Origin of the sequence: Roseomonas populi, assembly GCF_024594815.1 — a bacterium.
GTDB lineage: Bacteria > Pseudomonadota > Alphaproteobacteria > Acetobacterales > Acetobacteraceae > Roseomonas > Roseomonas populi.
In genome coordinates, this window is record NZ_JANJOU010000016.1 from 110,742 (window position 1) to 158,835 (window position 48,094).

At 70.3% G+C, this 48,094-nt stretch carries 42 protein-coding genes and 1 pseudogene (1 of these 43 running past the window's edge); 29 read left to right on the forward strand and 14 right to left on the reverse strand.

What is annotated here, in order from left to right; translation table 11 throughout:
* The 3 genes in view from NRP21_RS17475 to NRP21_RS17485 are tightly spaced (at most 60 nt apart) and all read right to left on the reverse strand, a layout consistent with a single transcriptional unit that may run on beyond the window.
* Positions 1-96: the beginning of an HD domain-containing protein gene (locus NRP21_RS17475; protein WP_257717513.1), read on the reverse strand. Its footprint begins 498 nt before the window's first position; 96 of the gene's 594 nt are visible here — the first part of the coding sequence; the start codon lies at positions 94-96; the stop codon falls past the left edge of the window.
* A gap of 4 nt (positions 97-100) precedes the next feature.
* Entirely contained in the window at positions 101-1,102 is a 1,002-nt protein-coding gene (locus NRP21_RS17480) for a tripartite tricarboxylate transporter substrate binding protein (RefSeq protein WP_257717514.1), read from the reverse strand.
* Positions 1,103-1,162: 60 nt separating this feature from the next.
* Positions 1,163-2,146: a Bug family tripartite tricarboxylate transporter substrate binding protein gene (locus tag NRP21_RS17485; RefSeq protein ID WP_257717515.1), complete on the reverse strand. Its 984-nt coding sequence runs from the start codon at positions 2,144-2,146 to the stop codon at positions 1,163-1,165.
* A 312-nt stretch (positions 2,147-2,458) separates the two neighbouring features.
* On the opposite strand from NRP21_RS17485, the gene NRP21_RS17490 reads away from it, so the two are divergent.
* Genes NRP21_RS17490 through NRP21_RS17520 form a run of 7 tightly spaced genes read left to right on the forward strand, consistent with a single transcriptional unit; the run spans position 2,459 to position 9,075 of the window.
* Complete coding sequence (locus tag NRP21_RS17490) at positions 2,459-3,826, forward strand: NAD(P)H-dependent oxidoreductase (protein WP_257717516.1); 1,368 nt, start codon at positions 2,459-2,461, stop codon at positions 3,824-3,826.
* Between the two features lie 11 nt (positions 3,827-3,837).
* A complete protein-coding gene (locus NRP21_RS17495; RefSeq protein WP_257717517.1) occupies positions 3,838-4,650 on the forward strand; it encodes a class II aldolase/adducin family protein in 813 nt (270 codons plus the stop codon).
* Positions 4,651-4,681: 31 nt separating this feature from the next.
* On the forward strand, positions 4,682-5,683 hold the full coding sequence (locus NRP21_RS17500; protein ID WP_257717553.1) for a Bug family tripartite tricarboxylate transporter substrate binding protein: 1,002 nt from the start codon (positions 4,682-4,684) through the stop codon (positions 5,681-5,683).
* Positions 5,680-6,603, forward strand: coding sequence for an SMP-30/gluconolactonase/LRE family protein (locus NRP21_RS17505; protein WP_257717518.1), 924 nt, complete (start codon positions 5,680-5,682; stop codon positions 6,601-6,603). The genes NRP21_RS17500 and NRP21_RS17505 overlap by 4 nt, the downstream gene beginning before the upstream one ends.
* Before the next feature lie 2 nt (positions 6,604-6,605).
* Complete coding sequence (locus NRP21_RS17510; protein WP_257717519.1) at positions 6,606-7,556, forward strand: NAD(P)-dependent oxidoreductase; 951 nt, start codon at positions 6,606-6,608, stop codon at positions 7,554-7,556.
* Positions 7,553-8,374: a hypothetical protein gene (locus NRP21_RS17515; RefSeq protein WP_257717520.1), complete on the forward strand. Its 822-nt coding sequence runs from the start codon at positions 7,553-7,555 to the stop codon at positions 8,372-8,374. Before NRP21_RS17510 ends, NRP21_RS17515 begins: the two co-directional genes overlap by 4 nt.
* Positions 8,375-8,385: 11 nt before the next feature.
* Entirely contained in the window at positions 8,386-9,075 is a 690-nt protein-coding gene (locus NRP21_RS17520; RefSeq protein WP_257717521.1) for an HpcH/HpaI aldolase family protein, read from the forward strand.
* Here NRP21_RS17520 and NRP21_RS17525 read toward each other — a convergent pair.
* A complete protein-coding gene (locus NRP21_RS17525) occupies positions 9,072-9,845 on the reverse strand; it encodes an IclR family transcriptional regulator (RefSeq protein ID WP_257717522.1) in 774 nt (257 codons plus the stop codon). The genes NRP21_RS17520 and NRP21_RS17525 overlap by 4 nt on opposite strands.
* A 159-nt stretch (positions 9,846-10,004) precedes the next feature.
* Between NRP21_RS17525 and NRP21_RS17530 the strand changes: the two genes are divergently transcribed.
* The 4 genes from NRP21_RS17530 to NRP21_RS28050 all read left to right on the forward strand — a co-directional run bounded on the left by NRP21_RS17530 (position 10,005) and on the right by NRP21_RS28050 (position 15,166).
* Positions 10,005-11,753 (forward strand): thiamine pyrophosphate-binding protein, encoded by a 1,749-nt coding sequence (locus tag NRP21_RS17530; protein ID WP_257717523.1) that lies wholly within the window; start codon positions 10,005-10,007, stop codon positions 11,751-11,753.
* A gap of 35 nt (positions 11,754-11,788) precedes the next feature.
* Positions 11,789-12,775 carry a Bug family tripartite tricarboxylate transporter substrate binding protein gene (locus tag NRP21_RS17535; RefSeq protein WP_257717524.1) on the forward strand — a complete coding sequence of 329 codons (987 nt, stop codon included), beginning with the start codon at positions 11,789-11,791 and terminating at the stop codon, positions 12,773-12,775.
* A 1,056-nt stretch (positions 12,776-13,831) separates the two neighbouring features.
* Positions 13,832-14,674 carry a hypothetical protein gene (locus tag NRP21_RS17545; RefSeq protein WP_257717525.1) on the forward strand — a complete coding sequence of 281 codons (843 nt, stop codon included), beginning with the start codon at positions 13,832-13,834 and terminating at the stop codon, positions 14,672-14,674.
* A gap of 39 nt (positions 14,675-14,713) precedes the next feature.
* Entirely contained in the window at positions 14,714-15,166 is a 453-nt protein-coding gene (locus NRP21_RS28050) for a tripartite tricarboxylate transporter substrate-binding protein (protein WP_408639639.1), read from the forward strand.
* On the opposite strand, the gene NRP21_RS17555 is transcribed toward NRP21_RS28050, so the two are convergent.
* Positions 15,156-16,025, reverse strand: a complete 870-nt coding sequence (locus tag NRP21_RS17555; protein WP_257717527.1) for a sugar phosphate isomerase/epimerase family protein — start codon at positions 16,023-16,025, stop codon at positions 15,156-15,158. The genes NRP21_RS28050 and NRP21_RS17555 overlap by 11 nt on opposite strands.
* Complete coding sequence (locus tag NRP21_RS17560) at positions 16,025-16,828, reverse strand: IclR family transcriptional regulator (protein WP_257717528.1); 804 nt, start codon at positions 16,826-16,828, stop codon at positions 16,025-16,027. Before NRP21_RS17560 ends, NRP21_RS17555 begins: the two co-directional genes overlap by 1 nt.
* 139 nt (positions 16,829-16,967) lie before the next feature.
* Between NRP21_RS17560 and NRP21_RS17565 the strand changes: the two genes are divergently transcribed.
* From NRP21_RS17565 to NRP21_RS17575, 3 genes are all read left to right on the forward strand, one after another.
* Positions 16,968-17,957: a Bug family tripartite tricarboxylate transporter substrate binding protein gene (locus tag NRP21_RS17565; protein ID WP_257717529.1), complete on the forward strand. Its 990-nt coding sequence runs from the start codon at positions 16,968-16,970 to the stop codon at positions 17,955-17,957.
* Between the two features lie 14 nt (positions 17,958-17,971).
* On the forward strand, positions 17,972-19,690 hold the full coding sequence (locus NRP21_RS17570) for an FAD-dependent oxidoreductase (RefSeq protein WP_257717530.1): 1,719 nt from the start codon (positions 17,972-17,974) through the stop codon (positions 19,688-19,690).
* Between the two features lie 112 nt (positions 19,691-19,802).
* Positions 19,803-20,627 (forward strand): sugar phosphate isomerase/epimerase family protein, encoded by an 825-nt coding sequence (locus tag NRP21_RS17575; RefSeq protein ID WP_257717531.1) that lies wholly within the window; start codon positions 19,803-19,805, stop codon positions 20,625-20,627.
* Positions 20,628-20,822: 195 nt separating this feature from the next.
* Here the strand turns inward: NRP21_RS17575 and NRP21_RS17580 are convergent.
* A pseudogene (locus tag NRP21_RS17580) lies at positions 20,823-20,939 on the reverse strand (transposase); the annotation flags it as partial.
* Positions 20,940-21,167: 228 nt separating this feature from the next.
* Between NRP21_RS17580 and NRP21_RS17585 the strand changes: the two are divergent.
* The 9 genes from NRP21_RS17585 (at position 21,168) to NRP21_RS17625 (ending at position 32,064) form a co-directional block, all read left to right on the forward strand.
* Positions 21,168-21,737: a carboxymuconolactone decarboxylase family protein gene (locus tag NRP21_RS17585; RefSeq protein WP_257717532.1), complete on the forward strand. Its 570-nt coding sequence runs from the start codon at positions 21,168-21,170 to the stop codon at positions 21,735-21,737.
* A gap of 10 nt (positions 21,738-21,747) precedes the next feature.
* The gene (locus NRP21_RS17590; protein ID WP_257717533.1) at positions 21,748-22,824 is read left to right on the forward strand and encodes an acyl-CoA dehydrogenase family protein; all 1,077 of its coding nucleotides are present in this window, start codon (positions 21,748-21,750) and stop codon (positions 22,822-22,824) included.
* Positions 22,825-22,834: 10 nt separating this feature from the next.
* Positions 22,835-23,608: an ABC transporter ATP-binding protein gene (locus NRP21_RS17595; RefSeq protein WP_257717534.1), complete on the forward strand. Its 774-nt coding sequence runs from the start codon at positions 22,835-22,837 to the stop codon at positions 23,606-23,608.
* An 11-nt stretch (positions 23,609-23,619) separates the two neighbouring features.
* Positions 23,620-24,807, forward strand: a complete 1,188-nt coding sequence (locus tag NRP21_RS17600) for an ABC transporter substrate-binding protein (RefSeq protein WP_257717535.1) — start codon at positions 23,620-23,622, stop codon at positions 24,805-24,807.
* 11 nt (positions 24,808-24,818) lie between these two features.
* Positions 24,819-25,634, forward strand: coding sequence for an ABC transporter permease (locus NRP21_RS17605; protein ID WP_257717536.1), 816 nt, complete (start codon positions 24,819-24,821; stop codon positions 25,632-25,634).
* A gap of 128 nt (positions 25,635-25,762) precedes the next feature.
* Complete coding sequence (locus tag NRP21_RS17610; protein ID WP_257717537.1) at positions 25,763-26,842, forward strand: LLM class flavin-dependent oxidoreductase; 1,080 nt, start codon at positions 25,763-25,765, stop codon at positions 26,840-26,842.
* Positions 26,839-27,828: a Bug family tripartite tricarboxylate transporter substrate binding protein gene (locus tag NRP21_RS17615; protein ID WP_257717538.1), complete on the forward strand. Its 990-nt coding sequence runs from the start codon at positions 26,839-26,841 to the stop codon at positions 27,826-27,828. The genes NRP21_RS17610 and NRP21_RS17615 overlap by 4 nt, the downstream gene beginning before the upstream one ends.
* A gap of 443 nt (positions 27,829-28,271) precedes the next feature.
* On the forward strand, positions 28,272-29,174 hold the full coding sequence (locus NRP21_RS17620) for a hypothetical protein (RefSeq protein ID WP_257717539.1): 903 nt from the start codon (positions 28,272-28,274) through the stop codon (positions 29,172-29,174).
* Positions 29,175-29,388: 214 nt separating this feature from the next.
* The gene (locus NRP21_RS17625; protein ID WP_257717540.1) at positions 29,389-32,064 is read left to right on the forward strand and encodes an ATP-binding protein; all 2,676 of its coding nucleotides are present in this window, start codon (positions 29,389-29,391) and stop codon (positions 32,062-32,064) included.
* A gap of 74 nt (positions 32,065-32,138) precedes the next feature.
* On the opposite strand, the gene NRP21_RS17630 is transcribed toward NRP21_RS17625, so the two are convergent.
* Genes NRP21_RS17630 through NRP21_RS17645 form a run of 4 tightly spaced genes read right to left on the reverse strand, consistent with a single transcriptional unit; the run spans position 32,139 to position 36,488 of the window.
* Positions 32,139-33,872: an FAD-dependent oxidoreductase gene (locus tag NRP21_RS17630; RefSeq protein ID WP_257717541.1), complete on the reverse strand. Its 1,734-nt coding sequence runs from the start codon at positions 33,870-33,872 to the stop codon at positions 32,139-32,141.
* A complete protein-coding gene (locus NRP21_RS17635) occupies positions 33,869-35,056 on the reverse strand; it encodes an NADH:flavin oxidoreductase/NADH oxidase (RefSeq protein ID WP_257717542.1) in 1,188 nt (395 codons plus the stop codon). The genes NRP21_RS17630 and NRP21_RS17635 overlap by 4 nt, the downstream gene beginning before the upstream one ends.
* A complete protein-coding gene (locus NRP21_RS17640) occupies positions 35,056-35,733 on the reverse strand; it encodes an EthD domain-containing protein (RefSeq protein ID WP_257717543.1) in 678 nt (225 codons plus the stop codon). Before NRP21_RS17640 ends, NRP21_RS17635 begins: the two co-directional genes overlap by 1 nt.
* 5 nt (positions 35,734-35,738) lie before the next feature.
* Positions 35,739-36,488 (reverse strand): SDR family NAD(P)-dependent oxidoreductase, encoded by a 750-nt coding sequence (locus tag NRP21_RS17645; protein ID WP_257717544.1) that lies wholly within the window; start codon positions 36,486-36,488, stop codon positions 35,739-35,741.
* Between the two features lie 309 nt (positions 36,489-36,797).
* Between NRP21_RS17645 and NRP21_RS17650 the strand changes: the two genes are divergently transcribed.
* The 4 genes from NRP21_RS17650 (at position 36,798) to NRP21_RS17665 (ending at position 41,540) form a co-directional block, all read left to right on the forward strand.
* Positions 36,798-38,018: an ABC transporter substrate-binding protein gene (locus NRP21_RS17650; RefSeq protein ID WP_257717545.1), complete on the forward strand. Its 1,221-nt coding sequence runs from the start codon at positions 36,798-36,800 to the stop codon at positions 38,016-38,018.
* 62 nt (positions 38,019-38,080) lie between these two features.
* Complete coding sequence (locus NRP21_RS17655; RefSeq protein WP_257717546.1) at positions 38,081-39,010, forward strand: branched-chain amino acid ABC transporter permease; 930 nt, start codon at positions 38,081-38,083, stop codon at positions 39,008-39,010.
* Between the two features lie 5 nt (positions 39,011-39,015).
* Complete coding sequence (locus NRP21_RS17660) at positions 39,016-40,821, forward strand: branched-chain amino acid ABC transporter ATP-binding protein/permease (protein WP_257717547.1); 1,806 nt, start codon at positions 39,016-39,018, stop codon at positions 40,819-40,821.
* A gap of 5 nt (positions 40,822-40,826) precedes the next feature.
* Positions 40,827-41,540 carry an ABC transporter ATP-binding protein gene (locus NRP21_RS17665; RefSeq protein WP_456300241.1) on the forward strand — a complete coding sequence of 238 codons (714 nt, stop codon included), beginning with the start codon at positions 40,827-40,829 and terminating at the stop codon, positions 41,538-41,540.
* On the opposite strand, the gene NRP21_RS17670 is transcribed toward NRP21_RS17665, so the two are convergent.
* A complete protein-coding gene (locus NRP21_RS17670) occupies positions 41,464-42,336 on the reverse strand; it encodes an IclR family transcriptional regulator (RefSeq protein WP_257717549.1) in 873 nt (290 codons plus the stop codon). The genes NRP21_RS17665 and NRP21_RS17670 overlap by 77 nt on opposite strands.
* A gap of 482 nt (positions 42,337-42,818) precedes the next feature.
* On the opposite strand from NRP21_RS17670, the gene NRP21_RS17675 reads away from it, so the two are divergent.
* Entirely contained in the window at positions 42,819-44,720 is a 1,902-nt protein-coding gene (locus NRP21_RS17675) for a DEAD/DEAH box helicase (RefSeq protein ID WP_257717554.1), read from the forward strand.
* A gap of 598 nt (positions 44,721-45,318) precedes the next feature.
* On the opposite strand, the gene NRP21_RS17680 is transcribed toward NRP21_RS17675, so the two are convergent.
* The gene (locus tag NRP21_RS17680) at positions 45,319-46,278 is read right to left on the reverse strand and encodes a replication protein RepA (RefSeq protein WP_257717550.1); all 960 of its coding nucleotides are present in this window, start codon (positions 46,276-46,278) and stop codon (positions 45,319-45,321) included.
* Positions 46,279-47,112: 834 nt separating this feature from the next.
* On the reverse strand, positions 47,113-47,796 hold the full coding sequence (locus NRP21_RS17685; RefSeq protein ID WP_257717551.1) for a helix-turn-helix domain-containing protein: 684 nt from the start codon (positions 47,794-47,796) through the stop codon (positions 47,113-47,115).
* 200 nt (positions 47,797-47,996) lie between these two features.
* Here NRP21_RS17685 and NRP21_RS17690 point away from each other — a divergent pair.
* Positions 47,997-48,094: alcohol dehydrogenase catalytic domain-containing protein (locus NRP21_RS17690; RefSeq protein ID WP_257717555.1), on the forward strand; the 98-nt coding region annotated here is incomplete at its 3' end.

Here is a 48,094-nt window from a genome sequence, read left to right on the forward strand (position 1 = left end):
CTCCCGGAGCGCGGGCGAAACCATGTCCAGCCCGTGCAGCCAGCTCTCCACTGCCTGCCGCTTCGGGCCGGGCGCAGAATCGATCACGTAGGGCATTCACCTACTCCGGGCGGATGTTCGCGGCCCGGATGATATCACCCCATTTCGCCGTCTGCGCCCGCAGGAAGGCGCCGAACGCTTCGGGCGAGGAGGGCGGCACGGGGACGATGTTCAGCCCGGACAGCTTCTCGGCCACCGCAGGCTCCTGCATCGTTGTGGCGAGTTCCGTGTTGAGGCGCGCGACGATGGCGTCCGGCGTTCCCTTCGGCGCCAGCACGCCGTTCCAGTCCGCCGCCTCGAAGCCGGGAAGGGTCTCGGCGATGGCCGGCAGGTCAGGCAGGGCCGGCAGGCGCTCCCGCGCGCCATGCGCCACCATCCGGATGGCGCCCGCCTTCGCCTGGTTCGCCGCGCCCGCAAGGTTGTCGAAGGCGAGGTCGAGCTGGCCGCCGATCAGGTCGCTCATCATCGGCGCGCCGCCGCGATATGGCACGTGGTTCAGCCGGATGCCGGCCTGCCGCGCGAACATCTCCAGCGCACTGTGCTGGCCGCTGCCGATCCCGGCCGAGCCACAGTTCAGCCCGTCTCGGCTCGCCCTGGCGCGGGCGATCACGTCCGCAACCGTGCGGATCGGCGAGCGCGGGTTCACCGACAGCACCACCGGGATCATCACGGCGTGATAAACGGGCCGGAAGTCCTGCTCCGGGTCGAAGGGCAGGTTCGGCAGGAATGAGGGATTGACGGTGAAGGCCGTCGCCTCGTGCATGATGGTGTAGCCGTCCGGCGCGGCATGGGCGACGACGCTCGCGCCGATCGTGCCGCTTCCGCCCGGGCGGTTCTCAATGACGAAGGGCTGGCCCATGCGCTCGGAGAGCCGGGCGAAGACGATCCGGGCCACGGAATCGGCGCCGCCGCCGGGCGAATAGTTTACGATGACCCGCACCGGACGATCGGGATAGCGTCCCTGCGCCAGGGCCGGGCGGGCGGCGGCAAGCGCCAGCCCCGCCGGGAGGAGGGCGCGCCGCGACAACCGCAATGCCCCCGGCACATCATCCTGTTTCGTCATGGAGGGCTCCCTGGAGTGGCCGGCCCAGGTTGACCGCGGGTCCGGCGCGATGGCGGAGGGTCAGCTGGCGGTGATGTTCGCCTCGCGGATCACCTTGCCCCAGCGCTCCATTTCGGAGGCCACGCGCGCATCCGCCTCCGCCGCGGTGGAGGGCAGGCCGGAGGCGCCCTTCTCTGCCAGGGCCTGCTTCGTCTCGGGGTCGTTGAGCGTCTCGCGCAGCGCGGCGGACAGCTTCTCGATGATCGGCCGCGGCGTTCCCTTCGGCACCGCGACGGATCCCCAGGCGGCGGCCTCGTAGCCGGGCACGCCGGCCTCCACCATCGTCGGCACGTTCGGCACGCGCGGGTTACGCTGCCCGCCACCCACGGCCAGAGGCCGCGTCTTCCCCGCGTCGATCATGCCAATGGAGGAGGGCAGCGAGTCCATCATGATGTCCAGGTTGCCGCCGACGAGATCCGTCACGGCCGGGCCGGTCCCGCGATAGGGCACATGGGTCATCTTCGTGCCCGTGAGCGACAGGAAGTACTCCATGAAGAGGTGCGAGCCACCACCGACGCCGGCGGAGCCGTACATCAGCGCCCCTGGCCTCTGGTTCGCCAGCGTCACCAGGTCCTGCACGGTTCGCACCCCGGACAGCCGCGGGCCGACGACAAGGATGTGATCCGTCAGGAAGGTGAGGCCGACCTGCTCGAAATCCCGCTGCGTGTCGTAGCCGGTGCTGCGATAGAGGAACCCGTTGCAGGACATCGTGCCCTGCGTTCCGAAGACGAGGGTATAACCGTCCGGTGCCGCCCGCGCGACGTACTCCATCCCGATGTTGCCGCCCGCACCGCCACGGTTGTCCACCACGACCGGCCGGCCGAGACGCGGCTCCAGCCCCTTCGCCACGATGCGGCCGGCAATGTCCGTCACCCCGCCCGGCGCGAAGGGGACGACCATGCTGATGGACCGGTCGGGGTAGCCGCCCTGCGCGCGCGCGAGGGACGGGGCGAGAAGAAGCGCGGGCGTGGCGAGGACGAGGCCGCGGCGCGTGATGGAGGGCATGGCTGCGTTCCTTGAGTGCCGGTCGTCTGCGGACCGTGTCATTGCCCGTGCCGCCGCGTTTCACCGCTGGTCGGGAGAATGTCAGTCAACCAGCCCGGCGGCGCGCCGCTCAAGCGAGTTCTCTGCCGCGTGCCGCCAGGAAAAGTCACAGCCACCCGGCGTGATCCCACTGATTGGGACGGGTTGGCGAGGTTTAGGCGGCACGCTGTGAGATTTCATCGCTGTTGCGCCCTGCCGCGCCGTCGCAGGATGCGCCCAACAGGACGGCGCGTCGCCACCACCGCGACGGACGCCGGAGGAGGGAAGGTCGCCGTGAATCTCTACACCATGCTGCGCGCGAGAGAGGCGGCGTCCCGGCCCATTCGCGTCGGCCTGATCGGTGCCGGCAAGTTCGGCACCATGTTCCTCGCCCAGGCGATCCGCACGCCCGGGCTGCACGTGATGGGCGTCGCCGACCTGCAGCCCGAGGGCGTGCGGCAACGCGCGCAGGCGGTAGACTGGCCCGCGGAGCGCATCGCCGCCCGCTCGTTGGATGAGGCGGCGCATCATGGCTCCACCTTCGTCACCGACTATGTGCGCGCCATCCTCACGGACCCGCGCGTTGAGGTGGTTGTGGAGGCGACGGGCAGCCCCGAGGCCGGCCTCTCCCACGCGTTGACGGCCATCGAGCACGGCAAGCACGTCATCATGGTCAACGTGGAGGGCGACGTGCTGGCCGGCGCCATCCTGGCGGAGAAGGCCGCGCGCGCCGGGGTGGTGTACAGCTACGCCTATGGCGACCAGCCCGCGCTGATCTGCGAGCTGGTGGACACGGTCCGTACCAACGGCTTCATCGTCACCGCCGCGGGCAAGGGCAACCGCTTTGTCACCGGCTCCAACGAGATCACGCCGGACACGGTCTGGGCCAGCCGCGGCATCACGGCCGAGAAGGCGAAGGCGGCGGGGATGAACCCGCAGATGTTCACCTCCTTCACCGACGGCACCAAGGCCGCCATCGAATCCGCCGCCGTCGCGAACGCCTGCGGGATGGAGAGCCCTTCGGAGGGCCTGCTCTTCCCGCCCTGCGGCATCGACGACCTGCCGGGCGTCATGCGCCCCGCCTCGGAAGGCGGCGTGCTGGAGGCGAAGAACCGGGTGGAGATCGCGGCCTCAACGCAGCGCGACGGCACGCCCATCCCCAACGATCTGCGCTGGGGCGTCTTCGTCGTCTTCGAGGGCCCTTCCGACTACGCCTGCCGCTGCTTCGGAGAGTATGGCGTGAGGACGGACAGCACCGGCCGATACGCCGCCATCCACCGCCCCTTCCATCTCATCGGGCTGGAGCTTGGCGTCTCGATCGCCTCCGCGGCGCTGCGCGGCGAGAGCACGGGGAACAGCCGCGAGTTCCGCGCCGATGTCGCGGCCGTTGCGAAGAAGGACCTGGCCATCGGCGAGGTGCTGGACGGCGAGGGCGGCTACACCGTCTGGGGCCGCTGCCTGCCCGCCGCCACCAGCCTCGCGCGCAACCTCCTGCCGGTCGGCCTGGCCCATAGCGTGCGGACGACCCGCGCGGTGAAGGCGGGCGAGGCGATCACCTGGGGGGACGTCACCGGCCTTCCGGACAGCGACGCCCTGCGCCTGCGCCGCGAGCTGGAGGCGCGCCACCGCGCCGCGCACGCATTCCCGGCCCTGGCCAAGTAGGAGTCCAGCCGATGAACCTTGTGAACAAGCGCTCTGTCTACCAGCCCGACCAGGAGGGGCTGCACTTCCCCACGCCGCCTGTCTTCGAGACGGTGGCGGAGGAGCGGCTGCACCGCAAGCAGCGCCTGGCCGCCGCATGCCGCGTCTTCGCCCATCATGGCTACGAGTACGGCTTCGCCGGCCACATCACCGTGCGCGATCCCGAGCACCCTGAGCTCTACTGGACCAATCCCTTTGCCATGGATTTCGGGCGGGTGAAGGTGTCGGACCTCCTGCTCGTGGACCATGATGGTAAGGTGCTGGAGGGAAGCTGGGCGGTGAACCGCGCGGGCTTCGTGCTGCACGCGGCCATCCACGAGGCGAACCCGCATGTCCTGGCCTCCTGCCACATGCACACGACGCACGGCATGGCCTGGGCCGCGCTCGGCCGTCCGCTCGCCCCTATCACCCAGACGGCCTGCGGCTTCTACGGCGACGGCCAGGCGGTGATCACCGAGGAAGCCGGCGCGGTGGTGGTGGACCGCTCCGCCGGGCGCCGCGTCGCGGCCGCCTTCGGCACGGCCAGGATCGCCATCCACCAGAACCATGGCCTGTTCAGCGCGGGGCGAGAGAGCGTGGACGAGGCGGCGTGGTGGTTCATCATGGCGGAGCGCGCCTGCGAGATCCAGTTGAAGGCCGAGGCCACGGGTCATCCGTTGAAGCTCATCCCGCCCGAGGCCGCGGCCCATTCGCGCGACCATCTCGCCACGCCCTTCATGGCCTGGCTGCACTACCAGCCAATCTACGACCGCGTCTGCCGGACCGATCCGGACCTTTTCGACTGATATCCAGGACAATCAGGGGAGCGTGACGACGATGGCAGAGGAAACGCGAGGCTGCGGCCCCGTGGTGACCCGGCGCGCCACGCTGGGCGGGGCGGCAGCGGCCACGCTGCTGGCCGGCGGGGCGCGGGCGCAGCGCGGCTACCCCGAGCGCAGCGTGCGGATCATCGTTCCCTGGGCTCCCGGCGGCGCGGTGGACACGACGGCGCGGCGCATCGCGCAGCGGCTGAGCGAGGGGACCGGGCAGGCCTTCGTGGTGGAGAACCGCTCTGGCGCCACGGGCACCATCGGCACTGCCGAGGCCGCGCGCCAAGCGCCGGACGGTTACAACCTGCTGGCCATCGACAACACCTACGCGGTGATGCCCTACGTCTTCCGGCAGCTGCCCTTCGACCACGCGAACGGCTTCGAGCTGGTGACGGTGATGACCTTCACCCCCACCATCCTCGCCGTAGGAGCGAAATCTCCCTACCGGACCCTTGGCGAGGTGATCGCCGCGGCGAAGAAGGATCCGGAGAAGCTCACCTACGGCACTGGCGGCATCGGCAGCTCCTTGCACTTCGGCATGGAGGCCTTCCAGCAGGCCGCCGGCATGAAGCTGCTACACGTGCCCTTCCGCGGCGGCGGGGATGCGGACACGGCCTGCGTCTCCGGCCAGGTGGACATGGTGCTCACCTCCCTCTCCTCCGGCGTCGGCAACGTGAAGGGCGGGCTGATGCGGGCCATAGCCTTCAGCGGGTCGGAGCGGGCCACGGAGCTGCCCGACGTGCCCACCTTCGCCCAGGCCGGGCTGCCCGGCTTCGGCGTGGTGAACTGGTCCGGCCTCGCCGCGCCGAAGGGCACGCCGAAGCCCGTGATCGACAAGCTCTACGAGGAGACGGCCGCGGCCCTGCGCGACCCGGGCGTGGTCAGCTTCATGCAGGGCACCGGGTCCATCCCGGGCGGCATGCAGCCTGCAGCCTTCCGCCAGCTCCTGCAGGAGGAGAGCGAGCGCTGGCGGGTGGTGGCGGAGAAGGCGAACGTCGAGAAACAATGACCTTCTTCGCCCCGCCGCCCCGGATCGAGACCGAGGTCTTCACGCGCCTGCCGGACCGGTTCCGGCCCCCCCGCCGCACCGCCTGGAGCGACGCCAACCGCGCGGGCAAACCGGTGGACAGCTTCCTCGAAGGTCCTTCCTTCGACCGGCAGGGGCGGCTCTACGTCACCGACATCCCCTTCGGCCGCGTCTTCCGCGTCTCGCCCGAGGGGGAATGGGAGCAGGTGGCCGAGTATGACGGCTGGCCGAACGGGCTGAAGATCCACCGGGATGGGCGCATCTTCATCACGGACTACAAGCGCGGGATCATGCTGCTGGACCCCGACAGCGGCGCCGTGACGCCCTTCCTGGAGACCGCGCGCTCCGAGAGCTTCAAGGGCGTGAACGACCTCGTCTTCGGGCCCTCGGGCGAGATGTACTTCACCGACCAGGGGCAGACCGGCCTGCAGGACCCGACAGGGCGGGTGTACCGCCTGGGCACGGACGGGCGCCTGGACCTCCTGATCGACACGGTGCCCAGCCCGAACGGCATCGTCGTGGCGCCGGACGCCTCCTTCCTGCTGGTGGCGGTGACGCGGGCGAACCAGATCTGGCGCCTGCCGCTGCACGCGGACGGCAGCGTGACGAAGGCCAGCATCTTCTGCCACCTGCACGGCGGCCCGAGCGGGCCGGACGGGCTGGCGTTGGACGAGGAGGGCTGCCTGCTGGTCGCCCATGCCGGCTTCGGCACCGTCTGGCGCCTCTCGCCCCGGGCCGAGCCGCTCGCCCGCATCGCCTCCTGCGCGGGATGGTCCACGACCAACCTGGCCTTCCGGCCTGGCACGGCCGAGCTCTTCATCACCGAATCAGAAACCGGCACCATCCTGCGCGCCACCACAGACGCAGCGGGGCTGCCGCTCTTCTCCCACGCGGAGGCATGAGCATGGACCTGCCCGAACACGTCACCCCGGCGGCGCAGGCGACACGGCGCATCGGCTTCATCGGGCTGGGCGCGATGGGCGGCCCCATCGCGCGCCACCTCTGCAAGGCCGGATACCGCGTCGTCGGCTTCGATCTCAACCGCGCGGCGCTCGAGAGGCTGGAGCAGGCAGGCGGCACGGCAGCGCCCCACGCCGCCGGGGCTGCCGGCGGCGCCGACCTCCTCGTGGTCATGGTGGTAAATGGCGGGCAGGCCGAGGCCGTCCTCTTCGGAGAGGGCGGCGCGGCGGCGGCACTGCCGCGGGGCGCCACGGTCATCCTCTCCAGCACCCTGCCGCCGGACCACGCGGCGGCCATCGCCTTGCGGCTGGAGGGGATGGGATTGCTCATGCTGGACGCGCCCGTCAGCGGCGGCGTCACGGGGGCTGAGGCCGGCACGCTCACCGTCATCGCCTCCGGGTCCGACGCCGCCTACGAAGCCGCTGCCCCGGCTATCCGCGCCTATAGCGGCCAGCTCTACCGCGTGGGCGACCGCGCCGGGCAGGGCTCCACGGTGAAGCTGGTGAACCAGCTCCTCACCGCGACCCATATCGCGCTGACGGCGGAGGCGCTGGCACTCGGCGCGCGGGCGGGCGTCGATCCCACCCTCCTCTACGACGTGGTGGCGCACAGCGCCGGGCGTTCCTTCCAGTTCGAGAAGCGGGCGCCCCGCATGATCGCCGGGGATCACGAGCCGCAATCACGCGTGGACATCTTCCTGAAGGACCTCTCCATCGCCCTCGACGCCGCGCGCGGGCTGAACGCGCCCGTCCCCATCGCCGCCGCGGCGCACCAGGTCTTCACCATGGCGGCGGGCGCAGGCCTGGGCCCGAAGAGCGATACCGAGGTGCTACGCGTCTACGAATCCTTCGGCGCAGTCGATGTCGCCGAACTGGCGAGGAGGGCCAAGGCATGAGCGCCGGGACGCCGACCGTTCCCATCATCACCGCGGACACGATCACGAAGCTGCCGCCGGAAGCGGATGGCGCCGTTATCCTCTCCGGCTCGCATGGCGGGCGCTACCCGGGTTACCTGGCGGCGAAGGCCCATGTCCGCGCCGTGATCCTGAGCGATGCCGGTCTGGGCAAGGAGGAGGCGGGCATCGGCTCCCTCCCGTATCTCGAGGCCCTGGGCATCGCCGCCGCCACCGTCTCTCACCTCTCCTGCCGGATCGGCGACACGGCGGACATGCGGGCGCGCGGTGTCATCAGCCATGCCAATGCTCCGGCCCGCGCGGCAGGCGTCGCGCCGGGGATGAGCTGCATCGACGCGGCGGGCCTGCTGCGCAGCGCGCGGCATGTCCGCGCCACGGCGCCCACCCTGGGCGAGGCGCGCGGCGAGGTGCCGGTCCCGGGCGGCACACGGCGCATCCTGCTGCTGGATTCGGCGGCCCTGGTGACGCCCGGAGATGCGGGGCAGATCGTCGTCACCGGCTCCCATGGCGGGCTGGTGGGCGGTGCGCCCTACATGGCCCTGCGGACCGAAGGCTTCGCGGGCATCTTCCACGATGCCGGCATCGGCATCGAGAATGCCGGTACCACGCGCCTGCCCGCCCTGGATGAGCGCGGCATCGCCTCCTTCACCGTCTCCGCCGCCTCCGCGCGCATCGGCGACGCCGCCTCCGTCTTCCACGACGGCATCATCTCCGTGGTGAACGGGACGGCGCGTCGCCTGGGTGCCGCGCCGGGGATGCGCGCCTCCGAAGTGCTGCTCGATTGGGCGCGCCGATCCTGATGGGAACCTCCATGAGCCCTGCCGCCCGGTTCAAGGCGAAGCTCGCCGCCAACGAGACCACTCTTCTCCTCAACCCCGACTATCCCTCGCCGGGGCTGGTGGAGTTCTGCGGATCGCTCGGCGCCGATGCCGTGATGATCGACTGCGAGCAGGGCAGCGCCGGGCTGGAGGTGCTGGAGGACATGGCGCGCGCCGCGCGGCTGGCCGGCATCGCCTCCGTCGTCCGCGTGCCGTCGCCGGAGCCTTGGACGATCGAGCGACACATGTTCCGGGGCGTGGACGGCATCGTCATCCCGCGCCTCGACACGGCCGCCCAGGTGCGGCGCGCGGTGGAGGACATCCGCTACTGCTTCCCCAAGGCCTTCGAGCAGAAGGTGGTCATCATCCAGGTCGAGTCCGCCTCGGCGGTCGCGGAGCTGGACGGCTTCCTGGAGGTGCCGGGGATCGACTGCCTCTTCATCGGTGGCGTGGACCTCGCCAAGAGCGCGGGCTTCGCCGGCGACTACACGGGGCCGGAGATGGTCCGCACCATCGAGGAGACCACCGCCCGCATCCGCCGTGCCGGCAAGCCCACGGGCATGATGGTGAAGCCGCACGACATCGAGGCCTGGAAGGCGCGCGGGCCCTCCATGCTCTACGCGCACGTCAACGACTTCCTCGTCATGGGGGCGAAGGATTGGCGGGCGCGGGCCGGGATCTAGGGCCCGTCCAGCCGCCGCGCGATCGCCGCCGCCTCCTCCTGCAGCCAGGTCACCAGCTGGGCCCGGCGCTCCGGCTGCATCCGGCCCTCGATGGCCGCGATGCTCAGGGCGCCGGCCACCCGCTCCCCATGAGTGCGGATCGGCACGCCGACCGCCATCATTCCCGGCAGCACCAGGCCCGGATTGGTGGCGCAGCCCTCGGCGCGCGTGCGCTCCACCAGCGCGCGCAGCGTCGCGGCGGAGAAGCCGGGGAAGGCGCGCAGGCGGCCGGCATTGGCGGCGATCACGCGCTCCACCTCCTCGTCCGGAAGGGCGGCGAGGACGGCCAGGCTGCCTGCGCCGACCCCCAGCGGGCGCCGGTCCCCGACCGAGAGGGTGAGCGTCTTGATGGGATAGCGCCCTTCCTGGCGGGCCGTGCAGAGCGCGTCGTCTCCGGAGCGGATGCTGAGATACACCGTGTCCTCGCTGCGCTCCTCCAGCCGCACGAGGCTGGCGCGCGCCAGTTCCGGCACCCCGTGCCGTTCCGCGGCGCGGCGGCCCAGCGCATAGATCTCGAAGCCCAGATGGTAGTGCGGCGCGTCCGGATCCTGCTCCAGCAGCCCGGCCGCGACGAGGTGCGTCAGCAACCGGTGCGCCGTGGAGCGGGACAGGCCGGTCTGGGCGGCCACGTCGCCCAGCCGCGCGCCGCCGCGCCCTTCCGCGGCCACGGCGCGCAACAGCGCCAGGCTGCGCTCGATGCCCTGGTGGCCGCTCGACCCACTGCTCTCCATCCTTCGGAACTCCAGGCGCGGATCGGTGGCCCGCGGCGTTGACGAGCCGTTGCACCCCTCCCTATAAATCCCATCCAACAGGAATGCACGTCCCATTCAGTGGGACGATTCGGCGAACCTGACTGGTCGCCGCGATCCCGAAGAACAAGGAAGCGCCGCGTGCCCGATACCGTCACCGCCAACTCCGCCCTTGAGATGCAGGGCGGCGAGGCCATCGCCCGCATCATCCGCGCCTTCCACGGCGGCCCGATGTTCGGCATGGGCGGCTTCCAGCTCCTGCCGCTCTACGAGGCGGTGCGGCGCTTCGACATGCCACACCACCTGATGAACGACGAGCGCTCGGCGGTCTTCCTCGCCGACGCCTACGCGAAGGTCTCCGGGCGCGTGGGCTTGGCGGATGCGACGCTCGGGCCGGGCGCGACCAATCTCGTCACCGGACTGGCGGAGGCGCTGAACGCCGGCACGCCGATGGTCTGCGTCGTCGGCGACACGCATCGCGACCACGCCTGGAAGAACATGACCCAGGAGTGCCGGCAGACCGAGCTGCTGCGCCCCGTCTGCAAGGAGCTGATCCGGATCGAGGCGATCCAGCGCATCCCGGAGTTGATGCGCCGCGCCTTCATGGTCGCCACCACGGGCCGCCCCGGCCCCGTCGTCGTGGACGTGCCCGAGGACCTGATGCACGCCACCCACACCTTCCAGGCGGAAGAGTTCGAGGTGGACGCGATCCACGAGGCCGCCCCAGCTCTTCGGTGCCGCCCGGACGGGCGCGCGGTGGAACAGGCGGCGGCGCTGCTGGCCGGGGCGCGGCGGCCCTTCATCCTGGCGGGCGGCGGCGTCCACATCTCTGGCGCGGCCGAGACCCTCACGGGGTTCGCGCACGCCACGAACATCCCGGTCGCCCACACGCTGACGGGCAAGGGCGCCATTCCCTGCACGGACCCGCTGAGCGCCGGGCTATTCGGCCGCTACGACCGCATCGCCAACGGGCTGATCGACGAGGCGGACGTCATCCTCGTCGTCGGCTGCAAGCTCGGCGAGATCGCGACCAAGCGCTACACCGTGCCGGGGCCAGGCAAGACCATCATCCACCTCGACATCGTGGCGGAGGAGTTCGGCCGCACCCGGCGCGCGGACGTGCTCCTCTGGGGTGACGCCAGGCTCGGCCTCGAGGACCTGCAGGCGGCCCTCCTGGCGAAGGCGCCGGACACCAAGTCCCGCCTCGCCTCCTATGCCGGCGAGGTCCCGGTCCGCATGGCCAAGTGGCGGGAGGATGTGGCGCCTCGGCTGCACTCCACCGAGCGCCCGATCAACGTCGCCCGCCTCCTCACCGCCATCAACACCGTGCTGCCGGAGGATGGCATCCTCGTCGCCGATGGCGGCTTCGCGGCGCACTGGGGAGGGCTGCTCTTTGACACGAAGAGGGCCGGGCGCAGCTTCGTTCCCGATCGCGGCTTCGCATCCATCGGCTACGGCTTGCCGGGTGCCATGGGCGCGGCGCTGGCGGCACCGGGGCGGCCCGTGCTGTCGCTCACCGGCGACAGCGGGTTCTGCATGGTGCTCGGCGACCTGGAGACGGCGCGGCGGCTGGAATTGGACTTCACCGTCATCGTCGTGAACAACGCCGCTTCCGGCTACGTCAAGGCGCTGCAGCACCTGGTTTATGGGGCCGGAAACTATCATTCCTCGGATCTGACCGAGGTGAACTTCGCCGAGGTGGCCAAGGCCTTCGGCGTCACCGGGATACGCGTGGAGGATCCGGAGGGCATCGAGGACGCGCTGCGCCAGGCCATGGCCATTAAGGGCCCGGTGGTTCTGGACGTGATTGTCACGCGCGACCCGGCCAAGATGCTACCGGGCGTGGATAACCGCGCCGCCGTCATCAAGAAGGGCGACCGAATCGCCTGACGAGTGAGGCCAGGAACGACCAGGAGGAAGCAACCATGATCGAGCGTCGCGCCCTGCTGGGCGCGGCGGGGCTGGCCGCCCTGTCCGCGCCCGCTCTCGCCCAGACCGCTCCGCCCCCGGCCGGCTGGCCGGACCGTCCGGTCCGCCTCATCGTGCCCTATGCCGCTGGCGGCCCGACCGATGCGGTGGCGCGCATCCTGGCGGACCGGATGTCCAGCACCCTGCCCCAGCGCGTGGTGGTAGAGAACCGCGCGGGCGGAGGTGCGCTTCCCGGGACGGAGGCGGTGGCGCGGGCCCCGAAGGACGGCAGCACCTTGCTCTTCACCACGGTCGTCCACGCGGTGCACCGCGCCCTGCAGGGCGCGCGCCTCACCTTCGATCCGCTGGCGGACTTTGCGCCCGTGGCCCTGGTGGGCGTGGTGCCACAGGTCATCATGGTGCCGCCCAGCTCGCCGGTTCGGGACGTGAAGGGCTTGGTGGAGGACCTGCGCGCCAACCACCGGGCCTATGGCAGCAGCGGCGTCGGCGGCTCGTCCCATCTCGGCATCGAACTGCTGAAATCCATGGCTGGCGTCTCGGCCGACCATATCCCCTATCGTGGGACGGCCCCCGCAGTGGCGGATCTACTGGCCGGGCGCATCGCCCTGGTGATGGACAGCGTGGCCACCGGCGCGTCGCAGGTTCGCGCCGGCGCGCTGCGGGGGATCGCCACGACGGGGTTGCGCCGGTCCGAGGCTCTGCCCGACCTGCCTACCGTGGCCGAGACCATCCCGGGCTTTGAAGCGACCACCTGGAACGCCGTGCTCGCCCCGGCCGGCACGCCGCCCGCCGTGGTTGAGGCCATGTCGGCCGCGATCTGGAAGGCCATCGGCGACGGAGCCACCCAGGCGAGGCTCTCCGAGATGGGCGTTCAGGCACCCGCGCCCAACGACCGCAACCCGGCCGCGACGGCGCGCTTCGTTGCCGCTGAAACGACGAAGTGGGAGCGGCTGGTGAAAGAGGCCGGGATCACTGTGGAGTAAGATCGTCTCCTAGGTGGGCCGGCTCACTTGCGATCGGTGGTTCTGCCCGGAGCGTGGGATGCAGGGCCGCCATCGCCGCCTACAACGTCACCAGGCACCTCAAGGTTCTCCGATGGCGAAGACCCTTCCAAGCCATCTGCGATGCCCGAACCAGGGACTGCGCCATCTTCAAAATCACCCGTGCCACCTCATCCCGGGACCAAATGACTAGAGCGAAAGGGGCTTCTTGACCGTCGGCGGCTCGTCTTCATCGAGGGCCTCAGAAGTATAAGCCAGGGAAGGAGAGGTTGCGGTTCTATGGCCAGCCGTTTGGGACCGACCTGACGTTGGGGCCCGGAGTACGGTCTCAAGGTTGAGATTCCCAACCGCGTCAGCCCTGACGATCACCACTCCGGAGCCGGAGGTGGTTTCAAATTCCACGACGATCTTCTTGGATCCATCTGTGCCGTCGGTCATCTCCAACACGCGGAACGCTGGCTTGGCCGCGGCGATGGACGGGACAGGCAGGGTCGGTCCGCGCATGGAACCGCTGGAGATCGACTCCGACGTAGGCGCGCCAATGCTGGCGCTTCGATCGCTCCCCGTCGTGCCATGGCCGCGCGACGCCGAGTCCAGAGCAGCCTTTGGAAACCTGATAACTTTGGAGGAGCTGATCATCGCACGACTTTCCCTGACCACAGGCCGGCTTCCGGAAGCATCAATGTAGCGTAGCCGGATTCCATTAATCGGCATCTAACTGTTGCAGCCTTAAACGGAAGGCATCCCATGGGGGACGAGAGGTACAAAGGAGGATCAGGCGCGTTTTTGTCCATCGCAAGCTCCCACTGGCTGGCCTGACGCCCAGCCAGGAAGGACGGGGCGGACCCGATCCTCAGCGGCCGATTGCCAAGGCAGGGCACCCGAGGGTGGGATAGGTGAGAAGCGTAGCCGAAGGGGGGCTGCAGGACGACTGGCGTCGTCTCATGCCGTGTTCCCGGCCTGTGTCCCGAGACGGGGAGGCAGCTTTGGTCCGCCGGGACTTGCAACTGAATCTTTCGAGACTGGTTTGAGCGAAGCATGACGCCGCCCGGACCTTCTGATCCACTTCTTCAGAAAGCTGCCCAACTCGCATCCCACCCGGACTTTCCTCAGGCCGTTCATGCCTACTCGGTCGGCCTCGCCCGCCTCCGCGAGGCACCTCGCTTCGTGAACATCATCGCTTCCACCGACCTCCGCTGGCGGATCGTCGGCTTCCTCCTCTACCTGGACGCCGACCGCGAGCGCTTCGGGCCAGAAGGGGGCGCGACCTACGGCCGGCTGCTCGATCTATCGACACGGCAGGGCGACGCGACCCCACGGACCGTCCAGTCCCTCCTTGCTCTGCTGCAATTCTCAGGCCTGGTCCGGAGAACTGCCAGCCAGGCAGATCGTCGCGTCAAGTACTACCGACCAACCGATCGCATGGATGCTTTCGTCCGCGCATGGCTGCGATATGGAACGGCCGCGCTCGACATCCTGGAACCGGAAATGCAGCGTGGCCGGCTCGTAGAGAACCGCGCGTTTGTCGATGCCTTCTCCGTCTCAGGAGGTCGAGCGCATCTGGAGGATGTTGTTCCCTTAGCAGATCGCGTCCCTGCGCCGCTCTCCTCGCTCAAGGCCATGCTGGGAAGCTATTCGGTCATCCTTGCCGTGCTGCTGGCCCATTTCGAGGACGTCCCCACGCCGAGCCGCCGCAGCATAGCAGGACGGTTCGGCCTATCGCGCAGTCAGGTTGACCTTGTCGTGCAGGCCGGCAGAGACAAGGGCCTTTTTACGATCGACACAAACGCCAATCTCATCCCGACGCCGGCGCTTGAGGACAGCTTTCATCGCTGGATCTCGATCGAGCTTGCGTTCTACGCGTCCCACATGCGCCCTTAACCCAGTTCCACACCGGATTGAGCGCCATCGGTACGTCCCATGGCCGCGCGCCGGCCGACATGGCGATGCTCTCGCGCGTGCACCTCTTCGCTCCGGGCGTGGTCTTCTACGACCACCCTGTCCTTCGTCGATGCCGTCACGGCGATCCCTTATCAGCGGGACCGCACCTTAGTCGCGCTCAGCTATTCCGGCGCGGGGCGCAGCTCGCGGGCGCCGGACGTCCCGACCCTCGCGGAACTGGGCTCTCGCGCCAGCACCGATTTCCGCTTCTTCGCCCCAGGTGGCACGCCGCAGCCGATCATCCAGCGGCTCTCGGGGGAGCCCCGGCGGATCATACTTTCCGCCGCGACGGAGATGCGGCTGAAACCGCCGGCCATCGATCCCGTGGGCGGCACGCCGGAGGAGTTCGCGCCCTGCGCCGCCGGGGAGAGGGCAAAGTGGGGCGACCTCACCTCAACACGCCGCGAAGAGCCGCTGAGGTTCACCCCGTGAGAGGCCGACTCTTGGCCAAACTCTCCCGCAGGACCTGCATGCTCGTCCGTAGTGCCGCCCGCTCATCCGTTCCGTGCAGAGGATGCAGGTAGTCAATCTCCACCGCCAGGAGCCCATCATAACCTGCTCCCCGAAGCAGCTGCACCACGGCGGCGACATCAACCACCCCGTGGCCGAGAGGCACGCTCGGCCAGGAGGTGAAGGCGTCTCCGGCGCCGGCCAGGGGAGCCACGTCCTTCAGGTGCGTCGCCCGCGTCCAGGGCGCGAGGCGTCGGACCACGACCAGCGGATCCTCCCCCAGCCGCACGTTGTTCGCGGTGTCCAGGCACACGCCGAGCCAGGCCGAATCTACCCGCTCCAGCAGTTCCACGAGTTCTTCGGAAAACAGGTCGAGATGGTTCTCGATCGCCATCACCACGCCCTGCGCTTCCGCCACTGGCAGAAGGCTGCGCAGGAGGGGCAGCAGCGCGTCGCGGTGCGAGGGCCAGTCGGCGGGCCGGGTCCGGCGCCCGCCACAGCAGATCCGCATCACCCCGGCGCCCACGCGCCGCGCTGCGGCCAGATGCCGCGCAAGATCTTCCACCGCCTCCGACCGCGTCCCCGAGCCGAGGCCGTTCGGATGCCCCCAGGCCCAGACCCGCTGGAGCCCATTCGTATCCAGCCTCTCTCGCAGGCGGTCCAGAAAGGGATCGTCAGCAGGCAGATAGCATGCCTCGAGCGAGACGCCCTGGGCGCCGAGTTCCAAGGCCCGGTCCAGGAAGCCCCAGACATCGAGGCGCTCGCCGGGATCCGTTTCCAGGCCGGGGTAAGCGTCCCCGAAGTAGCGGTGGAAGCAGTAGGAATCGATTCCCGGTATCATCACGCCACCCGCGCCAGTGCCGGCGCGAAGAGCGGCGATGCGCCCGACGCCGCGGCCAGCTCCTCCGCCGCGCCCAACAGAACCTGAGCCAGTGCTTCCATCCGCGCGCCGGTCAGCCGCGCGCTGGGTCCGGCGATGCTCACCGTGCCGCAAACCGAACCCGATCCGGGGCGGCGTATCGCGGCCGCCATGGCAGAGGTGCCGGCCTCGTAGGTTTCGTGCGCCACCGCGTAGCCGCGCCGTCGCGTCTCCTTCAGGCTGTCCAGCAGCCCCGCCACGCCGCGCGGCGCGCCCGGCCCGGCCTCTGCTCCGGCTGAGAAGCCCTGGCGGGCCACGAGTTCCAGCGCGGCGTCATCCTCCATCGTGCCGAGCCAAGCGTAGCCGTTGGCCGTGCAGGACAGCCGCACCTCGGCCCCTGCATCCGGGTCGGGATCGTAGCGTAGCCCGTGGCGCGCGCCCTGTGCCTTGGCCACCCAGGTCAGCCGGTCACCGTCGATCACCGCCAGGCGCACCAGCTCGCCCGCCTGCTCCGCCAGCCTGTCCAACACGGGCTGGGCGATGTCAGTGATGCCGTTGGCGGAGAGATAGGTAAAGGCGAGGGAAGCAATCCGAGCCGTCAGGCGATAGGGGCCGCCCTCCTCGTCCTGCCGGACATAGCCGCTGGCGCGCAGGTCTCCCAGCAGCCGGTGGGTGGCGCTGCGCGGAATGCCGAGCCGGTCAGCCACCACGTGCAGGGGTAGCCCCGCCGCGTGCGGGGCCAGCAGTTCCAGGATGGCAAGAGGCCGCTCGCGCTGGTTCGTCATCAGTCACCCCCAGTCCATGCCGCTTATCGCATCCCGCGGGGAATGGATCAACATTCCAGTTGGAATGCCATTCCAGTCGTCATACTCTCGTCGAAAGAAGTGCCGGACCAGAGGCACACCCTGTGGAGGAGCCCCAGAAATGACCCTGTCCCGCCGTCCTCTCATGGCCGCTCTTCTGGGCGCCGCGCCCCTAGCGGTTCCGGCCCTGGCCCAAGCCCCGGCCGCGCGGGACGACACCTCTCGCCCCATCACCCTCGTTGTCGCCTGGCCACCTGGTGGGGGAACGGATTTCGTCGCGAGGCTCCTGGCCGAGCAGATGGCGCGGGAACTGGGCCAACCCGTCGTGGTGGAGAACCGCGCGGGCGCCAGCGGCACCATCGGCCACGCCGTCGTCGCCAGGGCGCGGCCCGACGGTTCCACCATCCTCCTCGGGGTCAATTCGACCTACGCCATGGCGCGGCACCTCTTCCCCGGACGTGGCTACGACGACGAGCGGGATTTCGTCCCGATCGGCCGCCTCGCCACCATTGCCGCTTATCTCTGCGTCCATCGCGATTCCCCGATCCGCAGCGTGACGGACCTCATCGCGGCGGCGAAGGCGGCGCCGGGCCAGATGACCTACGCCTCTCCAGGTGCGGGGAGCTCGGGCCACCTCGCCCCGGAGCTCTTCTTCAAGATGGCCGGAATCCAGGTGGAGACCGTCACCTACCGCGGCGGCGCGCCGATGGTGCAGGCCATGCTCTCCAAGGAGGTGAACATGGCCTTCCTCGACGTGGTGACGGCGCTCCCCTACGTCCGCTCAGGCGAGCTGCGCGCCCTTGGCATCGGCAGCCGGAACCGCCTGGACCTGACCCCGGACGTGCCCACCGTCGCCGAGGCCGGCGTGCCAGGCTTTGAATGCAACAGCGACTACGCCCTGCTCGCCCCGGCGCGGACGCCCGACGCCGCCATTCGCAGGCTGCACGCCGCCGCCGTCGCCGCTCTGCAGGCCCCAGCCGTGAGGGATCGTCTGACCGCGAACGGCTACGTCCTTGAGCCTGGCACGCCGGAGGAATGGCCGGCTTATCTCCGGGCCGAGGCGAACAAGTGGGGCGACGTGATCCGCTCACGCGGCATCACCCTTGAGTAGGACGGGTGGCGGGCATGCCTGACGGCGCGGGAGTGGCGGCCCAGGGCCCGGCCGAAGAGGTCGACCTGCTGGTGATCGGCGCCGGGGCGGCCGGCATGACCGCAGCCCTGGTGGCCGCGCTGGAAGGTCTTCAGGTCCTGCTCTGCGAGAAGACCTCCATGGTGGGCGGCACCACCGCCACTTCCGCCGGCACGGTCTGGGTTCCCGGCACCAGCCAGAGCGCCGCCGCCGGCGTGCCGGATTCCAGCGCCGAGGCCGCCCGCTACCTGGCATCGGTCATTGGGACCCGGGGTGGCGAGGCGCAGCGCGCCGCGTTCCTGGAGGCCGGCCCCCTCGCCCTGGACGACCTGGAGCGGCGGAGCGAGGTCCGCTTCGTGGCCGCGAAGGCCCATCCGGATTATCTCGGCAATCACCCCGGCGCCGCCTTCGGGGGCCGCGCGCTCGGCCCGGAGCCCTTCGACGGCCGCCTGCTGGGCGCGGAGGACTTCCAGCGGGTGCGGCCGCCGCGCCCCGAGTTCATGGTGCTGGGCGGCATGATGGTGGCGCGCGCGGACATCGCGCCCCTGCTGAAGCCCTTCGCCTCCTCCGCCAACCTGGTGCAGGCAGTGCGGCTGCTGGCGCGGCACGTGCGGGACCGGCTTCGCCACCGCCGCGGCACCCGGCTGGTGATGGGCAACGCGCTCGTGGCGCGGCTTCTCTACAGCCTGCGCCGCCAGGGTGTGCCGATCCGCTTCGACACCGCGTTGGTGAGACTGCTGCACGAGGGCGGACGGGTGACCGGCGCTGTGCTGCGCGGCCCTGGCGGCGAAAGGCCCGTCCGCGCCCTGCGCGGGGTGATGCTGGCGACCGGCGGGGTGGCCTGGAACCCCGAGCTGCGCGAGCGCCTGTTTCCCGAGGCGGCGCGCCCGCTCTCCCTGGCGCCGGAGGGCAACACCGGGGATGGCATTGTGGCAGGGCTGGGCATCGGCGCGGAGCTCGACGATGCCGGGGGCAGCGCTGGGCTGTGGATGCCGTGCTCCGTGCTGGAGCGGCCCGACGGGACCCGCTCCGTCTGGCCGCATATCCTGCTCGACCGGGCCAAGCCCGGGCTGATCGCCGTTGACGGCCACGGCAGGCGCTTCACCAACGAGTCTGACTCGTATCACGACTTCTGCATGGGAATGCTGCGCGCGGGGGCGGCCCCCGGCCGGCCGGCGCACCTGGTCTGCGACCGCAGCTTCATCCGCGACTACGGTATCGGGCTGGTCCACCAGGGGACGGCGCGGCTGAAGCCCTTCCTCGAGGCCGGCTACCTGATCGAGGGCGCGACGCTCGGAGAGCTGGCCCACCGGATCGGCGTGCCACAGGCGGCGCTGGAGCAGACCGTGGCCGAGCACAACCGCTACGCCGGGAATGGCGTGGACGAGGCTTTCGGCAAGGGCAGCTCCCCGATGAACCGCTTCAATGGCGACCCGGAGAACAGGCCGAATCCCTGCCTGCGGCCGATCGGGCCAGGCCCCTTCTACGCCGTGGCCGTGCAGCCAGCGGATCTGGCGGGTAGCGCGGGGCTTCGCGCAGATGGCGACGGCCGGGCGCTGGATGCCGCGGGGCAGCCAATCAGGGGCTTGTATGTCGGCGGGAACGACATGGCCTCCATCTTCCGGGGCACCTATCCCGGGCCGGGCACGACGATCGGGCCTGCCATGGTGCTCGGCTGGCGCACCGCGCGGCACGCCGCTGGACTACCGGTATGACGGCGCTGTCCATGCCACTGGTGCCTGTCGCGCGCTGGACCAGGCACGCTCCACGGGGCTCGCGATCGACGATCAGCCTCACGGCCGTCAACACATCCTCGGGGAGCCCGCCATGACGCCCACCTTCTCCCTCTCCGCGCTGACCGCGCTCGAGCTTCCGCCCCCTGCTCTGATGGAAGTAGCCGCTGCGACCGGCTGCTCCTATGTGGGCCTGCGCCTGATCCCCGTGGTGCCCGGCGGTGCCGCCTATCCGCTGATGGACGATCCCGAGCTTCTGCGGCGGACGCTGACCCAGAGCCGGGACAGCGGCGTCGGTGTCGCCGATCTGGAGATCGTCATGCTGCGGCCGGAGACGGACGTGACAGCCTTCCGCCCCTTCCTCGATGTGGGTGCGGCGTTGGGGGCGCGCCATGTCCTCGTCGCGGGATACGACGACGACCGTGAACGGCTCGTCGACAACTACGCAGCCTTTTGCCGCGAGGCTGCAGCGTTCGGGTTGACCGGCGACCTGGAGTTCATGCCCTGGACGGCAGTGCCGGACCTGGCCACGGCGATCGATATCGTCGGGCGGGCCGCGCAGCCGAACGCAGGCATCCTGATCGACGCCCTGCATTTCGATCGCTCGGATAGCCGATTGCCCGACATCGCGGACGTGCCCCGGGAGTGGCTGCACTACTGGCAGCTTTGCGATGCACCGGCAGCGAGGCCCTCGAGCACGGCGGAGTTGCTGCACACTGCTCGTGCCGAGCGCATGATCCCTGGGGAAGGGGGCCTTGACCTGAAGGCACTCGCGCGGGCCATGCCGGACGACCTCGTGGTGAGCCTGGAAATTCCCATGCTTGACCTGGCGCGAACCGTTCCGGCCCGGGACCGGGTTTCGCGCGCGGTGGATGCCGCGCGGAAGCTTCTGGCAAAGGCTCCTGCCCGCGGCCATTGACCTGGCTCGCCAGGCGTTAGGGTCCCTTGCCTGCGACACATCGCAAGCCCGAAAGGCCCTCTTGCCCAGGGTCCGGCCTCAATCAGCACCAGAAGGCGGCGATCGCGGCAGTGGGCTGAGATTGTCCGCGAGCTTGTCGTAGCTGGTGCTGAGGCGGCGGAAGTCTTCCAAGCAACCGACCGCGGCTTCAATGCGCCAGCGGCAGCCCGAACGCAGCACGTGTACGATGCCGCTGATAACCCGGCGGTCGTCCTGCCGGTGAGCGCCGGGCTGGTTCGTGGGCATGAACGGCTCGATCACGGCCCACCTCACCCCTGCCTGCCCGCTACAGCATTGACGTTCCCTTTCCACTCGTCCTTTGCACTATTTTTTCTAGTGGGTTTTTTGTATCATCAACCATCTTGCGTCCTTTATGAATTCTCCGCCTTGTAGATGTGAGGCCGGAAAGCTACCTCCACCGGCAGGATTGGGTTTCCAGCCGCGTCTCCCCGCAGGGAGCGGGTGGTTTCAATGCCGGATCAAGAGAACAGGAGGCCGAACGTGGCCCGTCTTCCCCTCCGCACTCCCGAGGATGCCCCCGAGGAGGCCCGCGAGCGTCTCCTTGCCGCGCAGAAGAACAACGGCTTCCTGCCGAACCTCGTGCGCCTCCTGGCCAATGCGCCGACGGCGTTGGAAACCTACCAGGTCGTCTCCGGCATCAACGCCCGTGCGGGCCTGACCTTGGCCGAGCGCGAGGCGGTGCAGATCACCGCGGCCGCAACCCATGGCTGCGGCTTCTGCGTGGCGGGCCATACGGCCATTGCCACCAAGAAAGCCGGGTTGGACCATCCCACGGTCGAGGCGCTGCGCGGAGTCGAAGCACCGGCGGACCCGCGCTTGGCCGCCGTGGCCGCCTTCACCTCCGCCGTGATCGCCTCCCGCGGCGCGGTCTCCGACGCCGACCTGACCGCCTTCAAGGCCGCGGGCTTCACGGACGCGAACGCGCTGGAGGTCGTGCTGGGTGTCTCCCTGGCCACGCTCTGCAACTTCGCCAACAACCTCGGCCAACCCGAGCTGAACCCGGAGCTGGCACAGTTCCGCTGGGACGGCCCGGCGAAGCAGGCGGCCTGAGCGAGCCATCGTGGCCATCTCCCTCGACCCCGCACTGCGCTCCTGGCTGGATGAAGCGGCCACCGGGCTGGACCGGGGCACGGCCGATCCCGCATCGGTGCTGCCGCGCCTGGCCGCCGCCGGAGTCTTCCGCATCGGCGTGCCGGAGGAGCTAGGTGGGACCGGGGGTGACGTGACGGACGCGGTGGAGGCGGTGGCCGCCATCTCCGAGCGCTCCCTGGCCGCGGGCTTCGTGGCCTGGGGGCATCGCACCTTTATCGAGTACCTGCTGCAAAGCCCGAACGACGCTCTTCGCGACCGCCTGCTGCCCGCGCTGCTGGCGGGCGAGGTCGCGGGCGCGACGGGCATGTCGAACGCCATGAAGGCCCTGGCGGGGCTGGAGGAGATCGGCATCGCTGCGCGGCAGGAGGGTGAGCGCCAGGTTTTGGACGGCCGCCTGCCCTGGGTGACCAACCTGCGGGCGCAGGGCTTCCATGTCGCCGCCGCAGTGGCGCCGCTGGAGGGCGGGGAGCCCTTCTGCGTCTCCCTGCCGAGCGATGCGCACGGCCTCCAGCGCTCCGACGACCTTGACCTCCTGGCCATGCGGTCGACGTCCACCGCCGCGGTCGATATCCGGGCTGTCCCGGTGGGGCCGGAGAACGTGCTGCACCCCAACGCCGGGCACTGGCTGCCGCGGGTGCGCCCGGCCTTCCTCGGGCTGCAATGCGGCATGTCCATCGGCCTGGCCCGCCGCGCCCTGGCCGAGGCGGCCGCCTGCGGTGGCGCTGCTCGCCACGTGCTGCTGGAGCCGGTCGCCCGCCTCACGGCGGATCTCTCGGCGCAGCAGCGCGCCTTGTTCGAGGGGCTGCAGGACGGCCGCTTCGTCGCGGACGCCCCTTCCCTCTTTCGCATCCGCATCGCCCTGGCGGAGATCGTGGCTGAGGCCACAGGGCTGGAGCTGCAGGCCTCCGGCGGCCGCGCCTACCTGACCGTGCCAGGCGAGGGCTTCGCCCGCCGCTGGCGCGAGGCGGCCTTCATCCCGGTCATCACACCCAGCCTCGTGCAGCTCCGCGCGGCTCTCGCCGGGCAGGCCGCGCGTGCCGCTTGATAGCGGGGGCATGAACGACGCCACCTCGCTGCGGGCGGAGGGCCTCGCCCTGCGCTACCCCGGCGCGGAACGGCCGGTGCTGGCCGGGCTCGACCTGGAGCTACATCCCGGTGAGATCGTGGCCGTGCTGGGACCCAGCGGCGTCGGCAAGTCCAGCCTGCTGCGCGTGCTGGCCGGGCTGGAGCGCCCGAGCGCCGGGCGCGTGCTGATGCATGGCGCGCCGCTGGCCGGCGTGCATCCGCGTGTGGCCATCGCCTTTCAGGACCCCTCCCTCCTGCCCTGGCTCTCGCTGGAGCGGAACGTCGCCTTCGGTCTGGACTTCCACCACCAGCCCAGGCTTTCCGCGGAGACGCGCCGCGCGCGGGTGGATGCCGCGATCGCTGCTGTGGGGCTGGAGCACGCGCGCCACAGCCCGCCCTCCGCCCTCTCCGGCGGCATGGCGCAGCGCACCGCCCTCGCGCGCTGCCTGGCGCGGGAGCCGGAGGTGCTGCTGCTGGACGAGCCCTTCGGCGCGCTGGACGAGGTGACGCGGGAGGAGATGCAGCACCTGCTGCTGCGCCTCGTCTCCCGCCTCCGCACGGCTACCCTGCTCATCACCCACGACATCGACGAGGCCCTGCTGCTGGCCGACCGCCTGGTGCTGCTGGGCGGCGCGCCCGCCGGAGTGATCGGCGAGTGGCGCATCGACCTGCCCCGCCCGCGCGACGAGATGGTGGCGGAGCTGGGTGCCTTCCGCGTCGAGATCCTTCAGACCCTGCGCACCGCCATCCGGCAGCGCCACTGACGAGGCCCGCCATGCCGACCGAGCTTTTCTCCCGCCGCGACGCCATGCGCCTGGCCAGCCTGTTCACGGCAGCGGGTGCCGCGCCGCTGCTGCGGACCCGTGCCGCACAGGCGCAGGCAGCGGACGCGCCGCTGCGGATCGGCTACCTGCCCATCACGGACGCCACGCCGCTGCTGGTGGCGCACAACAACGGGCTCTTCGAGGCCGAGGGCATCCGGGCGGAGAAGCCCACCCTCCTCCGCTCCTGGGCGCAGGTGATCGAAGCGTTCCTCGCCGGGCAGGTGGACGTGGTCCACGTCCTCTCCCCCATGGCGGTCTGGGCTCGCTTCGGCAGCAAGGCGCCGATCAAGGTGGTGGCCTGGAACCACATGGACGGCTCCGCCCTGACGGTGGCGCCGGAGATCAACGCCGTCGCGGAGCTCGGCGGCAAGACGGTGGCGGTGCCCTTCTGGTACTCCATCCACAACGTCGTGCTCGGCATGCTCCTGCGCGAGGCGGGGCTGACGCCTGTCACGCGCCGCACGGGCAGCCCCGCGCCGAACGAGGTGAACCTCGTCATCATGGCGCCGTCCGACATGGTGCCGGCGCTCGCGGCGAAGCGCATCGCCGGCTACATCGTGGCCGAGCCCTTCAACGCCGCGGCCGAGGCGCAGGGCGTCGGCAAGGTGCTGCGCTTCACCGGCGATGTCTGGCGCGACCACGCCTGCTGCCTCGTCCTCATGAACGAGCGCGACCTGGAGAGCCGCCCGGACTGGTCGCAAAAGGTGGTGAACGCCATCGTCAAGGCGCAGGTCTGGACGCGCGACCACCGCGCGGAGACGGCCCAGCTCCTCTCGCGCGACGGTGCCAACAAGTACACGCCGCACCCGCTGCCCGTGCTGCAGAAGGTGCTGGCCCCGGCGGAGGGCGACCGGGCGGCCTACCTCGCCTCCGGCGCCATCCGCCACGCGGACTGGAGCAACCGCCGCATCGACTTCCAGCCCTATCCCTTCCCCTCCTACACGGAAGAGCTGGTGCGCCGCCTGAAGAGTACCCTGGTGGAGGGCGACCGTTCCTTCCTGGAGGCACTGGACCCGGCCGCCGCGGCGCGGGAACTGGTGGACGACCGGCTGGTGCGCCGGGCCATCGAGTCCGTGGGCGGCCCCTCCGCCTTCGGCAACCCCGAGGGCTGGGCGCGCACCGAGACGATCGCGGTCTGAGGGGGCCTGGCATGTCGGACCAGGCCGCCGCTCAGGAGGCCCCGCGCGCCCTCCCCTCGCTGCCCTCCCCTCGCGCGGGAGGCGGGCTGGGGCGGCTCGGGCTCGGGCTCATCGGCATCCTCGTCATCCTGGCGGCCTGGTGGGCTGGCACGGAGTTGCTGGCGCCTGCGGGCAGCATGGCACGCCGCTTCGCGCCGGGCGGAACCCTGGCCAGCCTGGCGGATCTGCTGACCCAGCCGGACCTCGCGCTCCATGTCCTTGCCAGTCTGCGGCGCGTGCTGGCCGGGCTGGCATTGGGGCTGCTCGTTGGCGTGCCGCTGGGGATTGCCGTGGGAAGCCTGCGCATGTTGGAAGCGGCGACCTCTCCGGCCTTCCAGTTCCTGCGGATGATCTCGCCCCTCTCCTGGATGCCCCTGGCCGTCATGATCTTCGGCGTGGGCGACCAGCCGATCCTCTTCCTCCTCGCCTTCGCGGCGGTCTGGCCGATCATGCTGAACACGGCGGCCGGGGTGCGGGCGCTCGACCCGCGCTGGCTCCAGCTGTCGCGCAGCCTCGCCGCCACGCGCTGGGAAACGCTGTGGTGCGTGGTGCTGCCGGGCATCCTCGGCCCGATGCTGACGGGCGTGCGCCTCGCCATCGGCATTCTCTGGATCGTGCTGGTGCCCTGCGAGATGCTCGGCGTCTCGGCCGGGCTGGGCTACATGATCCTCGATGCCCGGGACCGGCTGGCCTACTCGGAGCTGATGGCGGTGGTGCTGCTGATCGGGCTGCTCGGCTTCCTGCTGGACGCGGCGGCGCAGGGGCTGCACAGGCTGCGGGGCGCCTGAGAGGCCCGCTTCCCGAAGCCGTGCCGGCATCCGCCCCTCAGGCGCACCGGCCTAGCTGGCGTGGCACAAGCCGCAGTCCTACGATCCCGCCCGCCTGACAGGCGCAGCAACCGCATGGAGTGCACGGCATGGATCACCCGCTTCGCATCGGCATCTGGGCGCTCGTGCACGGCAACCGTGCGGCGCTGCGCGACCCACTGGAGCCCTACGATGCTTCCTGGGACCGGAACAGGCGCCTTGTGCTGGAAGCGGAGCGGCTCGGCTACGACTGCGTGCTCGTCGCCCAGCACACCATGAATCCTCACCGGACCGATCTCGGCCAGCTCGAGGCCTGGACATCCTCCGCGGCACTGGCCGCGCAGACGCGGCGGATCGAGATCATCGCCGCGATCAAGCCGATGCTCTACCACCCGGTGGTCCTGGCGAAGATGGCATTGCAGATCGAGGAGATCAGCGGCGGGCGCTTCGCCATCAACCTGGTGAATGCCTGGAACCGCAAGGAGATCGAGGATGCCGGCCTCGTCTTCCGCGAGCACGACGAGCGCTACACCTACGGCGCCGAGTGGCTGGAGGTGGTGGAGCAGCTCATGCGCGGCGAGGAGGTGAACCACGACGGCCGCTTCTTCCAGGTCAGGAACTACAGGCTCGAGCCGCGTTCCGCGACGCGCGCCCGGCCTCGCATCTACGTGGGCGGTGAATCCCCGCCGGCGCGCGACCTGGTTGCCGCGCAGGCCGATGTCTGGTTCATCAACGGCCAGCCGTTGGAGGATGTGAAGGCCCTTATCGCCGATGTGCGGCAGCGTCCCCGGCGCGGCGAGCCTGTCCGCTTCGGACTCTCCACCTTCGTCATCGCGCGTGAGACCGAGGCTGAGGCACGTGCTGAGTATGAGCGCCTGCTCGCCTTGGCGAAGCAGGACGCCGACATCAAGGCCTATGTGAAGGCGAACACGGACGCCGCCGTGGCCATGCGCAAGACCCAGGCGAAGTTCGAGAGCGTGGGCACGAATGGTGGCACCGCCGGCGGTACGGTGGGAAGCTACGATCAGGTGGCCGAGCGGATCGCCGCCTTCCACGCCGCCGGGATCGACACCCTGCTCACCCAGTTCCAGCCCTTCGAGGCGGAGATGCGACGCTTCGCGGAGCATGTGATGCCGCGCCTGGCGCATCTCCGCGCGGTGCCCGCGGCCGTGCCGGAAAGCGCGGCGTGAGCGGAGGAGTGACGACCCGGCGCGGCCTTGTCGCTGGCGGGCTGGCCGCCCGCTTCCTCTGGCCGGGCAGCACCTCGGCACAGGGGGCCTGGCCGAGCCGTCCGCTGCGCCTCATCGTCCCCTTCCCGCCCGGTGGCGCCTCGGACCTTCTCGGGCGGCTCATGGCGGATGGGCTGACCGCCCGGCTCGGGCAGCCCGTCGTCGTCGAGAACCGTGGGGGGGCCGCCGGCCTGACCGCCGCCGAGTACGCGTCCAAGCAACCGGGCGACGGGCATACCCTGCTCCTCGGCACACAGCCGACCCAGGTCTTCAACAAGTTCCTCTACAGCCGCCTTCCCTACGATCCGGACCGCGACTTCACGCCGCTGAGCACGGTCGCCTCGGTCCCCTACGTGCTGGTGGTCACTCCCGGCCTGCCGGCCGCGGATCTTCCCGGGCTCATCGCCTATGCGCGCGCCCATCCCGGGCGCCTCAACTACGGCTCCTCCGGCATCGGCGGCGGCATGCACCTGGCCACGCATCTCTTCGCCGAGAGGGCTGGTGGCGACATGGTGCATGTTCCCTACCGCGGGGCTGCCCCGGCCGTCACCGCCCTGGTACAGGGCGAGGTGCAGCTGATGGTGGATCTGGTGCCGAACAGCCTGCCCCTCGTGCGGTCCGGCCAGCTCCGTGCCTTCGCGGTGGGGCTGCCGGAACGGACGCCGCTGCTGCCCGGTGTTCCGACCTTCCACGAGCACGGGATCACCGACTTCGACGTGCCGTCCTGGTTCATCCTCGTCGCCGCCGGGCAGATCCCGCTGGAGGCGGAGGAGCGGCTCCGCGCTGCCGCCGAGGGGACCGTCGCGGACCCCGCCTTCGCGGCCCGGCTGGAGGCTGTCTCGGCCCAGCCCATGCCGATCTCCGGCCCGGCGCTGCGGGACTTCCTGGCGGAACAGGGCGCGCGCTGGGAGGCGGTGATCCGCAGCGCGAAGGTCCGGCTGGACTGATGATGGCCGGCGAAAGCCTCAGGCCCCGCCGGAGGTGTTCCTGACGCCTCGGGCACCATCTCCAGCAGGTCCAGCACCGCCCGGCTCAGGCCCGACCGCCGCCATGCGATACTGAATCGGCCCGGACCTCCTGATGGGGGCTGGTCAGGCACCGAGCGCGACTCCTGCGAGGTGTGCCCGTGATCCCAAACGCCCTTGAGGCAGCATCCCGCCGCTGCGGTCAAAGGTTCGGCGGAAATGGCGCGTCTGATACTGCCGGCGCAGTCAGGTTGAGGACCTGCCGGGCGGACATCCATGCGCGGGGACCGATCCATGGTGCCCAAGCCGTCACCGGATCCTTTTCAGGCTGAAGCGTTGCTGAGGCGACATGCGTGACGCATCCCGCCAGCCCGATGTTGCTTGAACGAGGCACGGGCTGGACACCGCCATGAAGGAACCGAGCAGTGACCGTGGAGACGGTGGAATTCAGCGCCAGGCAGCAGGATGCCGGCGACGGCTCGCCGGGAGCGGTGGCCGCCTTTCCGTACGACCGCATGACCGTGGAGCGCTTCCGGGAGGCATTCCCGCGGGCGCGGTGGCGCGACGACCTGAAGGCCTGGTTCGTGCCGGGCAAACGGGCCGAACGGCGCCTGACGGCATGGATGGGCCGGGAATGGTCGGGCGTGCTGGCCTATGCCGACGAGCGCGGCCGCGATGCCTTCGCCTTCGAACCGATCACGAGCCCCTATCTGGAGGCCGCTGACGACCTGGTGGTCCGGACGCCGTATTCCCGGACCGTCATCGCCGAGCTGCGGGCGGTTCCATGGGCCCGGTGGGACCCGGCCGAGAAGGCGTGGCGCGTGCCGTTCCGTTCATTCGAGGAGTTGTACAGGCGCTGGCCCGCCATCGAGGACGCGGCCCGCATGGCCGAGCCTGAGGCCCGACGACGGCGCGAGGAGGAGCGCAAGGCTTCCGCAGAGCACGGGGACCGGCGAGCCGAGGCCGCCGAGCGACGCCGGAAGCGGTATCCGGTGGGCGAGGATGCCTCGCCGCCGCTCGACCGCGTTGTGATGACCCATCTGGGATGCGTGGTATTCGAGGCGATCACCGGCGAGCTTGTGGAGCCCGAGATCGCCGCCCGCTTCTACCCCGGTGTCGTTCCTGACGCCGGGGCGCTGATCTGGGCGGCGTGGCGCAGGCCGGCCCAGGCCGAGCTGGTTCAGGCCTGGCCCGCGCGGACACCGCCGAGCCCCGCCGAGCTGGCCCGCGGCTGGTGGCAGCCGACCATCGAGGTGCTGCGGGAGGAACGCCGCAGCGCAGCATCCCTGGAGCGCGCGCAAGCGACGCGCCGGTCCAGAGCGCCGTGAGTGTCCGTGCCTTGGGCAGTGCTGCCCGTGTTGTGGCGCGGCGCGGTGCCTCCTTTCGGTTTCCTTGCGCGGCCGGCCTCTTGTTGCGCAGTCGTTGACGACTATTGCGGTAAGATCATACTGCAGCGGTAAATCTGGGCAGGAATGGCTGGTCCGCACCCAGCGACGGCCCGTTCCTTCACAGCCCGATGATCGCGAAGGATTGCGGCTGGCCATGCGTTTCCGCACGCACCTCGCACTCCTGGTCCTCTCGCTGGCCACTCCTCCCCTCGTGCTGGGCAGCGGCTTTCTGCTGCGGGAGGCCCAGGAGAGGCGGTTGGCCGAGTTGCAAGGCCTGGCGAACCAGGCCCAGGCCCTGGCGGCGGCCGTGGACCAGGAAATCGCGGGGATGCAGAAGGCCGCGGAGGTCATGGCCCTCGCACTCACGCCCGAGGAACTGCAGGAGCCGGAGCGGCTTCGGACGCGCTTCCAGTCGATGCTGGCGCTCAACCCCGCTTGGTTCAACGTCGTGCTCCTCCGGCCCGGTGTTGGCCAGGTCCTGAACACGCTCGCCGCGCCCGGGATGGTGCTGCCGGAGATGAGACCCCCCCCGGTGCCCGGGCTACCCATGCCCGCCGTGTCCGATCCCTTCATCGGGCGTCTCGCGGGGGCGCCGCTCGTCACCGTCAATGCCCCCATTCCAGCGGCGGGCGAAGCCGGCTGGGTCGTCGGGATCGGGATCCGGACGCACCACTTCGAATCGGTCATCGCGTCCGTGCTGCCGGCGGGCGCCCTGGCCGGCGTGGTCGGCGCGAACGGCCGCTTTGTCGCGCACACCTCGACGCCGCAGGGCGACCGCACGGCGGCCCTTGCCCCGCCGGAGATCGGCGGCTTCGCCGCCACCGCACGGCCCGGCACCGCCACCACCCTGGAGACGCGCCGGGTCACGGGCCAGAAAGTCGATGCAGCCCTGCACCGGACCGCCGCGGCGCCCTGGACGGCGGTGGTGGCGCTGCCGCGGGAGGTTATCGATGCGGCGGTGTGGCGCGCCGTCCGGGGCATCGCCTTGGTCGGCGGCCTCGCCTTGGTGGCAGCCCTCCTCGCGGCAGTGCTCCTCGGCCAGCGTCTCGGCCGGCGCGTGACGGCACTGGCCCGCGCGGCCGAGGCGACCGGCCGAGGCGAGGCTGTCCCGGTGCCGGACGGCGTGGCGGAGTTGGATGGCGTGGCCGCGGCGCTGGCCCGGGCGGCGGCGGAGGTGCGGGCGCGCGAGGCGGAAATCCGCCGCCTCGGCGAGGACCGGCTGCGCCTTGCCCACCAGATCGCGCGCATCGGCAGCTTCGACCAGCGGCTCGACGAGCCGGCCGCGGTGGTCACGCCCGAGTACGCCGCCATCTCGGGCCTGCCGGACGGAACCACGACGGACACCCGCCCGGCCGCGATGGCCCGCGTCCACCCGGAGGACCGCGCCGCCCACGAGAGGATGGTGCGGGAGGCGCTGGAAGGGGATGCTTCCGGCTACGAGGCGGAGTTCCGCATCGTCCGGCCCTCTGACGGCGCGGTCCGGCGGATTGCCTGCCGGGCCGAGATCCGGCGCGGCCCGGGCGGGCGCGCCAGGAGGCTGATCGGGGTGATCCGCGACGTGACGGAGGAGCGCGCGGCCGCGGAAGGCCTTCGCCGGCTGAACGCGGAGCTCGAGGCCCGCGTGCGCGAGGAAGTGGCGGCGCGGCAGGCCGCCCAGGTCCGGGCGGCGCAGGCGGAACGGATGCAGGCGCTCGGGCAGCTCGCGGGCGGCATCGCCCACGACTTCAACAACGTCCTGCAGGCGGTGCAGGGCGGCGCGGCCCTGATCGAGCGGCGCCCGGGCGACGCGGCCGGGGTCCGCCGCCTCGCCCGCATGATGCTGGACGCGACCGGGCGCGGCGTGACGGTGACGCGGCGCCTGCTCTCCTTCGCGCGACGGGACGAGCTGCGGGCCGAGCCGGTCGAGCCCTCCCCGCTGCTGGCAGGATTGTGCGAGGTCCTGGCGCATACGCTCGGCGCCGAGATCGCCTGCCGGCACGAGGTGGCGCCCGGCACGCCCCCGCTGCTCGCCGACAAGGGGCAGCTCGAGACCGTTCTGGTGAACCTTGCCAGCAACGCGCGCGACGCGATGCCGCAGGGCGGAACCCTGACCATCTCCGCGGAGGAGGCGGTCCTGGAGGGCGGCTCCGGCCCGGCGGGGCTCTTGCCCGGGCGCTATGTCCGGATCACCGCCCGGGACACGGGGACCGGCATGGATCCGGCAACCGTCGCCCGCCTCGGCGAGCCCTTCTTCACGACGAAGCCGAGGGGCGCGGGCACCGGGCTTGGCCTTTCCATGGCGAAGGGCTTCGCGGAGCAGTCCGGCGGTGCACTGACTGTGGAGAGCGCGCCCGGGAAGGGCACCGTGGTCTCCCTCTGGCTTCCGCCTGCACCCCGTACGGCCGAGGCGCCCCCGCCCGATGCGGATCCGGCGGCGGCCGGCGCGGAGGGAAGCGCCGCAAGCCCGCATCGCGTGCTCGTCGTCGATGACGAGCCAATCGTGCGCGAGGTGCTCTCGGGCATGCTGGAAGCGGCCGGCTATGCCGTGCTGACGGCGGAGGGCGGCGCGGAGGCCCTGCAGCTGCTGGATGCGGGCGAGGCCGTGGACGTGCTGGTCAGCGACCTGTCCATGCCGGGGATGGGCGGTGTCGCCCTCATCGAAGCAGCGCAGGCGCGGCGGCCTTCCCTCCCGGCCGTCCTGCTGACGGGCTATGCCGGGGACGGGGCCTCCATCGCCATCAGCGGCGCGCTCTCCGGCACCTACTCCCTCCTGCGGAAGCCGGTGGGGGAGGCGCAGCTGATCGAGCGGATTGAGGCCCTGATGGCCGTGCAGGAGACAGCCCAGGGCTGAACGGTGCCGCCGCCGCGCCCAGCCCGCAGCTCGATGGCCACGGTCGTGGGCGTCTCCACCGGGGTAAATCGCCCCTATGCGTTGATGGCCTCGGTGCTGGGCGCCGGGACCGCATCGGCTGCGCCGGCCATGTGCCGGGCGGCGATCCAGCCGAAGGTGAGTGCCGGCCCGAGCGTGATGCCGCCCCCGGGGTAGTTGCCGCCCATGATGCTCGCCATGTCGTTGCCCGCCGCGTAGAGGCCGGTGATAGGCTGTCCCGCCTCGTCCAGCACCTGCGCGTTCCCGTTGGATCGCAGCCCGGCGAAGGTGCCGAGGTCGCCCACGACCACCTCGACCGCGTAGAACGGCCCCTTCGCGATCGGCGCCAGGCAGGGGTTGGGCTGGAACTCGGGATCACCGTTGAAGCGGTTGTAGGCGGTGGAGCCCTTGCCGAAGGCGCGGTCCTCGCCGCCCTCGATGTCGCGGTTCCACTCCGCCACCGTCGCCTCCAGCCCTGCCGCGTCGATGCCGGCGTTGCGCGCCAGCTCCGCGATCGTTCGGCCGGTCTTGAGATAGCCGGAGCGAATGTTGGGCCCGACAGGGACGGGGAAGGGCTTCACGAAGCCCAGGCCGAAGCGGCGCAGGAAGGGCTGGTCCACCACCAGGAAGGCGCGCGCCCCCTCCCCCGGCCCCGTGCTGGCGAAAAGGGCCTGGATGAAGTCGTGGTAAGAGTTCGCCTCGTTCACGAAGCGCCGGCCATTCGGCAGAACGGCGATGAGGCCGGGCTTCGCGCGGTCGATGAAGTGGGGGAACACGCCCCAGCCACCATCCTTCCGCGGCACGCGGGAAACGGGCACCCAGGCCGCGGCATTGGGGTAGCCCTGCTCCACCACGGCGCCTGCCCCCTCCCCCAGGCGCAAGCCATCGCCGGTGTTGCCGGCAGGTGCCGGCGAGTAGTGGCCGGTGTTGTCGCGGTCGTGCGGGAACATGGCGCGGCGGCGCTCCTTGTCCTGCGGGAAGCCGCCGGCGGCGAGGACCACGCCGCGCCGGGTGCGGACGCGGATCTCCCCGCCCTCGTGCCGCACCACCGCGCCGCGCACCGCGCCGCCCTCCCGCTCCAGCCGGATGGCCGGGGAATCCGTCCAGACCTGCACGCCGCGGTCCAGCGCGCTGCGGAACAGCCGGGCGGCCAGGGCGTTGCCGTTGGTCAGCAGCATGCCCCGCCCGTTCAGGAGCAGGTCGCGCGCGTGGGAGGTGAGGCGGCCCGCGACGTAGGCGGCCGAGGCGACGGAGCGAGTGGCGTTGAAGAAGTGCTTCAGCTCCGGGCCGGAGCCTACCATGAGCCCGACGAAGGTCAGCTCCGGCAGGGGCGGGCGCAGGCGCTTCAGCTCCTTCCCCAGCCCCTGGGCGCGGTAGGGCTGCGCCTTGATGGAGCGCCCGCCGGAGCGGCCGCCTGGCGCTGTGGGATGGTAGTCCGAGAAGGCGGAAGCGGGCTCGAACTTCAGTTCCGTCTCGCGGTCGAAGAAGTCCACCGCCTCTGGCCCGGCCGCGAGGAAGGCGTCCACCGCGTCGGCGTTGAAGTGGTTCCCCGCCTCGTGCCGCAGATAGGTGCGGGCGTCCTCGGCACTGTCCTCAATGCCGTCGCGGCGGGAAACCGGGTTGTTCGGCACCCAGAGGAAGCCGCCGGAGACGGCGGTGGTGCCGCCGACATAGGGCTCCTTCTCCGCCACGATCACCGAGAAGCCGCGGGCAGCAGCCGCCACCGCCGCCGAGAGGCCGCCCGCGCCGGAGCCGACCACCAGCACGTCGCATTCCACCGTGTCGGTCATGCCGTTTCCCTTTGTTCCCGATGGACGCCCCGCGCCACGGCCTGCCGGCGCGCGCGCAGGGTCTCGCCCATCTGTTGTTCACGCTTCGCCAGCCAGACGCCGTGGCGTTCCGGCCAGTCCGCGTAGTCGTCCTCGATACCAAGCTGCTCCGCCGCCCGGCGCGGCCAGTAGGGGTCGCGCAGCGCCTCTCGCGCGATGGCCACCAGATCGGCCTGGCCCGCCCGTAGGATCGCCTCGGCCTGGGGGCCGTCCAGGATCATGCCGACGGCCTGGGTGGTGATCTCCGCGCCGCGGCGGATCGCCTCGGCGAAGCCGGTCTGAAAGCCGGGGCCGCGGGGCACCGTGATGCGCCTCGTCTCCTCCGTCAGCCCGCCGGAGGAGACGTCGATCACATCCACGCCGGCATCCTTCAGCGCCCGCGCGAAGAGGACGGAATCCTCGATTTCCCAGCCGCCCTCCGCGCCGTCCACGGCGGAGATCCGGCAGAAGAGCGGCTTCCCCGCCGGCCATTCGGCGCGCACGCGGGCGGCGATCTCCAGCGGCAGCCGCATCCTACCCTCTAGCCCTCCGCCATAGGCATCGCTGCGGCGGTTGGAGAGGGGCGAGAGGAAGCTGGCGGCGAGGTAGCCGTGGCCGAAGTGCAGTTCCACCACGTCGAAATCCGCCGCTGCGGCCCGGCGGGCGGCGGCGGCGAAATCTTCCGCCACGCGGGAGATGGTGGCCCCGTCCATCGCCTCCGGCACACTCCATTCCGGCCCGGCGGCGATGGCGCTGGGGCCGATGCGCGGCCAGCCCTGCGCGGCCAGTTCATTCGCCGTGAAGGCGCGCCCGCCGTGCCACAACGGCTGGCTGCCCGCCTTGCGGCCGGCATGGGCCAGTTGCACGCCGATGGCCGATCCCTGGCCGTGGACGAAATCCACCACCCGCCGCAGCGGCGCGACCTGCGCATCGGCCCAGAGGCCGAGATCGGCGGTCCCGATCCGCCCTTCCGGCGAGACGGCTGTGCTCTCCGTCAGGATCAGCCCCGCGCCGCCGAGCGCGAATTTCCCGAGATGGACGAGGTGCCAGTCCGTGGCGAGGCCATCCTCGCCGGCGTGCTGGCACATGGGGGAGATGACGATGCGGTTCCGCAGCCGCAGCCCGCGGATCTCGATGGGGGAGAGAAGGAGGGGCCAATCCGCCATCACACCACCCTGCGGACCTCGACCAGGAAGGTCGTGATCTCCGCGATGAAGTCCAGCGCGTGGCGCTGCGACACTTCCGCGGCGGGGGAGGAGAAGGCGGCCTTCAGGTCGTCGACGCTGCGGAACCACATCTCCACCACGCCATCCACCGGCAGGGCATCGTAATCCGTGCTCCCACCTGCCTGGCGCGCGACCACGAGGTTCTGCGTGTAGCCGGCGAGGGCGGGGAAGCGGCCCACCGCCTGGGCGTGGAAGCCGAACCATTCCTCACGGAAGCGCTCCGCGCTGATGTCCGGGCGGCGGCGCAGCAGGGACATGCGCTTCACCAATGGCCCATCGGCCACCGGCACCACCGGGTTGGGTTCCGTTACCAGGATGCCGCGCAGCACGGCGAAGCGGTCATTGTCCGGCCCAATCGGGGCCATGTCAGGCGAGGCGGCGGCCGTGCCCATCGCGGCGCGGCTGTCGAAGGTCAGGTGGGAGATGCCGTCCAGCGCCCAGGCGCCTCGCGCGTGGTCGATGGCGAGCTGGGAGCGGTCGGTGACCAGGTTCTGCTCGTAGCGCCGCAGCCCCGGGAGGCGCGCGGCGAGCGGACCGTGGACGTCGCGCCAGTAGCGGCTGAATTCCGCTGGCGGGACATCCGGCCGCCGTTCCAGCAAGCCCATGCGGACGATCATGGCCGTCAGACCGCCAGGTAGCCGCCATCGACCACCAGCGTGCTGCCGGTGACGTAGCTGGACATGTCGGAGGCGAGGAAGACAACGGGCCCGACCAGCTCCTCCGGCTCCCCGTAGCGGCGCATGGGGATGCGGGCGAGGAAGCGGTCGGATCGTTCGGGGTTGAGGCGCGTGGCCTCCGTCATGCGGGTGGCGAAGGTGCCGGGCGCGATGGCGTTCACCCGCACCCCGTCCGGCGCGAGTTCCTGCGCCAGGGCCTGTGTCAGGGCGCGGACCCCTGCCTTGGAGACGGGGTAGCTGACCGAGGTATTGGTGGAGACGAAGGAGGCGATGGAGGCGATGTTGACCACCCTCCCCCGGCTGCGCCGCAGCGCCGGCAGGAAGGCGCGGGTGACGTTCATCGTGCCGCGCAGGTTGATATCCATGGCGGCGTCCCAGGCGCGGTCCAGCGCATCGTCATCAACCGAGTGGCGCGGGCAGACGCCAGCATTATTCACCAGCACGGAGAGGTCGCCCATCTCCGCTTCCAGTTGCGCCGCCAAGGTGCGGCAGCCCTCCAGGTCCGTGACATCCAGAGAATAGGCCGTTGCCTGCCCACCCGCCTGCTGGATGCGCGCGGCGGTCCCGCCCGCCATCGCGGCGTCTATGTCCGTCACGGCCACGCGCGCGCCCTGTTGCGCCAGGCCGAGTGCCATGGCCGCGCCATTGCCTTGGCCGGCCCCGGTGACGAGCGCGATCTGTCCTGGAAGCAGCATGCCGGGCGTCCCTTCCCTGCCGCAGCGCGCCCAAGGCGCGCGCAGGCTGGCCCCTCATCGCGGGGGCTCTTCCGAAAAGGGACCACGCGGCGAAACCATTCGCAAGGGACAAAATATCTCCGCCAAGCCGTTTTGTTCATTGCAGATCACTTCGGCGGCACTTAGCCTCCTGCTCAATGCCGGGCGCCAAGACCGGGCAATGGGTTCGGGAGAGGACGGGTCGCTATGGCGCGGTCCGGCCAGTGTTCGTCCTCTCTTCCGAGAGCTCCGCCCCCAAAGGGGCCAAGAGAGGCAAGGGAAGAGGAAACGATGACGCGATACCAACCCACCCGCCGGGATCTCGGGCGTGGCGCGCTCGGCGCACTGCTGGCTGCGCCCGCGCTGAGCGGCCGCGCCCTGGCGCAGGGCCAGCCGATCAAGCTGGGCTTCAACGGCGACCTTGCCGCCTCGCCCTCTGCCCAGTCCGGTCGCGCCGCCGTGGTGGGCATCGAGGCCGCGATCGAGGACGTGAACAAGGAGGGAGGCGTGCTCGGCCGCCCGCTCTCGCTCACCATCCGCGACGACCTCTCGCAGCCGCCGAAGTCGATCCAGAACATGAGCGACCTGATCGACAACGAGCGGGTGGTGGCGGTGCTCGGCCCGACGAATTCCGGCAATGCGCTGGCCTGGCGGCACATCCCCAACCAGAAACGCATCCCCGTGATGGGCTGCATCGGATCGGCAACCGACATCACCAAGCCGATGCGGGAAGGCGCGGACAACTACATGTTCCGCGTGGGCAGCGTGGACCGCACCCAGGTCGTGACCATCATGGGCTACGCGAAGAAGAGCCCGCGCACCGGCAAGATCGGCTTCCTGACGGAGACGACCGGCTACGGCCAGGGCGGGCTGAAGGACCTGCAGGAGGTAGCCACGGCCCAGGGCATGACGGCGGTGGCGAACGAGAAGTTCAACGTCAACGACACGGACATGACCTCCCAGCTCGCCAAGCTGCGGGCGGCGGGGGTGGAGACGGCGCTGGTCTGGGCGCAGGGCACGCCGATCGGCCAGCTCATGCGCAGCATGGAGAAGATCAACTACTTCCCGATCGTGCTGACGAGCTGGGCGGCGGACAACCTCAGCTTCATCAACGCCGCCGGCCCGCATCTGGCCGAGAAGCCGATCTTCCTCCGAACGGTGTCGGAGGACCGCACGCCCCAACAGCAGGCCTTCTTCGCCCGCATTCGCCCGAGAATCGACGCGGATTCCGCCTTCTCCTTCGCCGTGCACGGCTATGACGGCACGATGCTCCTGGCCCGCGCCATTGGGCAGGCCGGGCGCACGGACGGGCCCGCGGTGAAGGAGGCGCTGGAGGATCTGCGCGGCACACTGCAGGGCTACGCCAAGATCTACGAGAAGCCCTTCAGCAAGACCGAGCACGACGCGCTTGGCGCCGCGGACCAGCGCTGGACGTGCTGGCGGGAGGCCAAGCTGGCCGCCTACTCGGACGACGTGGTCCGAGGCCTGCGGCCCGAGGACTTCAAGGGCTGACCGGCCAACCGGCCCCGCATGGGGCGGGGCCGGACCTTTCACCGGCCAGGAGGAGCGCGCCCGTGCTGGAGACCATGCTGCAGGCCCTGGTGAGCGGGCTGGCGATCGGGGGTGTTTATGCCCTGATCGCGCTCAGCTTCAGCATCACCTTCACGACCACCCGCACGCTGAACTTCGCCCAGGGCGAGTTCATCGGCGTGGGCGCCTTCCTCGGCGTGACGGTGCTCTATGCCCTGTCCTCGGGTGGGGAGGGCGGCAGCTTCGCCGCCCTCTCATCCGCCGCCTCGGCAGGATTCCGTTACCCCGTCGCGGCGATCGCCGTGGGGGCGGCGCTCGGCACCCTCGGGCTGCTGCTGTTCCTGGCGGCGGTCCGTCCCTTCGCGGGGAAGCCCGGCATGTCCTGGGTTATGAGCACGATCGGCTTCGGCATCATCCTCCAGTCCCTCGGCCTCGCCGTCTGGGGCCCGGCGCCGGTGAACATGCCCTCCCCCTTCGGCGACGACGTGATCCGCCTGGGCGGCGCCGGCGTCCGGCCGCAGGAAATGGCGGTGCTGGCCGTCGCCGTGCTGCTGATGCTCGGCTTCGACCTCGTCATGCGCCGCACGCGGCTGGGCAAGGCGATGCGGGCCGTGGCGTATGATCCGAACGTGGCGGCGCTGATGGGCATCAATGTCACGGCCATCATGCTCGGCGCCTTTGCCATGTCGTCGGCGCTGGCCGGGGTCGGCGGCGTGTTGGTGGCGCCCATCGCCTCTGCCTCCCTCTTTATGGGGGTGGGCATCGCGCTGAAGGCCTTCTCGGGCGCCATCCTCGGGGGCCTGGACAACCCGCGCGGCTGCATTTTCGGCGGCTTCGCCCTCGGCCTCATGGAATCCGGCGTCGCGCTCTGGCAGGCCCAGTGGCGCGAGATCGCGGTCTTCCTCCTCATCATCCTCGTCCTGGCCATCCGCCCCAACGGGCTGTTCGGCCGGCGCGCGCTGGACAAGGTGTGACGCGCATGCGCCATGCTCTCATTGCCGTCCTCGTCGCGGGCGTTGCGGCAATCGTCGCCGGGGTCGTCACGAACGACTTCTATCTCCGCATCCTCTTCAACATCGGCATCTACTTCCTCTGCGCCTCTGGGATGAACGTGCTGCTGGGCTTTGCCGGGCAGAAGTCGCTCGGCCAGGCCGGGCTCTTTGCCGCAGGCGCCTATGGCGCTGCGCTGCTCACCACCTCCGCCTGGGATCTCGGGCCATGGACGGCGCTGGTCCTCTCCACCGTCATCGCGGCGCTCTGTGGCGTGCTGATCGCGGCGCCGTCCCTCCGCGTGCGCGGCCCCAGCCTGGCGATGGTGACGCTCGCCTTCGGCATCGTGGTAGAGAAGGTCGTGACGGAAGCCGAGGTGTTCGGCGGCGCCATGGGCATCTACGCCATCAAGCCCCTCACCTTTGCCGGCGAGCCGCTGGACATGACGGGGTGGGTCTGGCTGGTGATCGCGCTCGGCCTTGTCCTGCACCTGCTGCTGCGGAACCTGCTCACGGGGCGCTACGGCCGCGCCTTCCTTTCCCTGCAGGCGGACGAGGTGGCGTCAGGGGCCGTCGGCGTCGCGGTACATCGCTACAAGGTGCTGGCCTTCGTGATCGCGGCCGCAAGCTGCGGGCTGGCCGGGGCGCTGGTTGCGCAGCAGAACCAGTATATCAACTCCGACTTTATCACCTTCAATCTCTCGATCTTCATTCTGCTGCTCGTCCTTTTCGGCGGTGCGGGATCGCTGGCCGGGCCCGTCCTCGGCGCCGTGACGCTGACGGTGATCAGCGCCATGGTGGCGCGCTGGGCCTGGATCGAGCACTTCGTCCAGGGCGCCCTTCTCCTCTTCGCCCTCTACGTCATGCCCAAAGGCTTGGCCGGCGTACTGGGCGGCCTGTTCCGCGCGCGGCGCGATGCCGCGCCGCGGCGGGCGGAAGCGCCGGCCGCGGATGCGCGCCTGCCGCTGCGCGAGGCGCCGGCGATGGCAGGGCCGCTGCTCTCGGCCGAGGGCCTGAACAAAGCCTATGGCGGCGTGCGCCCGGCGCGCGACGTGTCCGCGTGTCTCACCCCCGGCGATATCCACGCGCTGATCGGCCCCAACGGCGCGGGGAAGAGCACGCTGATCAACATGCTCTCCGGCGTGGTGCGGCCCGATTCCGGGCGCACTCTCTTCCGGGGAGAGGCTCTGGGCCGGGCGGCGCCGCACGCGGTCTGCCGGCGTGGCATCGCGCGCACCTTCCAAAACCTGCGGCTGTTCCGGGACCTCTCCGTGCGGGACAACGTGCTGCTCGGCCAGCACGCGCGGATGCGGAACGGCTTTCTCTCGTCCCTCCTCGGGCTGCCGCTCGCCTGGCGGGAGGAGCGGGCGGCCGAGGCGCGGGTGGCGGAGATCCTGCGCTTCCTCGGGCTGTCCGGGCTCGCGGACCAGCCCGCCGGCGCCTTGCCCTACGGCCTGCAGCGCCGCGTGGAGCTGGCCCGCGCCCTGGCGACGGAGCCGCACCTCCTGTTGCTGGACGAGCCCGCGGCGGGGCTGAACCCGCAGGAGACGGCGGAGCTGGGCCAGATCCTCCTCCGCATCCGCGATCAGGGCGTCACCATGCTGCTGGTGGAGCACCACATGGATCTCGTCATGGCCATTTCCGACCATGTGATCGTGCTGGACTACGGCGCGGTCATCGCGGAGGGCGCGCCGGCCGTGGTGCAGGCCGACCCCCGAGTCATGGCCGCCTATCTCGGAACTGATGAGGTGGAGCCCGAGGAGGAGGCCGAGGGCCGAGTGGCGGTGAGGGCGTGAGCGCGATGCTGGAGGTGGAAGGTGCCTGCATCGGCTACGGGCCGATCCAGGCGGTCAGCGACGTCTCGATCCGCGTGGAGAGGGGGCAGGTGGTCGCCATCGTCGGCGCCAACGGCGCGGGCAAGACGACGCTGATGAAGGCCGTCGCTGGGCTGCTGCCCTTATCCGCCGGGCGGGTCCTTTTCGAGGGGCGGGAGATCACGGCAATGCCGCCGCACCGCCGGGTGGGCGTTGGCATCGCCCTCTCGCCGGAGGGGCGCCAAGTTTTTCCGGACCAGAGCGTGCGCGACAACCTCGAACTCGGTGGCTGGTCGCGCGACCTCTCCCCTTCCGCAATGGAGGCCGCGATCGAGGCGCAGTACGCCCTGTTTCCCCGGCTGCGCGAGCGACAGGACCAGATGGCCGTCACCCTCTCCGGTGGGGAGCAGCAGATGCTCGCCATCGCCCGCGCCCTGATGGGCGAACCGCGCCTGCTGCTTTTGGACGAGCCCTCGCTTGGCCTGGCGCCGCTCGTGATCCGGGAGATCTTCGGCATCATCCGGGATCTGCGCGCGCGCGGTATCACCGTGCTGCTGGTTGAGCAGATGGCGAACCTGGCGCTCGGCGTCGCGGACCAAGCCTATGTGCTGGAGACCGGCCGCGTCACCCTGTCCGGGACCGGCGCAGCGCTTCTGCAGCATCCGCAGGTGCGCGCGGCCTACCTCGGCGCGGGACATTGACCGGGGCCGCGCGCTCCGGATTCTGGTAACCCAGTTCGGAGGAGAGGCGGCGCGAGAGGGCGAGCACGGCGACCGCCTGCGCGCTCTCCGGCCCGCAATCCAGCGTGCCCTCGTTGCCGATCGCCGTGATCGCCAGCTGCATTTGCCCGGTATGGTCGAAGACCGGTGCACTGATGGCGTTGATCCCGGGCACCGGTACGCCCTCTGTCGTGGAGTAGCCGAGGGCGCGGATGGCGGCGATGTCGCGCTCCAGCCGCGCCTCCGACGTAGCGCGGCCGACCTTCCGCTCGGCCCCGCCCGTGCCGCGCAGTTCTTCCTCCAGCAACGGGCGGATCTGGGCGGCGGGCATGAAGGCCGCGAAGAGCTGGCCGGTCGCCGTGCCGGTGATGGTGTAAACGGATCCTGCCCGCAGGTTCACGTGGATGGCGCGGCTGGATTCCTGCACCTGGATGATGGTGGGACCGTGAGTGCCCCAGACGGCGATGGTGACCATCAGCCCCATCTCCGCCGCGAACTCAGCCGCGGCCTTGCTGGCCATGTGCAGCGGATCGGCGCTGCGCATGCGGACCAGCCCGATTTCCAGTGCAAAGGGGCCGAGCGCGTAGCGCCCGCTCACCTCGTCCTGCTCGACCAAGCCGATCTTGCGGAAGCTGAGGAGATAGGCGTGCGCCTGGGCCGGGGTGAGTCCCGCAGCCCCGGCCAAGTCGCGCAGCATGGCGGGCTGGCCGACACCCACCAGCGCGCGCAGCAGCCGGCCGCCGACCTCGATGGACTGAACGCCCCGCCCTTCCACCATCGCCTGACCTCCATGTCCGGGAAGAACCGACCGTCCGGCGCCTGCGACCGCATGGCCCAACTCTGCCCGGCGGATCCTGGGCACCGTCGGAACCCGGCTGGCTGAGATCGGCCGCCTTACGCGATTCTCACGCTCCAGGCGAGTACCGTGGCGCCGGCGTTGCTGGGCGCGCCCGGCACTGGCCAATGCCTGCAACACGCGACGATCAGCAGGACGCGCCGGCTCGCAAGGTTCAGGAAAAACCGGTCGCACCGGGACAATACGGGTTAGCACGGCCGTTCACGTCGAAGCTGCGGCTTGGATTGCATTCTCCTCCACGCGAGGCGCCGTGCACGGCGGTCTCTTTACCGCTAGGGCGGTAAGGCCAGGGCGGTAAGACAGACTCGCGCGGCGGTGATGATGCGCTGAGGCACTTCATGGCTGGACACGGGAATCAAGAGGAATCAGGGTGGTAGGCCCCTTCCCTATCCCCGGGTGCCAGCCTGCAACGACCTCTCCGCTCCCATCAGCGCCAGCTCGCGGCCGTGGTCCAGGCGATCGCGGCCGGCGAGACGGAGGCGCGCGACATCCTCGCCGCCGTCACGCCGGGCGGGGGCAAGTCGCTCCTGCCCGTGCTCGCCGCCTCGGCCCTGATCGCCTCCGGCCATGTCGAGCGCATCTGCTGGATCGTGCCGCGCGACAGCCTGCGGCTGCAGGCCGAGGAGGCCTTCGCGGACCCGGCCTGGCGCGTGGCGCTTGGCCATTCCCTCGGCGTTCGTGCCGCCGACAACGCGCCCGATCCCTGCCGCGGGCTGGCGGGCTATGTCACCACCTACCAGGCCGTTGCCGCGGCGCCGGATCTGCACCTGGCCGAGTTCCGGCGCCACCGCACGCTCCTCGTCATCGACGAGATGCACCACCTGCCCTCCCTCGCAGAGACCGATCCGGTCGCCGCCGCCCAGGCCGAGGCGGCGGGCGAGGACCAGGCGAGCGCCTGGTCGCGCGCCATCCTGCCGCTGCTCGAGACCTCGGCCGTGCGGCTGCTGCTCTCGGGCACGTTGGAGCGCGCGGATGGGCGCGGCATCCTCTGGCTGCCCTACCGCCGCGGGCCGCGGGCGCGCACGCGAGAGGTGGAGCTCGACGCCGAGGGCTGGGCGGTGGTCGGCTACTCCCGCGCCCAGGCCCTGGCCGAGAAGGCGGTGCTGCCCGTGACCTTCGGCGCGCTGGACGGCGAGGCGAGCTGGCGCGAGGAGGAGGTGGAGGTCGGGCCGCACCGCCTCTCCGCCCCCTTCCCGTCCGAGACCACCCGCCCTGCCCTCTTCACGGCGCTCCGCACCGGCTTCGCGGAAGCCTTGCTGCGCGAGGCATTCGTCGCAATCCGCGACCTGCGCGCCAGGCGCCGCGAGGCGCGCGGCCTGCCGGTCGGCGCCACTGCCCGGGGGTTGGGCAAGCTGCTGGTGGTGGCGCCCGATCAGAGCGCGGCGAAGCACTACCTTGAGGTCCTTCGCCGCTGGATCCCCGCCGCTCAGGCCGAGGATGTTGCCCAGCTCGCCACCTCCGACACGCCCCGCGCGCACGAGGTGCTCGCCGCCTTTCGGCTGCGGCCCGAGCCTTCGGTCCTCGTCACCGTTGCCATGGCCTATGAGGGGCTGGACGCGCCGGAGGTCGCTGTCGTCGCCGCGCTGACCCACATCCGCTCGCGCCCCTGGCTGGAGCAGATGGTGGCGCGCGCCACGCGTGTGGACCCGCATGCCGGTGGGTACGAGGCGCAGCGCGCGCTGGTGTTCCACCCCGACGACCCCTTGTTCGGAGGGTTTCGGCGCAGGATGGAAACGGAGCAGGGAACCCTCGCCCGGCGTCCGAAGGAGGTGCGGCGCCAGCCCCCCCTCCCCCTCTGGCTGCTGGATCAGCTGCCGCCGGCGAAGGAGGGCATCACCCCCCTCTCCTCCAACGCGCTCGCCATGCGCTTCGACACGCTCCGGCCCGGGCCGGAACTGGCGATGCATCGTCCCGAGAACGAGGAGGTGCAAGGGGAGATGCTGGAGGTGCCGTCCGCTGCGGAGCGCCGTCTGCGGACGCGCCTTGGAGAGATGGTCGCGATCCAGGCGGTGGAGGACGAGGCGGGCCGGGCGGGTCCGCGGGCCGGCGTCGCGGGCCCTGGACTCTACCACCGCTACAACGCGTGCCTGAAGCGCGTGATGGGCGACAAGAGTCGGGCGCAGATGACTCTGGCCGAGCTCCAGGCCGCGATCGGCTGGTTGGAGCGCAACCGGCTGCAGGATCACCTGCACTTGCTGGACGACGATCCGCGCTACGCCTGGTCCGTCCGCAAGCGAGGGGAGTGGAAGCCGCCGATCGGCAGGCCGGATCGTCGGTCGGAGGCTCCAGGGAGGGGGATGGGCTGATGCCTTGCCGTCCCGACCGCCATCGCCGTCAACGGCTTGGAGAGCCCTCGGCCCGGGGCCTCTACGCGGGTGCGGACTCTACCGACCGAAGCAATGAGCCTATTCTAGGAAGGCCCCGTCCCCCCGGGGCGGTGTAGGACGCTTCTTTCTCTCCTCTGTCCGATGCTGTGGGAGGTTGTCCCCCGCCCGTCGGGGATGGACGCCCGTTCCATGTGAATTGCCAGGGGAGCGGGTGAGGACTCTACCGACCAGCAGCCCTGGCGCGCCGTTCGGGGGTGTGGACTCTACCGACCAGGATCCGGCGCTACACCGTTGCCGGGGCCAGTGGCCCTGGTGGTGAGCCGCTTGTAGCGGCCAGAAGGCTGGTTGCTTGATCTGCGGGAAGGGGGTCCTGCCTAAGTCAGGCAGCCCAGGTACTCTGGCCCGGCACGGCGCTGCTGGGTCTGGGAGGCGTACCCTCGAGGGTAGGGACTCTACCGACCTCGGGTTTCCGACTTCCCCAGTAACATTCTGGGATTGCCCGCTGTGTGGTGCGGGTGCAGCCCTGGCGGATCAGGGCTTTGCCAACTTTGAGTTCGGTTGCCCGAAGGTGCCTGTTTTACTGCGCGGCCGGCCGTGGGGCGTTGGTGAGGACTCTACCGACCGAGGTGGGCCGGGCCGCGACGGGGGGATGGGAGGGGTGAAGGACCACCCCTTCGTCCCGAACCTCCACCTTCGCGGCGGGGTAGACCGCCATCGCCAGCGCCAGGTTGTCCTGGAACGGGGCCTTGAAGTGCTTGAGCTGGCGGAAACCTGTGCCGAACTGCGCCTTGAGCGCCGCCCATGTCACTGCCCGCGGTTTGTCCAGGACATGGAGCCGGTAGGCCAGCCACAGATAGACGTCGAGGGCCATGGAATGGGCGTTGATGGCCCGGATCGCGGCTTCCTCGAGCGGAACCGGGTGTTTCTGCAGTTCTGCGAAAAAGCTTTCCGAGAGCCTTGCGCGGTCCAGGAAAAGCGTGCCCTGGCGCTCCTCGTCTTCCCCGTCCAGGAACAGCGCGGAGTCCACGATGTTCTGGTTCACGAGACCGGACCGCCCGCGTCCCGTCATGTTGAAGGTGAGACGGCAGCGGGAGATGCGCTCAGCCTGGTCCTTTACGTCCCGCATGGATTTTCCGCCGGGCGAGATACCCATGCGGGTAAGCCAGGCACGCAGCGAGCCTCCAAGTTCGACCTCGCGCGAGCCTGTGCGCAGCGCCTCGGTCTGAAGGTAGAGCATGATGAGACGCGCCCTGGATCCATAGGGAACGCCAACCCATTGGGGTGCCGCGTCCCGGACCGGACGCCGGCCCGGCTCCACCATGAGGATCATCCGGTCGGTCTGGAGCTGCCAGGTCGCGTCTTCCGCAAGGCGCTTGTGAGGCAGTGCGGCTTGCGCCCAGCCGCTATAGGCGAAGCCGAGCCCATTCTCCTCATCCGCCAGGTACTCGGCCGCGGCCTCGACCACCCGCCGATCCACGTCGAGGTCGAGCACTGCGCGCTTCCCGCGCTCCTGGAGCAGATCGTGCAAGGTGCCCATGGGCCAGCCCTCCATAACCAATGCTTCAAGCACGGATTGTCACAGGAAGTCCCCGCGGACTGTACCGACCGAGCTACTAGGGAAGGGTATTAGAAAGGCTAACTATTAGTTTGGTCGCCAGAGTCCTCGGGAAAACCTTGGCGACTCGTTGATTCATGGTGCGGTGCGGTCGGTAGAGTCCCTGCCATGGTCGGTGGAGTCCGCGCGCTTGCTGGGGACATCCGGGGCGGGCGGCGTCGCCTATTTGCCATGCGACTCGAGGGCGCGGCGCGAATCGAGGACGGTGCGGGAGAGGCCAGCCGAGAATGGTGCCGCATCGCCATCCGCTGTGATTGATGCGTTCAGGCCCGGGATTGTGGATCCGCGGCCAGGACATTCGGGACCATGCCCAGCAGGGTAACGGCGGCGAGTGACTCGAGTGCGTTGAACTGCAACCAGCAATAGAGGGTTTTGTTCACGGAGACTGGACCCTGTCAGCAGGGTGTAGCGTCGTAAGCCGCACGTGATGAACTCGGACCCGGTGTTGCCGCCGGCGCCAGCCCGGTTCTCCACGCGGACGGTCTGGTCAAGCGATGTGGTCGGGCCCTGCGCGAACAGCCGCGGTGGGAGGTCGTTTATGCCGCCCGGCGCGCACTCCGCGACGGTACGAATTGACTTCTCGGGTACCCGGCTGGCGCACCAGTCACGATGCCAAACAGACCCGCTAAGACGATGCCGAGAAGCCTTCTTCGGCCTATGCCGCGCTCGACCGGCAGATCCGTTGCTGCCACGGTGTTGTCGCCTACCCGTCCTTCTTGGGCGCACTGATCGGCTGCCTTTCGAGGTTCGTGCAGATCAGCCGACCATTTGCAGGCACGAGATGCGTCCGCTTTCACTCCGCGCCTTCAAGGTCCTGGTGCTCGGCGCGGCGGTGAGGGCGGCCGCGGTCATATCGACGAGGTTCTCTACGAAAAGTTCGAGGCTGCAGAGCCGGGTGCCCGCCTTATGCTGCAGCACATTGCCTTGCCAATCCGCCAGCGCCTGAACAGCTTGGCGAACGCAGATCGCAAGCCGCTGATCCAGGACGTCCCGCGGGACCTCTGGTATTGCCGCCCGCAATTCCTTGGTGAGGAGGTGAAGGCTGCTGTCACAGCCCAAGCGCTGAGCGATCGCGGGAAGGTCCAGCTTGCTGCCCGCATAGAGTTGGCCGAGGAAGCAGAGCCAGCCATTCTCCTCGAGTCGGCACGATGCCACCTCTGACATCGGCCTGATCAGGCACTGGGTCAGGCGGTCGGCGCCGCCTCTACAGCCATCCCGAGCGTAGGTCTCAAGCATCTCGTGACGGCGCATATTCACTGGTTGCAGGCGCCATCCGACGATTGCCTCGATCAAGGCGTCTCTCGAGCCGAAGTGGTAGTGCAGCGCGGAAGCGTTCCCCTGCCCTGCAGCGCGGTTGATCTCTCGCATGGACACGGCATCCACGCCGCGCTCCGCAAAAAGCCGCTCAGCGGTTGCGATGAGGTTCTGGCGCGTGTCCATCTGGTGCGAGGATTCTATAGGCCACCATGACCACAGCGAATTCGATCGTTTGAAGCGCTTGAATTAAATTGTCAAGCGACGTGGAAGTGTATGGGACGGGACAGCCACTTGGCTTGGCCCGCCTTTGACGAAATCAGGAGGGGCGGCGCGCGCACCTGGGCCGTTGGGGAGGCGGGCGGCTCTCCATGCAGGATCGGGGCATGACGCTGCCGCTGGTGATGGGCCATGAGATTGCCGGGCGCGTGGCGGCGCTGGGGCCGGAGACGAAGGGCGTTGCGGTCGGCGAGGCGAAGGTTGT

What these genes read in the sequence shown, in the direction of transcription:
- NRP21_RS17635 (WP_257717542.1), bottom strand. Translation starts at nt 35,056, where the DNA reads ATGGCGGATTGGCCCCTCCTTCTCTCCCCCATCGAGATCCGCGGGCTG.
- NRP21_RS17560 (WP_257717528.1), bottom strand. Translation starts at nt 16,828, where the DNA reads ATGACGAACCAGCGCGAGCGGCCTCTTGCCATCCTGGAACTGCTGGCC.
- NRP21_RS17660 (WP_257717547.1), top strand. Translation starts at nt 39,016, where the DNA reads ATGCGCCATGCTCTCATTGCCGTCCTCGTCGCGGGCGTTGCGGCAATC.
- NRP21_RS17650 (WP_257717545.1), top strand. Translation starts at nt 36,798, where the DNA reads ATGACGCGATACCAACCCACCCGCCGGGATCTCGGGCGTGGCGCGCTC.
- NRP21_RS17500 (WP_257717553.1), top strand. Translation starts at nt 4,682, where the DNA reads ATGGCAGAGGAAACGCGAGGCTGCGGCCCCGTGGTGACCCGGCGCGCC.
- NRP21_RS17665 (WP_456300241.1), top strand. Translation starts at nt 40,827, where the DNA reads ATGCTGGAGGTGGAAGGTGCCTGCATCGGCTACGGGCCGATCCAGGCG.
- NRP21_RS17520 (WP_257717521.1), top strand. Translation starts at nt 8,386, where the DNA reads ATGAGCCCTGCCGCCCGGTTCAAGGCGAAGCTCGCCGCCAACGAGACC.
- NRP21_RS17485 (WP_257717515.1), bottom strand. Translation starts at nt 2,146, where the DNA reads ATGCCCTCCATCACGCGCCGCGGCCTCGTCCTCGCCACGCCCGCGCTT.
- NRP21_RS17495 (WP_257717517.1), top strand. Translation starts at nt 3,838, where the DNA reads ATGAACCTTGTGAACAAGCGCTCTGTCTACCAGCCCGACCAGGAGGGG.
- NRP21_RS17570 (WP_257717530.1), top strand. Translation starts at nt 17,972, where the DNA reads ATGCCTGACGGCGCGGGAGTGGCGGCCCAGGGCCCGGCCGAAGAGGTC.
- NRP21_RS17515 (WP_257717520.1), top strand. Translation starts at nt 7,553, where the DNA reads ATGAGCGCCGGGACGCCGACCGTTCCCATCATCACCGCGGACACGATC.
- NRP21_RS17480 (WP_257717514.1), bottom strand. Translation starts at nt 1,102, where the DNA reads ATGACGAAACAGGATGATGTGCCGGGGGCATTGCGGTTGTCGCGGCGC.
- NRP21_RS17630 (WP_257717541.1), bottom strand. Translation starts at nt 33,872, where the DNA reads ATGACCGACACGGTGGAATGCGACGTGCTGGTGGTCGGCTCCGGCGCG.
- NRP21_RS17595 (WP_257717534.1), top strand. Translation starts at nt 22,835, where the DNA reads ATGAACGACGCCACCTCGCTGCGGGCGGAGGGCCTCGCCCTGCGCTAC.
- NRP21_RS28050 (WP_408639639.1), top strand. Translation starts at nt 14,714, where the DNA reads ATGGCCGCGCGCCGGCCGACATGGCGATGCTCTCGCGCGTGCACCTCT.
- NRP21_RS17555 (WP_257717527.1), bottom strand. Translation starts at nt 16,025, where the DNA reads ATGATACCGGGAATCGATTCCTACTGCTTCCACCGCTACTTCGGGGAC.
- NRP21_RS17670 (WP_257717549.1), bottom strand. Translation starts at nt 42,336, where the DNA reads ATGGTGGAAGGGCGGGGCGTTCAGTCCATCGAGGTCGGCGGCCGGCTG.
- NRP21_RS17565 (WP_257717529.1), top strand. Translation starts at nt 16,968, where the DNA reads ATGACCCTGTCCCGCCGTCCTCTCATGGCCGCTCTTCTGGGCGCCGCG.
- NRP21_RS17505 (WP_257717518.1), top strand. Translation starts at nt 5,680, where the DNA reads ATGACCTTCTTCGCCCCGCCGCCCCGGATCGAGACCGAGGTCTTCACG.
- NRP21_RS17605 (WP_257717536.1), top strand. Translation starts at nt 24,819, where the DNA reads ATGTCGGACCAGGCCGCCGCTCAGGAGGCCCCGCGCGCCCTCCCCTCG.
- NRP21_RS17600 (WP_257717535.1), top strand. Translation starts at nt 23,620, where the DNA reads ATGCCGACCGAGCTTTTCTCCCGCCGCGACGCCATGCGCCTGGCCAGC.
- NRP21_RS17640 (WP_257717543.1), bottom strand. Translation starts at nt 35,733, where the DNA reads ATGATCGTCCGCATGGGCTTGCTGGAACGGCGGCCGGATGTCCCGCCA.
- NRP21_RS17685 (WP_257717551.1), bottom strand. Translation starts at nt 47,796, where the DNA reads ATGGACACGCGCCAGAACCTCATCGCAACCGCTGAGCGGCTTTTTGCG.
- NRP21_RS17535 (WP_257717524.1), top strand. Translation starts at nt 11,789, where the DNA reads ATGATCGAGCGTCGCGCCCTGCTGGGCGCGGCGGGGCTGGCCGCCCTG.
- NRP21_RS17545 (WP_257717525.1), top strand. Translation starts at nt 13,832, where the DNA reads ATGACGCCGCCCGGACCTTCTGATCCACTTCTTCAGAAAGCTGCCCAA.
- NRP21_RS17625 (WP_257717540.1), top strand. Translation starts at nt 29,389, where the DNA reads ATGCGTTTCCGCACGCACCTCGCACTCCTGGTCCTCTCGCTGGCCACT.
- NRP21_RS17645 (WP_257717544.1), bottom strand. Translation starts at nt 36,488, where the DNA reads ATGCTGCTTCCAGGACAGATCGCGCTCGTCACCGGGGCCGGCCAAGGC.
- NRP21_RS17510 (WP_257717519.1), top strand. Translation starts at nt 6,606, where the DNA reads ATGGACCTGCCCGAACACGTCACCCCGGCGGCGCAGGCGACACGGCGC.
- NRP21_RS17680 (WP_257717550.1), bottom strand. Translation starts at nt 46,278, where the DNA reads ATGGGCACCTTGCACGATCTGCTCCAGGAGCGCGGGAAGCGCGCAGTG.
- NRP21_RS17575 (WP_257717531.1), top strand. Translation starts at nt 19,803, where the DNA reads ATGACGCCCACCTTCTCCCTCTCCGCGCTGACCGCGCTCGAGCTTCCG.
- NRP21_RS17525 (WP_257717522.1), bottom strand. Translation starts at nt 9,845, where the DNA reads ATGGAGAGCAGTGGGTCGAGCGGCCACCAGGGCATCGAGCGCAGCCTG.
- NRP21_RS17610 (WP_257717537.1), top strand. Translation starts at nt 25,763, where the DNA reads ATGGATCACCCGCTTCGCATCGGCATCTGGGCGCTCGTGCACGGCAAC.